The organism is Ralstonia sp. TCR112, assembly GCF_007997035.1.
GTDB lineage: Bacteria > Pseudomonadota > Gammaproteobacteria > Burkholderiales > Burkholderiaceae > Ralstonia > Ralstonia edaphi.
The window spans coordinates 1-57,422 of sequence record NZ_VOSS01000026.1 but is presented as its reverse complement, the minus strand read 5'-3'; the positions used below and the strand labels follow the sequence as shown (position 1 = coordinate 57,422).

General features: G+C 65.6%; 46 protein-coding genes, 2 pseudogenes and 1 riboswitch (1 of these 49 running past the window's edge). Of the genes and pseudogenes, 15 read left to right on the top strand and 33 right to left on the bottom strand.

Annotated elements, in window-relative coordinates:
* The 8 genes from FUT88_RS09460 to FUT88_RS09425 form a co-directional block, all read right to left on the bottom strand.
* Positions 1-80: the 5' end (the start) of a Rieske (2Fe-2S) protein gene (locus FUT88_RS09460; protein WP_147214749.1), read on the bottom strand. It extends 238 nt beyond the left edge of the window; only the first 80 of its 318 coding nucleotides appear in the window; the start codon lies at positions 78-80; its stop codon lies off the left edge, out of view.
* On the bottom strand, positions 77-787 hold the full coding sequence (locus FUT88_RS09455) for a DsbA family oxidoreductase (RefSeq protein ID WP_147214748.1): 711 nt from the start codon (positions 785-787) through the stop codon (positions 77-79). Before FUT88_RS09455 ends, FUT88_RS09460 begins: the two co-directional genes overlap by 4 nt.
* Positions 774-1,349 (bottom strand): RBBP9/YdeN family alpha/beta hydrolase, encoded by a 576-nt coding sequence (locus FUT88_RS09450; protein ID WP_147214747.1) that lies wholly within the window; start codon positions 1,347-1,349, stop codon positions 774-776. Before FUT88_RS09450 ends, FUT88_RS09455 begins: the two co-directional genes overlap by 14 nt.
* 102 nt (positions 1,350-1,451) lie before the next feature.
* Complete coding sequence (locus tag FUT88_RS09445) at positions 1,452-2,585, bottom strand: porin (protein ID WP_147214746.1); 1,134 nt, start codon at positions 2,583-2,585, stop codon at positions 1,452-1,454.
* 57 nt (positions 2,586-2,642) lie between these two features.
* A complete protein-coding gene (locus FUT88_RS09440) occupies positions 2,643-3,491 on the bottom strand; it encodes a TauD/TfdA dioxygenase family protein (protein ID WP_147214745.1) in 849 nt (282 codons plus the stop codon).
* Between the two features lie 9 nt (positions 3,492-3,500).
* A complete protein-coding gene (locus tag FUT88_RS09435) occupies positions 3,501-4,481 on the bottom strand; it encodes a quinone oxidoreductase family protein (RefSeq protein ID WP_147214744.1) in 981 nt (326 codons plus the stop codon).
* Between the two features lie 130 nt (positions 4,482-4,611).
* Entirely contained in the window at positions 4,612-5,949 is a 1,338-nt protein-coding gene (locus tag FUT88_RS09430) for an MFS transporter (protein ID WP_147214743.1), read from the bottom strand.
* A gap of 71 nt (positions 5,950-6,020) precedes the next feature.
* Positions 6,021-7,076: a 3-keto-5-aminohexanoate cleavage protein gene (locus FUT88_RS09425; protein ID WP_147214742.1), complete on the bottom strand. Its 1,056-nt coding sequence runs from the start codon at positions 7,074-7,076 to the stop codon at positions 6,021-6,023.
* A 142-nt stretch (positions 7,077-7,218) separates the two neighbouring features.
* On the opposite strand from FUT88_RS09425, the gene FUT88_RS09420 reads away from it, so the two are divergent.
* The gene (locus tag FUT88_RS09420) at positions 7,219-8,283 is read left to right on the top strand and encodes an AraC family transcriptional regulator (RefSeq protein ID WP_147214741.1); all 1,065 of its coding nucleotides are present in this window, start codon (positions 7,219-7,221) and stop codon (positions 8,281-8,283) included.
* Here the strand turns inward: FUT88_RS09420 and FUT88_RS09415 are convergent.
* Together FUT88_RS09415 and cls are read right to left on the bottom strand one after the other, a co-directional pair.
* Positions 8,238-9,500 carry an MFS transporter gene (locus FUT88_RS09415; protein WP_147214740.1) on the bottom strand — a complete coding sequence of 421 codons (1,263 nt, stop codon included), beginning with the start codon at positions 9,498-9,500 and terminating at the stop codon, positions 8,238-8,240. The genes FUT88_RS09420 and FUT88_RS09415 overlap by 46 nt on opposite strands.
* Positions 9,501-9,591: 91 nt before the next feature.
* On the bottom strand, positions 9,592-11,025 hold the full coding sequence (gene cls, locus FUT88_RS09410) for a cardiolipin synthase (protein WP_147214739.1): 1,434 nt from the start codon (positions 11,023-11,025) through the stop codon (positions 9,592-9,594).
* 187 nt (positions 11,026-11,212) lie between these two features.
* Between cls and FUT88_RS09405 the strand changes: the two genes are divergently transcribed.
* Positions 11,213-12,946: a phospholipase D family protein gene (locus FUT88_RS09405; RefSeq protein ID WP_147214738.1), complete on the top strand. Its 1,734-nt coding sequence runs from the start codon at positions 11,213-11,215 to the stop codon at positions 12,944-12,946.
* Positions 12,947-13,020: 74 nt separating this feature from the next.
* Here FUT88_RS09405 and FUT88_RS09400 read toward each other — a convergent pair whose 3' ends face one another.
* Positions 13,021-13,161: an entericidin A/B family lipoprotein gene (locus FUT88_RS09400; protein WP_009240575.1), complete on the bottom strand. Its 141-nt coding sequence runs from the start codon at positions 13,159-13,161 to the stop codon at positions 13,021-13,023.
* A 291-nt stretch (positions 13,162-13,452) separates the two neighbouring features.
* On the opposite strand from FUT88_RS09400, the gene FUT88_RS09395 reads away from it, so the two are divergent.
* Positions 13,453-15,021, top strand: a complete 1,569-nt coding sequence (locus tag FUT88_RS09395) for a methyl-accepting chemotaxis protein (protein WP_147214737.1) — start codon at positions 13,453-13,455, stop codon at positions 15,019-15,021.
* Positions 15,022-15,077: 56 nt separating this feature from the next.
* On the opposite strand, the gene FUT88_RS09390 is transcribed toward FUT88_RS09395, so the two are convergent.
* Positions 15,078-16,493 (bottom strand): bifunctional diguanylate cyclase/phosphodiesterase, encoded by a 1,416-nt coding sequence (locus tag FUT88_RS09390; RefSeq protein ID WP_147214736.1) that lies wholly within the window; start codon positions 16,491-16,493, stop codon positions 15,078-15,080.
* A 223-nt stretch (positions 16,494-16,716) separates the two neighbouring features.
* Complete coding sequence (locus tag FUT88_RS09385) at positions 16,717-17,622, bottom strand: flagellar brake protein (protein ID WP_147214735.1); 906 nt, start codon at positions 17,620-17,622, stop codon at positions 16,717-16,719.
* Between the two features lie 122 nt (positions 17,623-17,744).
* On the opposite strand from FUT88_RS09385, the gene FUT88_RS09380 reads away from it, so the two are divergent.
* Positions 17,745-18,257 (top strand): GtrA family protein, encoded by a 513-nt coding sequence (locus FUT88_RS09380; protein WP_147214734.1) that lies wholly within the window; start codon positions 17,745-17,747, stop codon positions 18,255-18,257.
* A 14-nt stretch (positions 18,258-18,271) separates the two neighbouring features.
* Here the strand turns inward: FUT88_RS09380 and FUT88_RS09375 are convergent, their stop codons facing one another.
* A complete protein-coding gene (locus FUT88_RS09375) occupies positions 18,272-18,754 on the bottom strand; it encodes a hypothetical protein (protein WP_147214733.1) in 483 nt (160 codons plus the stop codon).
* A gap of 650 nt (positions 18,755-19,404) precedes the next feature.
* On the opposite strand from FUT88_RS09375, the gene FUT88_RS09370 reads away from it, so the two are divergent.
* Positions 19,405-20,745: a sensor domain-containing diguanylate cyclase gene (locus FUT88_RS09370; RefSeq protein ID WP_147214732.1), complete on the top strand. Its 1,341-nt coding sequence runs from the start codon at positions 19,405-19,407 to the stop codon at positions 20,743-20,745.
* Between the two features lie 80 nt (positions 20,746-20,825).
* On the opposite strand, the gene FUT88_RS09365 is transcribed toward FUT88_RS09370, so the two are convergent.
* From FUT88_RS09365 to FUT88_RS09345, 5 genes and pseudogenes are all read right to left on the bottom strand, one after another.
* Entirely contained in the window at positions 20,826-21,389 is a 564-nt protein-coding gene (locus FUT88_RS09365; RefSeq protein WP_147214731.1) for an acyloxyacyl hydrolase, read from the bottom strand.
* A gap of 301 nt (positions 21,390-21,690) precedes the next feature.
* A pseudogene (locus FUT88_RS09360) lies at positions 21,691-23,194 on the bottom strand (efflux transporter outer membrane subunit).
* Positions 23,195-23,196: 2 nt separating this feature from the next.
* A pseudogene (locus tag FUT88_RS09355) lies at positions 23,197-26,297 on the bottom strand (multidrug efflux RND transporter permease subunit).
* The gene (locus tag FUT88_RS09350) at positions 26,294-29,428 is read right to left on the bottom strand and encodes an MdtB/MuxB family multidrug efflux RND transporter permease subunit (protein WP_147214730.1); all 3,135 of its coding nucleotides are present in this window, start codon (positions 29,426-29,428) and stop codon (positions 26,294-26,296) included. Before FUT88_RS09350 ends, FUT88_RS09355 begins: the two are co-directional and overlap by 4 nt.
* A 57-nt stretch (positions 29,429-29,485) precedes the next feature.
* Entirely contained in the window at positions 29,486-30,880 is a 1,395-nt protein-coding gene (locus FUT88_RS09345) for an MdtA/MuxA family multidrug efflux RND transporter periplasmic adaptor subunit (RefSeq protein ID WP_147214729.1), read from the bottom strand.
* A gap of 253 nt (positions 30,881-31,133) precedes the next feature.
* Here FUT88_RS09345 and FUT88_RS09340 point away from each other — a divergent pair, with 253 nt between their 5' ends.
* The 3 genes from FUT88_RS09340 to FUT88_RS09330 all read left to right on the top strand — a co-directional run bounded on the left by FUT88_RS09340 (position 31,134) and on the right by FUT88_RS09330 (position 33,716).
* Positions 31,134-31,865, top strand: a complete 732-nt coding sequence (locus FUT88_RS09340; protein WP_147214728.1) for a response regulator — start codon at positions 31,134-31,136, stop codon at positions 31,863-31,865.
* Complete coding sequence (locus tag FUT88_RS09335; protein WP_147214727.1) at positions 31,849-33,135, top strand: ATP-binding protein; 1,287 nt, start codon at positions 31,849-31,851, stop codon at positions 33,133-33,135. Before FUT88_RS09340 ends, FUT88_RS09335 begins: the two co-directional genes overlap by 17 nt.
* 122 nt (positions 33,136-33,257) lie before the next feature.
* Positions 33,258-33,716 carry a DUF333 domain-containing protein gene (locus FUT88_RS09330; RefSeq protein WP_147214726.1) on the top strand — a complete coding sequence of 153 codons (459 nt, stop codon included), beginning with the start codon at positions 33,258-33,260 and terminating at the stop codon, positions 33,714-33,716.
* 85 nt (positions 33,717-33,801) lie between these two features.
* On the opposite strand, the gene FUT88_RS09325 is transcribed toward FUT88_RS09330, so the two are convergent.
* Entirely contained in the window at positions 33,802-35,496 is a 1,695-nt protein-coding gene (locus tag FUT88_RS09325) for an ArnT family glycosyltransferase (protein WP_186829267.1), read from the bottom strand.
* 109 nt (positions 35,497-35,605) lie between these two features.
* Here FUT88_RS09325 and FUT88_RS09320 point away from each other — a divergent pair, with 109 nt between their 5' ends.
* Positions 35,606-36,577: a LysR family transcriptional regulator gene (locus FUT88_RS09320; protein ID WP_027679129.1), complete on the top strand. Its 972-nt coding sequence runs from the start codon at positions 35,606-35,608 to the stop codon at positions 36,575-36,577.
* On the opposite strand, the gene FUT88_RS09315 is transcribed toward FUT88_RS09320, so the two are convergent.
* From FUT88_RS09315 to FUT88_RS09305, 3 genes are read right to left on the bottom strand one after another with little or no spacing between them, the layout of a single operon-like run.
* Positions 36,571-37,497, bottom strand: coding sequence for a 2-hydroxyacid dehydrogenase (locus tag FUT88_RS09315; RefSeq protein ID WP_222614252.1), 927 nt, complete (start codon positions 37,495-37,497; stop codon positions 36,571-36,573). The genes FUT88_RS09320 and FUT88_RS09315 overlap by 7 nt on opposite strands.
* A 5-nt stretch (positions 37,498-37,502) precedes the next feature.
* A complete protein-coding gene (locus tag FUT88_RS09310; protein WP_147214725.1) occupies positions 37,503-38,303 on the bottom strand; it encodes a class II aldolase/adducin family protein in 801 nt (266 codons plus the stop codon).
* Between the two features lie 23 nt (positions 38,304-38,326).
* Entirely contained in the window at positions 38,327-39,646 is a 1,320-nt protein-coding gene (locus tag FUT88_RS09305; RefSeq protein WP_147214724.1) for an MFS transporter, read from the bottom strand.
* A gap of 107 nt (positions 39,647-39,753) precedes the next feature.
* Here FUT88_RS09305 and FUT88_RS26120 point away from each other — a divergent pair, with 107 nt between their 5' ends.
* The 3 genes from FUT88_RS26120 to ribB all read left to right on the top strand — a co-directional run bounded on the left by FUT88_RS26120 (position 39,754) and on the right by ribB (position 42,376).
* Positions 39,754-39,927, top strand: a complete 174-nt coding sequence (locus FUT88_RS26120; protein WP_186829266.1) for a hypothetical protein — start codon at positions 39,754-39,756, stop codon at positions 39,925-39,927.
* A gap of 101 nt (positions 39,928-40,028) precedes the next feature.
* Positions 40,029-41,252 carry a Zn-dependent hydrolase gene (locus tag FUT88_RS09300; protein WP_147214723.1) on the top strand — a complete coding sequence of 408 codons (1,224 nt, stop codon included), beginning with the start codon at positions 40,029-40,031 and terminating at the stop codon, positions 41,250-41,252.
* A 116-nt stretch (positions 41,253-41,368) separates the two neighbouring features.
* Positions 41,369-41,524: riboswitch (FMN riboswitch) on the top strand.
* 126 nt (positions 41,525-41,650) lie between these two features.
* On the top strand, positions 41,651-42,376 hold the full coding sequence (gene ribB / locus FUT88_RS09295) for a 3,4-dihydroxy-2-butanone-4-phosphate synthase (RefSeq protein ID WP_147214722.1): 726 nt from the start codon (positions 41,651-41,653) through the stop codon (positions 42,374-42,376).
* 34 nt (positions 42,377-42,410) lie between these two features.
* Here the strand turns inward: ribB and FUT88_RS09290 are convergent, their stop codons facing one another.
* The 5 genes from FUT88_RS09290 to FUT88_RS09270 form a co-directional block, all read right to left on the bottom strand.
* The gene (locus FUT88_RS09290) at positions 42,411-43,037 is read right to left on the bottom strand and encodes a bifunctional 4-hydroxy-2-oxoglutarate aldolase/2-dehydro-3-deoxy-phosphogluconate aldolase (RefSeq protein ID WP_147214721.1); all 627 of its coding nucleotides are present in this window, start codon (positions 43,035-43,037) and stop codon (positions 42,411-42,413) included.
* A gap of 34 nt (positions 43,038-43,071) precedes the next feature.
* On the bottom strand, positions 43,072-44,424 hold the full coding sequence (locus tag FUT88_RS09285; protein WP_147214720.1) for a gluconate:H+ symporter: 1,353 nt from the start codon (positions 44,422-44,424) through the stop codon (positions 43,072-43,074).
* Positions 44,425-44,504: 80 nt separating this feature from the next.
* The gene (locus tag FUT88_RS09280) at positions 44,505-44,891 is read right to left on the bottom strand and encodes a RidA family protein (protein WP_009240594.1); all 387 of its coding nucleotides are present in this window, start codon (positions 44,889-44,891) and stop codon (positions 44,505-44,507) included.
* 41 nt (positions 44,892-44,932) lie between these two features.
* A complete protein-coding gene (locus FUT88_RS09275; RefSeq protein ID WP_147214719.1) occupies positions 44,933-46,417 on the bottom strand; it encodes a D-aminoacylase in 1,485 nt (494 codons plus the stop codon).
* A gap of 1 nt (position 46,418) precedes the next feature.
* A complete protein-coding gene (locus tag FUT88_RS09270; RefSeq protein WP_186829265.1) occupies positions 46,419-47,288 on the bottom strand; it encodes a MurR/RpiR family transcriptional regulator in 870 nt (289 codons plus the stop codon).
* A 162-nt stretch (positions 47,289-47,450) separates the two neighbouring features.
* Here FUT88_RS09270 and FUT88_RS09265 point away from each other — a divergent pair, with 162 nt between their 5' ends.
* On the top strand, positions 47,451-48,728 hold the full coding sequence (locus tag FUT88_RS09265) for an amino acid deaminase (protein WP_147214717.1): 1,278 nt from the start codon (positions 47,451-47,453) through the stop codon (positions 48,726-48,728).
* A gap of 11 nt (positions 48,729-48,739) precedes the next feature.
* Positions 48,740-49,657: a sugar kinase gene (locus tag FUT88_RS09260; protein WP_147214716.1), complete on the top strand. Its 918-nt coding sequence runs from the start codon at positions 48,740-48,742 to the stop codon at positions 49,655-49,657.
* 543 nt (positions 49,658-50,200) lie between these two features.
* Here FUT88_RS09260 and FUT88_RS09245 read toward each other — a convergent pair.
* The 3 genes from FUT88_RS09245 to FUT88_RS09235 form a co-directional block, all read right to left on the bottom strand.
* A complete protein-coding gene (locus FUT88_RS09245) occupies positions 50,201-52,498 on the bottom strand; it encodes a primosomal protein N' (RefSeq protein WP_147214715.1) in 2,298 nt (765 codons plus the stop codon).
* A gap of 590 nt (positions 52,499-53,088) precedes the next feature.
* Positions 53,089-54,183: a uroporphyrinogen decarboxylase gene (gene hemE / locus FUT88_RS09240; RefSeq protein ID WP_147214714.1), complete on the bottom strand. Its 1,095-nt coding sequence runs from the start codon at positions 54,181-54,183 to the stop codon at positions 53,089-53,091.
* Between the two features lie 94 nt (positions 54,184-54,277).
* Positions 54,278-54,763, bottom strand: a complete 486-nt coding sequence (locus FUT88_RS09235) for a cupin domain-containing protein (RefSeq protein ID WP_147214713.1) — start codon at positions 54,761-54,763, stop codon at positions 54,278-54,280.
* A gap of 205 nt (positions 54,764-54,968) precedes the next feature.
* On the opposite strand from FUT88_RS09235, the gene FUT88_RS09230 reads away from it, so the two are divergent.
* Positions 54,969-55,316, top strand: a complete 348-nt coding sequence (locus FUT88_RS09230; RefSeq protein ID WP_147214712.1) for a GFA family protein — start codon at positions 54,969-54,971, stop codon at positions 55,314-55,316.
* A 10-nt stretch (positions 55,317-55,326) separates the two neighbouring features.
* On the opposite strand, the gene FUT88_RS09225 is transcribed toward FUT88_RS09230, so the two are convergent.
* Together FUT88_RS09225 and FUT88_RS26115 are read right to left on the bottom strand one after the other, a co-directional pair.
* The gene (locus FUT88_RS09225) at positions 55,327-56,355 is read right to left on the bottom strand and encodes a Rieske 2Fe-2S domain-containing protein (RefSeq protein ID WP_147214711.1); all 1,029 of its coding nucleotides are present in this window, start codon (positions 56,353-56,355) and stop codon (positions 55,327-55,329) included.
* A partial coding sequence (locus FUT88_RS26115; RefSeq protein WP_186829264.1) for a hypothetical protein occupies positions 56,352-57,422 on the bottom strand: 1,071 nt, incomplete at its 5' end. The genes FUT88_RS26115 and FUT88_RS09225, both read right to left, overlap by 4 nt.

Sequence of the window (57,422 nt, the reverse complement as noted above, 5' to 3'; positions counted from 1 at the left end):
CTGCGGCCGTTGGCGAAGACGAGCTTGCGCTGGCCGGCGGGCAGTTCGCTGGCCGACGCCACGGTGACATTGCGGCTCATGATGTGCATGGCGGGTGCGACGGTGACAGCGCGTTCTGCATGGCGCGCACGAGCGTGCTTGCCGGATGCGCACCGGAGATCGTCACGTCGGCGTTGAAGACGAAATGCGGCAGCCCGGAAACGGTCACGCCGCGGCCGACTGGCTTGCAGACGCTGGGCGGGCCCGCATCGAGCGCCATCGCCGTGGCGATGTTGTGCTCGAATTCCAGGCGCTGCAGTACGTCTTCGTCACCGATGTCGGCGCCTTCCACAAAATAGGCGATGAAGATGCGTTCGATGAGCCGGGCCGGGTGTCCGCCCGCGTCGATCCGTCGATATTTCCGAACCACGCCGTGCGCACGCTCGGTATTGGGCAGGACGTTGATGCGCGAGAAATCGAAGTCGATGCCGGCGGCTTGCCCGGCGCGCTGCACCTGGGCGCGCCGCATCGAAACGGCAGTGGGGCTGCCGAGGCGGCTGAGGTAGAACGCCTGGTACGGCAGCCCTTCGGCCGGGGTGTCCGGCAGCAGCGGATACGGGCGCCACCGCACCTTGGTTTTCACCTCCGGATGCAGCGTTGCGAACGTGCGTAGCGCGCTCGCAAGATGGCGCGTACCGATCCAGCACCACGGACAGATGAAGTCGAAGAAGACATCGATCGTGAGCGATGTGCGCCGACGGTTCGCGCCGGCCAGCATTCCCCGCACGGGCCGGTCAAACGAGTTCATGGATCAGCGCTTCCGCCATGGGCCAGGGGCCAAATCCCGCGGCGGGATTCAGATGCCCCACCTCTCCAAGATCGACCAGGCGGCTGCCCCAGTCAGCGGCCATGCCGGCCACGCGTTCGAACGACGCCAGCGGATCGTTCCGGCTGGCCGCGACGATGCTCGGAAACGGCAACGGGCGCCGCGGGCAGGGCAGCCAGCCATTTTTCTGCAGCACGTCCTGCGTTGGGTAGCCCGACGGCAACTGCGTCTCGAGATCGGCCGGGGTGGCCAGCAGTGCGCCATGGACCTTGCGCGCGTGCCGTTTCGCCCAGTGCACGGTGATCATCACGCCCGCGCTGTGCGCTACCAGAATCACCGGCCCGTCGATGGCGGTGACGGCCTTGTCCAATGCTGCGACCCGTGCCGCGCAGCTCAACTTGTCGACCTCCAGCGGCGGGACTGACACAGCCTTGTGGCCGGCCGCCCGGAGCTTGGCTTCGAGCAACGTCTGCCAGTGTTCGGCCACGTGGTCGCGCAGGCCGGGCACCATGAGGATGGTGGGAGAAGGGTTGGACAACGTCATGATGAAACGCCATGAAGAAAAAACGAGGAGGTCACCCTCCTCGAATGCCGACCGGGGAGACGGCGGAGTCCGCCTCCCGTGGTGCTTTTGGGGACCGGCCGCTCAGAACTTGTGGCGGATGCCGACAGCCGCACCCAGCATGCTGGTCTTGCCGGCAGCCAGGCCGTAACCGGTAGCGTTAAGGTCCACAGCGGCCTGATCCAGTGCCAGGCCTGCATTGCGCGCATAGGCCGTGGTCAGATACAGGTCGGTGCGCTTGGAAAGCGTGTAGTCGGCAATGAATGCGACCTGCCACGGGTTGGCCTGTGTGGACGGTGCGCTGTTGATGGTCTTGATTTTCTGATACGAGTATTCGAGCGAGAGCATCAGCGCGTTCGTTGCCTGATAGTTCGCGCCGGCCCAGAAGTAATCGTCGCGCAGCGCCACGCTGCCGTTGGCGTTTTTGTTCTGGCCCCAGCGGTAGCCGCCCATGACCTTGAGCACATCGCCAACGAGGTAGCTGCCCGCCAGCGCCGCCTTGCGCACCGTGCCGGAGCTGAATGCGCCGCCGCCCAGCGGGGTGCTCGGGTTGTACTGGTCATACGCCAGTGTGGCGCCCAGGGGCCCCGCCGAATAGGCCACCCCCGCGCCGTAGCCGCTGTCGCGCCGCGCCTGGCCGGGCACTTCGCCGTTGCCGCCGCCGGTCGGGTTGGTGCTCGGCGCGCCGGTGCCGAACGACCAATGGGCCTGTGCCGTCACCGGGCCGAAGTTGCCCGTGTACATCGCCGTGTTGTCGGAGCGGAAATTGACGCCGGTCTGCACGGCCGCCGGTTCGTATTGCGTGGAATACGCCATCGGCTCGAAGTTGGCCAGCAACTGGAACAGCGTCGTGTACTGGCGGCCGAAGGTGAACTGCCCGATCGTGCTGCTCTTGAGCCCAACGTAGGCCTGACGCCCGAACAGCCGCCCGCCTTGCTGCGATTGGCCCGTGTCGCTTGCAAAGCCGCTTTCCAGCACAAACAGCGCGCTCAGTCCGCCGCCAAGATCCTCCACGCCGCGCAGGCCCCAGCGCGAGCCTGACAGCCCGCCGCTTTGCATGGACACGCGATTGCCCGAGCTGCCCGGCGTGGCGCCCGGCAGGTTCGTCGCATATTCGACGTTGGTGTCGATGACGCCGTACAGCGTGACACCGGATTGCGCGCAGGCCGCGCCGGCGCAGGCCAGCAGAGCCGCAGGGGCGATGTGCTTTGTCTTCATGTTGCAGGGTCTCCTCTTGGTGTGATCGCCGACGGGTCCGATGTGTCCCGACGGTCGTTAGAACGGCTTCCCGCCGATGATGCCGGCACGCTCCATCTTGCGATGGCACGGCGCGTAATCCATGACGGCGTAATGCTGCGTGGCGGAGTTGTCCCAGATCGCCACGCTGTTCGGTTTCCAGCGCCAGCGCACCTGGTATTCAGGAATGTAGGCCTGGCTGATGAGGTAGCGCAGCAGCTCCGACGCGCCGCCGGTGGCGTCCTGTCCGAAGCGCACGCGCGCGGGTGTGTGGTAGTTCGTGAAGTGCGTCGTGAAGCCGTTCACGTACAGCACCTTTTCGTCGGTCTCGGGGTGCGTGCGCACCACGGGGTGTTCCGGATCGGGATATTGCGCCTTGAGCGCGAGGCGCTTTTCGATCGGCATGACTGCGCCAAAACTGGCTTCGATGCTGTGGCGGGCGCGCAGGCCGGCAATGTCGCGCTTGACGTCGTCGGGCAGGTTTTCGTACGCCAGCACCATGTTGGCCCACATGGTGTCGCCGCCAACGGGCGGGCATTCCACGCAGCGCAGCACGGCGCCAAACTGCGGTGCCTCGCGCCAGGTAGTGTCGGCGTGCCAGCAGTTTTCGTAGCGGTCGTTCGGGTGATCGGGCGTCTTGTAGATGCGCACGAGCCCGGGGTGTTCGGGGTCGCTGCCGGCGACGGGATGATCTTCCAGATCGCCGAAGCGGCGGGCAAATGCGACGTGCTGCGCGCGGCTCAGGTCCTGGTCGCGCAGGAAGATCACGCGGTGCTTGAGCAGCGCGGCGCGGATCTCGCCGAACAGGCCATCGTCTTCGATGGCGTCGCGCAATTGCACGCCGGTCAGCTCGGCACCCAGGGCGTTGGTCAGTTGTTCAATGCGCATGACGGCCCCTCAGATGACGAAGACGGACGACCCCGTCGTCTTGCGCGATTCCAAATCGCGATGTGCCTGCACGGCGTCTTCCAACGCATAGCGCTGGTGGATTTCGATCTTGATACGGCCGGCGGCTACATGGTCGAACAACTCGCCGGCAAGCTCGGCTTTCTCGGCCGGATCGGCGATGTAGTCCGCCAGGGCGGGACGCGTCAGGTAAAGCGATCCCTTCATCGCCAGCAGCTGGGGGTTGAACGGCGGGATCGGGCCAGACGCCGTGCCGACGCACACCATCAGGCCGCGTCGCTTGAGCGAATCGAGCGAGGCCTCGAAGGTGGCCTTGCCCACGCTGTCGAACACCACGTTCACGCCCACGCCATCGGTGAGTTCGCGCACGCGCTTTGCAACGTCTTCGTGCGCGTAGTTGATGACGTGGTCGCAGCCGTGCGCGCGGGCGATGTCCGCCTTGGCTTCGCTCGATACCGTGCCGATCACCGTCAGCCCGAGCAGCTTGGCCCACTGCGAGACGATGAGCCCCACGCCGCCGGCGGCCGCATGCAGCAGGATCGTGTTGCCCTTCGCAAACGGATAGATGCGGCGCAGCAGGTAGGCCGACGTCAGGCCGCGCATGGTCATGGCGGCGGCGGTTTCGCAGGCAATGGCGGCAGGCAGCTTGATGAGCGGAGCGGCCGGAATCAGGCGTTCGGTGCTGTACGCGCCCAACGTGTTGATGAAGCCCGTGTAGGTCACGCGATCGCCCACGGCGACATTGGCAACGCCATCGCCGACAGCCTCAACAATGCCTGCCGCCTCAACGCCCATGCCGGCGGGGCGGGGTACGGGATAGAGCCCCGAGCGGAAGTAGGTGTCGGCAAAGTTCAGGCCGACGGCTTCGTGGCGCAGACGGACCTGCCCCGGGCCGGGTTGGCCGACCTCCACGGTCTCGCAGCGCAAGACCTCGGGGCCGCCGGTTTCATGAAAGCGGATTGCGGTTGCCATGGGTATCTCCTGGATGCTTTTTTCGGATGTTCGGGGTGCGCGCCGCCCGCGCGGCTCGCTCAGGAGACGCGGTCAAAGCGGAGAGGGGTGGGTGCCTTGAAGGCGGCGCGCGGTTAGCGGAGCAAGGCCGTCATGCGGAAACCACGGTGGCGGGTGCGGCGGAAGGTGCCGCGTCGATCGACACGTTGGCCACGCGCTGGAGTTCAGGTTCGTAGCTGCGTGCGGCCAGCAGGAAGCAGCCCGCAGCCACCACGCCAAAGACCGGCATCACCGCCAAGGCGGTCTGCAGGCCCCATGCATCGGACATGGCGCCGCCCACAAACGGCCCGATCGCCAGGCCGAACAGGTTCTGGAACAGCGACAGCACCGCGGCGCCAGTCGAGCGTACGCCGGGGTGCACCACGTCGAACACGACGCTCGATGCCGGCGCCACCGTGCACGTCATCAAGAAGCCGCCAAAGGCGATCATGAGGAACTGCTGGTTGGCCGGCATGGTGGTGCCGAACGCCGTCATGAAGACGAGCAGCGTCACCACGGCCAGTACGGCCACCGCAATCAGCCGGTTGCGCTGGCGGCGTGCTGCCACCACATCGGCCACCACGCCCCACACGAAGGCGCCCAGCGCGCCGCACAGCACCACCAGCGCAGCTTGCATGGCGGCGCGGTCCGGCGGCGTGCCGTGGTAGCGGTTCAGGTAGCTCGGCAGCCACGACCAGATGGTCGAAACGACGATCAACTGGAAGGCAGCGCCCAGGCACGTCCACCACAGCGTGCGCGAACTGGTCAACGCGCCTGCCACGCGCTGCAGGAGCTTGCCCGCAGGCTGCCGCGCTTGCGTGCTGCCAGGCGCCATCGCCACCGTTTTGTAATCCGGTACGAAGACATAAAGCAGCGCCAGCACCAGGCCCGGTACGCCCACCACGCCAAACGCCGCCTGCCAGCCCCAGCGCGCTGCGATTACGCCGCCGAGCAACACGCCCAGCACCGAACCGACGGATGCCGCGGCAAAGAAGGCGCCCATCAACGTGGCGCGCAGGCGCTTGGGGAAGAGGCTGGCAATGAGCGCTGCGCCCACCGAGCCGTAGCCGGTTTCACCCACGCCCACAATGGCGCGCGCGGTGAAGAGCTGCGCGTAGTTGCGCGTGAACATGCACGAGATCGTTGCGAGGCTCCATACAGTGGCCATCACGACGATGCTCTTGACGCGGCTGAAGCGGTCGGCCAGCAGCGCCACCGGCAAGCCACCCACCGCTACCACGATGGAGATGACCGAGACGAGCGCGCCAAGCTGCTTGTCGGACAGCGCCCAGGCGGTTTTCAGATGCGGGAACAGCGACACGATGACTTGCCGGTCGATGTAATCGAACAGCATCAGTGCAAAGGTCATCGCAAACGCAAACCACGCCTGGGGGCGGCTGACGAGGTACTCGTCGTGGTCTGCGCGCGGGTCGGCAGCATGCAGATTCATGGTTGTCTCCGAGTGGCGGCGCTTGCGTTGAGCGCCGCCTGTGTTGGCCCGGTGATACTGCGGCTTCTAGTTTAGGCCGCGCGCAGCGGCAGGTTCTTCACGTTCGGCGCACGGTTGGGGGACATGCCGTTCTTCGCCAGTGTTTCTTCCGCGCTGTCATATTGCACGCCAATGCGGTAGATGGCGCGGGCCTCCTTGCCGCTGGCAACCTCGCGGCCCAGTTCACGGGCCACGCGCACGCACTGCTCAATCTGCTGTACGGACGTCATGCGATTGCCATGCTGATCGATGATCGTGTCTTCAATGCCGCAGCGCGGATGCAGGCCCATTGCCATGGCCATCATGTTGAAGGGCAGCACGTTCTTGAGCAGCGACTCGGCCGTCAGCGTGCAGCCATCCGGCGCGCGGTGGATGAAGTTGAAGAAGTTGAACGGGTTGGGGCCGTCGAAGCCGCCGCCAATGCCGATCCACGTCAGGTTGAGCGGGCCCTTGTACACACCCTTGCGGACGACGCGCTCCAGCGTTTCCAACGCGTGGATGCCGGTCAGCTGAAAGTGCGGCTGCACGCCGGCGGCCTGCAGGCGGCGCAGGTGTTCCTCCAGCCAGGCGGGGCCGGCGGGCACGGTCATCTCCGCATAGGCGGCGGCCAGCGCGGGGTTGGCCAGCGACGTGCCTTCCAGGTAGGCCGGATACAGCAGCTCCATGATGTTCATCTGCGTGGTGTTGACGGCCACGGTCACCTGGTCGGGCGCGGGCGTCAGGTCGGCCAGCATGTGGCGCGTGTCGTCGGACAGCCACTTGGCGGCTTGCCCTTCGTCTTCCGGCGCAAACGAAATCGAGCCGCCGACCTGGATGATCATGTCGGGCACCGCCGCGCGCACGCCGGCAATCAGCTCGTTGAATTTCGACAGCCGCTTGGAGCCCTTGCCGTCCAGCTCGCGCACGTGCAGGTGCAGGACCGTCGCGCCGGCGTTGTAGCAATCGACGGCCTTCTGCACCTGTTCTTCCATCGTCACCGGAATGTCTTCGGGAAAATCTTCCGGCATCCATTCCGGGCCGTACGGCGCCACGGTAATGACAACCTTGTCCTGGTTTTCGGGGTGCAGCGAATCATCGAGGAATTGCATGTGGGGGCTCCTGTAAGGGATGTCTCGGCTGGACTTCACTATAGGGAAGCGGTAGCTTTGAATTTCTCATTTGGCGCCAAGTTTTTCTCTTTACGCGCCATTCCGCGTAAACACCAACACGGCTCGGAGCGCCCTGAAATCGATGGAAACGATGGTGCGTGCCCGCTCGCTCAACGGCTACTTCCAGGTCGTGCGGCGGCTCGGTTTCAACCCGCAGGAAGCGCTGCGCCAGGTGGGGCTTGACCCGGCCAAGCTGGCCGATCCCGAGCAGCCGGTGCCGGTCGTGGCGACGTGCCAGTTGATGGAGATCACTGCCGCGAATGCCCCGTGTCCGACGCTTGGCCTGCAGATGGCCGAGGCGCGCCAGGAACTGGACTTCGGTGTGCTCGGGTTATTGCTGGCGCATAAGCGCACGCTGCGCGAGGCGCTGCAGGCCATCATCCAGTACCGCCACCTGCTGAACGAGGCGCTGGCGATCTACCTGGAATCGGATGGCGACATGGTGGTCATTCGCGAAGAGGTCATCACCGAGACGCCGGTGCCGCTGCGGCAAGCCAACGAACTGGCCGTCGGCGTGCTCGCCCGGACGTGCAGCGCGCTGCTGGGCGTGCATTGGAAGCCGCGCAGCATTCATTTCACCCACGCCGCCCCCGGTGACGTGAGCTTGCACAGGCGCGTGTTCGGTTGCCCCATCGTGTTCGGCAGCGACTTCAATGGCATCGTCTGCGCGGCTGCCGATCTCGAGACGCCCAACCCTGCCGCTGACCCGGCGCTCGTGCGCTATGCCGAGAGTCTTGCCGAGCCGCTCAATGTCTCGGCGCAGGAGGCGGTGGTGCAGGACGTGCGTCGTGCGATCTACCTGCTGCTGCCGTTGGAGCGTGCGTCGGTGGAGCAGGTGGCGGATCATCTCCACCTGAGCGTGCGCACGTTGCAACGGCAGTTGGAATCGGCCGGCATGACGTTCTCCGATCTGGTGGAGGAGGTGCGGCACAACCTTGCCGTCCGTTACATGGCAAACCCCAGCTACCGGATCGGGCGGGTGGCCGCGTTGCTTGGCTATACGCGGCAGGCATCATTCACGCGCTGGTTCATCGCCCACTTCGGCATGACGCCGCGCGCGTGGCGCGATGCGCAGCGCGGCGAGCGTGGTGCCAACGCGGCTCAGGCAGGTTCGAGCCCGGCCGCTGCATCGTCGACACGTGGCTGACGCACCAGCCGCACCGCAGGCGATTGCAGGATGCACAGCAGCTGCAGCGCAAAGCCCGCCATCGCCACCAGCAGGCACGCCCCCACACCGGCATGTGCGGCAAGCCACGCGGCCATGGCTGCACCGACCGGCCGAGCGCCATACGACATCACGTTGACTGCGGATACGCGCGCCAGCAGGGCGGGCGGCGTCACCGTCTGCCGCAGTGTGGTCGTGCTCACCACCCAAAGAATCGGCCCGCAACCCAGCAGGAAGAAGCCGGCTTGTGCCAGCGCCGGCCACGGCTGCCACAGCGTGGCCGCAAGCAGCGCACCGCCCGCCAATCCGCACACGGGGCCAGTCGCCACCACGTGGCCGAAGCGCCAGCGCGCGAGAATCCGCGCGGCCAGCAGGGCGCCGACCACCATGCCAGCGCCGTACATGCCGAGCGTCAGCCCGATTGCCTGCGCAGAGAGGTTCAACCGATGCGCCGCATACGGAACGAAGATGGCCGACACCATGAAGAACGCCATGGTGAAGAGGCATTGCGTGATGAACACCGGCCGCAGCAGCGGGTGGTGAAACACGAAGCGCGCGCCTTCGACAACGTCCCGCAGCGGATGCGCCGCGCGCCGTGCCACGGGCTCCTGCGCAGTCACGCCGGCCAACATTGCCGAAGCCATGGCCGACAACGCCGCCGCCAGCACGAACGCCGCCATCGCGCCCGTCCAGCCGATCAAAGCACCGCCGATGGCGGGGCCGCACGCAAATGCAACGGTGCGCGCCAATTCGATGCGGCCGTTTGCGCGCGCGAGCATCGCTGCCGGCACAAGCGACGGCACCAGCGCGGGCGCCGCCACACTGAACACCACCGTGCCGCATACCGCCACAAAGCCGAGCACGCCCAGCGCCGTCAGGTTCAACCGCCCGGCGATCAGCAGCCCCGCCACAACAAACAACGCCAGTGCGCGCACCGCCTCCGCGCCGGCCATCAATGCGCGCTTGGGCCAACGGTCCGCCAGCATGCCGATGGGAATGGCAAACAGCACGAAGGGCAGCGTGAGCGCCACTTGCAGCCAGCTCGCCGTGCTCGCGTCGGCATGCAGTGTGAGCACAGCAACCATCGGCATGGCCGCCAGCGCAATCTGCTCGGCAGACTGGGCGGCCAGGTTGGAACCAGCCAGCCGGTTGAAGCCCGGCGGCAGGCGGTCGACAGCAGGGACATGGGGATCGGACATCGCACACTCCTGAAAACGTACGCTCAGGGTAGGGATGACGATGTCTGCGTGCGCTCCGCTTCTTGCGGGCGAATTCCGGGCGTGACGCTGACTACAGGATGGGCGCGAATAGCTTGGCCACGTGCATGATCACGCGGCGCAGCGGGTGGGCGTGTTCGTATTCGTCGCGGCCGACGCGGGCGGCTTCGGCAAAATCGACTTCCAGCATCTGCGCGACGTCGTTGGCGAAGCGCGGGTCGGCGGTCATGATCATCAGCTCGAAGTTCAGGCGGAACGAGCGGTTGTCAAGGTTGGCGCTGCCCACGGCGGCAGCCTCATCGTCGATCAGTACGACCTTCTGGTGCAGGAAGCCGGGCAGATAACGGTAGATCTTCACGCCCGCGCGGATCGCCTGATACGCATACAGCGACGACGCCAGGAACACCATGTGATGGTCCGGCCGCGACGGGATCAGGATGCGCACGTCCACCCCCCGCAGCACGGCGAGGCGCAGCGCAGCAAACACCGCTTCGTCCGGAATGAAGTACGGCGACGTGATCCACAGCCGCTTGCGCGCCGATTGAATGGCTTCCATGAAGAACAGCGAGCAGGTTTCCTGTTTGTCGGCCGGGCCGCTGGCGACCACCTGGCAGACCATGTCTTCTTCCGGCCGCAGTTCGGGCACGATCAGTTGCGGCACTTCGTGGGCAGCCCAATACCAGTCTTCGGCAAAGGTCAGCTGCAAGTCCATGACCGCGGCACCGACGATCTCGATATGCGTATCGCGCCACGGTGCAAGCGGCGGCTTTTCGCCCATGTATTCGTTGCCGACGTTGTGGCCGCCAACGTAAGCGCGCTCGCCGTCCACCACGACGAGCTTGCGGTGGTTGCGGAAGTTGAGCTGGAAGCGGTTGACGAACCCGGCGTGGGTAGAGAAGGGCTTGGCCAGCACGCCGCCTTCGACGAGCCGATGCACATAGTGGCGGGGCAGTGCGTGGCAGCCGATGCTGTCGAAGAGAAAGTACACGCGCACCCCGGCACGCGCGCGGTCGAGCAGCAGTTCGGCCAGGCGGCGCCCGAGCGTGTCGTCATGCACGATGAAGAACTGCACGATCAGCACCCGGCGCGCCTGCTCAATGGCCGCAAAGATCGCATCGAAGGTTTCTGCGCCGTTGACAAGCAATCGCACGCGGTTGCGCGCCAGGCACGGTGTGCCGGTCAGGCGAGGCAACGCCTGCATGCAGGTGTGTTGCGGCGCGACCACGCTCGATTCATGGTCGCGCAGGCGGCGCCAGTCGTCGGAGAGGGTGATTTCTCGCAGGCGGGCGTTGTGAAAGCGGCGTGCATCCACATAGCCGGCAAAGGTGCTGCGCCCGAAGATCAGATAGGGGATCAGCGTGAATTCCGGCAGCGTGACCAGCGAGATGGCCCACGCGATGGCGCCCTGCGACGTACGCACGGTCAGCACGGCATGCATGGCAGCGAGCACGCCCACGCAGTGCACAAGAAAGAGGAAGGCGGCAAATGCCGTGGTGTTGGTCAGCATTGAGAGCGTCGGGGGAAACGGCACACCGTTGGCCATTTTGACACGGTCCAGGTGGCGTCGGACAAACACGGATATTGCCCTGGCGGATATCTCGCGTAGTCTGGCTGCGGCGTCCACGTCAGGCACGCCGTATGCTGGTGTGAAGTCAACGTCCTCTCGACCCGCCGTACCCAACCGACATTCGAACATGCAAGGGCACCCGAGGAACCTCCCGACCGCGCTTCTACGCGCCTGGCTTGCCTGGCTGGCCATCGCGCTGCTGACCGGCTGCGCGAGCCTGCCCGAGCATGTCGATCGGCCCGTGACGACGGCGCTGGCCAATGCCCAATCGGCCACCTCGCTGGGGCGCCTCGCGCAGACGAATGCGCCGTCGGCCGATGTGTCCGGCTTCCGGCTGATCCCCTCGGGCGAAGAAGCCTATGCCACGCTGCTTACACTGGCCGACCGGGCCGAGCGTACGTTGGACCTGCAGTACTTCATCATCGCCAGCGACAACAGCGTGCGCGAACTCATGCGCCATGTGCGGGCCGCTGCCGACCGGGGCGTGCGCGTACGCATGCTGGTCGACGATCTGCACAGCGACGGGCGCGACCTGGCGTTCCTGAAGTTTTCGTCGCACAAGAACATCGACGTACGGCTGTTCAACCCGTTTCCTGGCGGCCGCATGTCGAACGTCACGCGGTACCTGAGCGGTGCGGCTGAGTTCCGCCGCGTCAATCGCCGCATGCACAACAAGGCCTTCATTGCCGACAACGCGCTGGCCGTGACGGGCGGGCGCAATCTGGGCGCCGAGTATTTCACCCAGAACGAGACCACCAACTTTGTCGACCTGGACGTGCTGGCCGCGGGGCCGGCGGTGCGCCAGTTGTCGTCGGCGTTCGATGCGTACTGGAACAGCGAATTTGCCTATCCGGTGCAGGCGTTGGCGCCCGAACCGAGCACGGCGCATCCGCCCGCGCAGAAAGACGGCAACTATCCCGCACCCGTGACGATGCCGAACCGGCCGGAAGGGCCGCCCCAGCATATCGACGTGCCGACCCGGCCGATCGACATGGGTTCAGGCTCCGGTTCCGGCAAGGCCTCGCCTGACAAGACGATCTCGCAGCTCGAGCAGCGCCGCAACCGGACTGACCTCGCCAGCCCGGCGCCGGAGCAGCCCTTGCCGCTCAAACCTGCCCCGCGTGACTGGTTCCTCGCCGATCAGATTGCCCGTGGCCGGCTGCGCCTGGAGTGGGCGCCTGCGCAGGTCATCGTCGATCGTCCGGCCAAGGTGTCGGGGGATGAGGTGGAACCTGGCGGTGAGCGTCTCGCCCAGACGCTTCTGCGCCTGATTGACGAGGCCAAGCGCGAGGTGGTGCTCATCTCACCGTACTTCGTGCCGGGCAAGCGCGGCATCGAGGTGGCCAAGCGCCTGCAGGATCGCGGCGTGCGCCTGCGCGTGCTGACCAATTCGCTGGCGGCGACCGACGCGCCCATCGTGCATGTCGGCTATGCGAAATATCGCAGCGCGCTGATCGACGACGGTGTCGAGCTGTACGAACTGCGCCCGACGCTGGGGGATCGCCCCAGGATGATCGGCACGTTCCGTTCGTCGCAGGCCAGCCTGCACGTGAAATCGATCGTGGTCGACCGCAGCACCCTGTTTGTCGGCTCAATGAACATCGACCCGCGCTCGATCGGCCTGAATACGGAAACGGGGCTGATCATCCGCAGCCCGGTGCTGGCGGAGGCGGTGGCCAAGCTGTTCGACGACTCGGTGCGTGACAGCGCCTACCGGGTGACCAAGGACGACGGCCACCTGCGCTGGACCACGCATGACAACGGCAAGGAGGTCGTCGTCGATCACGAGCCGGAAGTGGGCCTGGGCCGCCGGACGTGGATCCAGATGCTGGCGCCGTTTACGCCGGAAGAGCTTCTGTAGCGGCTCCAAAAGAAAAACGCCGCGAAGTGCGGCGTTTTGCAGCGTAGGCCAGGGCTCGCCCGGCCGTTGCTTCATTACATCTTCTGCTTGGTGTTGTCAGCAGCGTTTTCCAGCTTCTGGCCACCGGTCTGGATGTCCTTGCCCATGCCTGCCATCGTGTTGCAGCCAGCCAGAACGGCGCAGCCCAGGGCCAGCAGTGCGATCAGTTTCTTCATCTCGATCCCCTTGTGAGCCGTGCGGTATCCCGCACGATGTTCGCGTGATTGCCACCCCAACCGGTGGCGCAACCCGCATTTTAGTGCCACCCCGCGCACGTGGGGTGCGTCTGCCGCATCTTTTTTACCTTCTTGCATATCACTTGCGGCGCATCCCCGGCATTCGGGTGCTGGCCCTCTATTTCCGCCGCCGCCTGCCGTTAGCACCTTTGGGAGTGAACAGGGTGCCTGAAGAGGGGCGCGGGGAAACGATCTCCGCGCCACACGGGCCAACCATGCAGGGGAAAACACATGTGGAAGTGGATGGATACGAGCATTCGCACGCGGCTGACGTTCCTGGTCGCGGTATTTGCCGTGATGATTGCGGTGGTGGGTTTCGCCGGCATCACCACCGGCCGGGCCACCAATGAAGATCTGCGCGCGGTGTATCTGGAAGATGCCAAAGGCCTTGACCTGCTGGCCAAAGACACCATCAACCTGCTGTGGGCGCGCATCCACCTGACCAATTTCGATGCGGTCTCGTCGCCGGAAGAGCTCAAGAAGCTGCTGGCCGACGCGCACACCATGGTCAATTCGGCCAACGAGGCGTGGGCGCAGTTCATGAAGCTGCCGATTCCGGATGCGGACCGCGCCCAGCTGCAAGCCGCCGATGCCGCCCGCACCAAGTTCGTCAAGACCGCGCTGGAGCCGGCCATTGCCGCGCTGGAGCGCAGCGACCTCACCACGTATCGCGAGCTGAACACCAACCTGGTGCCGAAGCTGTTTGTCGACTACGACGCGGCGCTCGGGCCGCTGGTCGGGGCGCGCTTCAAGTACGGCCAGCAGCGCTTCGACCATTCCCAATCGCGCTATGCGATGAGCATCTGGATCTCGGGCGGCTTGCTGGCCGCTGCGCTGGTGCTGTCGGTGGTGGCGCGCGGCGTGCTCGGCCGCACGGTGGTGCGTCCGCTGGAACGCGCCATCCAGGTGTTCGAGCGCATGGCGTCGGGCGACCTCGCCACGCGCATGGAAGGCCAGACCGCCGCCGGCCGCCGCGACGAAACCGCACGGCTCATGCATGCGGTGTCGTCCATGCAAACGAGCCTGCAGCAGATCATCGGGCAGGTGCGTACGGGCTCGGATTCGATCGCCAGTGCCACCAAGCAGATTGCAGCCGGCAATGCCGACCTCTCGCAGCGCACGGAGCAACAGGCTTCGTCGCTGGAAGAAACCGCGTCGAGCATGGAGGAACTGACCAGCATCGTGAAGCAGAACGCCGACAACGCACGCCAGGCGAGCGCGCTCGCCGTCAACGCGTCGGACATCGCCGTCAAGGGCGGGGAAGTCGTGGGGCGCGTGGTGGACACCATGGCCGGCATCAACGAAAGCAGCCGCAAGATCGCCGACATCATCGGCGTGATCGAGGGCATTGCGTTTCAGACCAACATCCTGGCGCTGAATGCCGCGGTGGAAGCCGCACGCGCTGGCGAGCAGGGCCGCGGTTTTGCCGTCGTTGCCGGCGAGGTGCGCAGCCTCGCGCAGCGCAGCGCCACGGCCGCCAAGGAGATCAAGGAGTTGATCGGGGATTCGGTGGGCCGCGTGCAGAACGGCTCGACCCTGGTGGCCGAAGCCGGCACGGTGATCGACGAGGTGGTGGTAGCAGTGCGCCGCGTGACCGACATCATGGGCGAGATCAGCGCTGCGTCGGAGGAACAGAGCAGCGGCATCGAGCAGGTCAACCAGGCCGTCACGCAGATGGATCAGGTGACGCAGCAGAATGCGGCGCTGGTTGAGCAAGCAGCCGCTGCGGCGGAATCGCTGGAAGAACAGGCTGAGGCGCTGCGCAGCGCGGTGGCGGTCTTCCGCGTCGAGCACGCATAAGCAGCACACGCGCAAGCACGTAAGCCCTTCCGCTTCGCAGCGGGAGGGCTTTTTTTTCACGGCAGCAGATCGCGCGCGCGCTCGGCGATCACGTCTTGCGTGTCGTCGATCCAGCGGGCCGGGAAGGGCTGCGAGAGCAGGTAACCCTGGATGACGTCGCACCGGCAGGCACGCAGCGCATGGAGCTGCGCGGCCGTTTCCACGCGCGTGGCCGTGACGGGCACGCCCGCACCGTGCGCGGCAGTCACCAGACGTTGCAGTGCCGCGTGGTCGCTCGCGTTGGTCACCGCGTTGACGATGGCCTGGTCGAGTTTGACCTGGTCTGGCCGGAACGTTGCCAGGCAATCAAGGCTGTGCGCGGTGGCCCCAAAATCTTCCACAGCCACGCGTGCGCCACTGGCGTGCAGAGCGTCCACGGCCTTCTGCGCTGAGCCGTTGGCGCGGTGCAGCGTGTGTTCCGATATCTCGAAGACCAGCCGTGCGGTCGGCACCGCGTGGCGTGCGGCAATGTCGCGCACGACATCGCTCAATTGCGGATCAAGCAGCTGCGCCACCGACAAGTTGACGGCGGCATGCACGCCCGGCTGATGCCGGCTGTTGCGCCCTGCACGCTGCGATTCTTCGCGCACCAGCCCGGCCAGCATCTGCGCGGCGTTGTCGAGCACCCAGTGGCCCACCTCGCGAATGTCGCCGGTCTGCTCCAGGATCGGCAGAAAATCGACTGGTGCCACGCCCCCCAGCTCGGGTGAGATCCAGCGCAGCAAGAATTCGTAGCCGACGATCCGTCCGTCGGTCAGGCTCAGCTGGGGTTGGAGGTTCAGGCTGAACTGGCGGCGGGCAAGCGCGTGGCGGAGTTGCGCGGCCAGGCGCGGGTGCTCGGCGACGGCGTCGTATCCGTCGGCATGGGCGACGTTGGGGCCCGTGCGTGGAGGCATGGCCGCCGGGGCGTACAGCGCTGGGCTGGGTTCGGCACCGTGCTGTACGCCATACAGCGCCCGGTCGGCCTGTTCAATCAGCCGTGCCGCATCGGCGGGCATGCCTTCGAAAAGCGTCATGCCGATGCTGCAAGAGCAGACCAGCTCGTAACCGTGTGTGATGAAAGGCCGCGTGAGCGCCGCGGAAATCCGCCGCGCGAGATCGTGCACGTCCTGTGCCGAGACGAAGTCTGCGCAGGCAACGGCAAAGGTCTCGGGGCCGATGCGCCCGACGATAGGGGCTGGGCCATCCGCAGGTGGCACGCTCAGCGCCTGAAGCCGCGATGCACATTCGACGATGACCTCTCGCGCAGCCAGCGGCCCGAGCGTGTTGGTCGCCTCGGCAAAATGGTCGAAGCTGATGAGCAGCAGCGCGCCGATTGCGTCCTGGCGAGCCGGTTGCGGCATGGCCGCCAGCAACTGGACGAATCGTTCGCGGTCCGGCAATCCGGAGATGGGATCCAGACTCGATGGCGCGGCAGACCTTGCGCGGCTCATAAATGGGGATCGTCCTGCAAATGCCTTTAAAACGGAAATGCGTACGCTTGATGCACTGTCAATTGTAGAGCTTTGTCACAAGCCAGCCTGCGGCATCATAAGCCGAAAACCGGCCAGGGTGGCCGATCGCCGGCATGTTTTCGGGCGCTTCCGGTCTGTGTTTTTAACGTTTAGCGGTAATTAATTCTGATCAAAGTAGCGCGAATATCAGTCCTTCTGCCCGTTACACCATGCGCTGGCCGCCCCACAGCAACTGCTCATAAATAAAGCACTGCAGCAGCATCTTCTGGGCGGCGACCAGTTCGATGAACTCCACGCCGTATTGATAGACATTGGGCAGGTCGGCCGGCTTTTCACTGCGCACGAGCGCGGCGGCCACCAGCTCGGAGTGGTAGTCGCGCGTTTTTACGCGGAAGCGCAGGCGGGCCGGCGCGCCACTCACTTCAAGCCGATGCGCAGAGCGGAACGACGCGCCCGTCGTGCTGATGTCGGAAATATGGATCATGCGCGGCGGGTCGCCGCTCACCAGCATCTTGCCCACCACGTTGGCGCGCACGCGCAGCGATTTGCGCAGCGTGCGGCTCTTGATCCGCCGCGGCGGCGACAACACGACGTATTCGAACGGGATGCGGCACACCGCCATCACCGTGCACTCGAAGCTGGCAATGCCCTCGCCCGAGAAGGCGTGGACTTCCACGAGTTCGTCCTTGACCGGCATGACGGTGCGGCCGCTGTCGGTGGGCATGGTGATCAGCAGATGGCGTTGCGGGCTATAGCCCATCACGCGCGCGGCGCCCTTGGTCTGGCCGGCACCCGCCGTCAGGCGCACGGTCAGCATGCCGCCGGGGCGCAGGCCCAGCAGCTCCATGGCGATCGTGCGTTCGCCGTCAGGGTCGTCGCCCATGTCGGGGAACATCGTGTTCGGGAACTGCGTGTTTGCAAACGCGGGCGCAGGCGCGGGCGTGCCGTCCGCCAGACGGTGCGGGCGGTGCAGCGTGCACAGCAGATCGATCTCTTCCGGCGAGTGGATGACGTCGCCTTTCGGGACGAGCAGCTGCCCGTCGGCGTCAAGCATCGGCCACGGCAGGGGGATCGCAAGCGGAATGTCGAGAGGTTGAAGTTCGAGCATGGCAATGGGGGCCCCACAGCCGCGCGGGGCCCCACGTTTCTATACGGCCAAATGTTGCACAACTTTAAGCGCACTTATTGATTGTGCAGGGACGGTGGCACGGGAGTTGCGGCCAGCCCGTCATGATCGAGCACAATGGCGGTTCCAACGTGGATGGGGTGAGCGCGCGCATGGCGTCTCGGCAGCATTTCTGGGCGGTGGTGGAGCAGTTTGCGCGCTATGTCGTCATCGGCGGCGGCGCAACGCTGGCGCACTATGTGGGGCTGTTCGGACTCGTGCAGGTGGGGGTGTCGCCGTGGCGGGCATCGGTGGCGGGCAGCGTGATCGGTGCCACGCTCAACTACTTCATCAGCCGGCAGGCCGTCTTCAACAGCACACGCGGGCACATCGGCGCGATGGTGCGCTTCGGTCTGGTGGCCTTCCTCGCCCTGGGATGCAATGCGACCATCATGGCCATCGGCCTCGGGATCGGCCTGTATTACCTGATCGCGCAGGTATTCGCCTCGGCCATCACGGCAGTCTTCAACTTTCTGGTGCACCGGTATTGGACGTTCCGTGACGCCGATGCCGTCGGCGCGCCGACGGAGCCGCAACCAGTCATCGTGCAGGAACGGCCCCCGCATAAGGGCCCGTGAGGGGCCCTCCTGCGTCAATGCCGGCTTCCCACGCTCTGCAGGCCGGCAGCGGTTTCCGTGACGAACGCCACATCGCCGATACCATCGGCGGGCGGGACCGGGGCATCGTCACGCAGGCGTTCCACCACCAGGTGAACGTCGATGACGTCGGCCACGCCCGACGCCTCCAACGAGACGAGTGCTGCCAGCTGCGCAATCGCAAACGTATCCGCGAGCAGCGGTGTGTCGTCGTGGAGGTCGCCGACAACGCGGGCGGATGAGGTCTTTCCAGCGGCGCGCGTAGAGTGCTGCGCGGTCTCACGTGCGCGGTAGGCGAAGTAGGCGTCGGCAAAGTGCACGCGATGCGCATCGAATACCCGCACGGCGGCGGTGAGGGCATCGTCCACCCAGGCCGGGTCGACTGGCGCCGTGCCGGGCTCGGTGCCTTCGGGCAGGCCCGCAAGCTTGAGCGCATACCGATGTGTCTGCGTGCCGGGGGCGACAAAACTCAATTCCATACGACCTCCTACAACCGCGTGCGCTGGTGCCGCGGCTCGCCGTGTTTGAATTCGCCCCCCGAAGCGATATTGAAGAATAGTAACGGAGCTGTCCGATTGCGCGTTTCGTCCTTCCGGATGAGTTCAAGGGGCCTTGTCTTCACCTTAAGACATTCACAATGTGGAGATTGCCGCCCGGCCATGTGGCAAACGGTTGCGTTCGGGCAGTGCCTGTGCGACCTAACCGAACGGCTAGCTGCTTCGCAACGGGCGCCCGTGTACAGTTTTGTCCGATGTCCGGCGACGTCGGGCAGATGTCGACAATCGACGTCGACAAACGCAGACGGGAATGACGCGGGGCGCGTTTCCTTCGCGTCATTTCGCGCACGAGGGGACCGAAAGCGCGCTCGCGGTCCATGTCCCCTCGCGGGAAGGGATTGCCCCGTTAACTCGCGGCTTCTATAGTCCGCCTCGATTCGTGCGCTTGCAACGCACCAAGTCTGTCATTGCCGGCCGTCAACTGGGCCGCACAGACCACGAGACCGGTTACGGGGATCACGCCAACCGCCACCGCGCGCGCCTGACGCAGCCATTGCGTCATGGACCCCGCGGCGCGATGGCCACCACATCAGCCACCCCCGGGACTGCCGCATTCGCGAAACAGCATCGCCATGCTTGAGGACCACCACTTGTACAAGGCTGCGATCGAACATTCGCCGATAGGAATCGGCCTGTGCGCGCCAGAGGGTCGCTTCCTCGACGTGAACCGTGCGCTGTGCGCGCTGACCGGTCACGAAGCACAGGCGCTGCGCACGCGCGATCTGTTCGACCTGTGCCACCCCGATCACACTGAACGCACCCGACATGGTGTCGAGTCGCTGCTCGCCGGCCAGCGCGATGCGCTGTCGATGGAGACGCGCCTGGTCCGCCAGGACGGCACAACCGTGTGGGTGCAGGCCGACGTGGCCGTTGCGCGCGACGACGGCAGCCAGCACCTTGTCGTGCAGATGCAGGATGTGACCGCGCGGCGCCTGGCGCTGGAATCGCTGCGCGCGTCGGAGCAACGGCTGGCCTATGTGCTGGACGGCGCGGGGCTGGGCACGTTCGACTGGTCGACGCGCGCGCGGCATGTGTCGTTCAACCGCCGGACGGCCGACATGCTCGGCTACGAGCCGGCGGATCTGCCCAACGATCCGGATGCATGGTTCGCCATGGTGCATCCGCAAGACGCAGCATTGAGCGCGCGGCGTATCTATCGCCATATGCGCGGCGATGCCGACAGCTTTGAAATCGAGCAGCGCATGCGCGCGCGCCATGGCCAATGGATCTGGGTGGCTGCGCGCGGGCGCGTGACGGAGCGCGATGCCCGCGGCATGGCCACGCGCGTAAGCGGCACGCTGCTCGACGTGACGCAGCGGCGCACGGCGCTGGATCAGGCGCACCACCTCGCGCTGCATGATCCGCTGACGGACTTGCCGAATGCACGTTTGCTTCGCGATCGCCTGTTCGTCGCCATTCAGGCGGCGCGCCGCGCGCGCGGGCAGGTCGCCGTCGTGTTCATCGATCTCGATCGCTTCAAGCCGGTCAACGACGAGTATGGCCACGCGGTTGGCGATCTCGTCCTGAAGGCAACGGCCATGCGGTTGCGCAGCGGCCTGCGCGCCTCCGACACGGTGGCCCGCCTGGGCGGCGATGAATTTGTCGCCGTCCTCACGCACTGCGCCACGCGCGACGATGTGACGCAAACCGTGGAACGCCTGATCGAGCAATTGCAGACGCCGTTCCGTGTGGAGGGCCATGTGCTGTCGATGGGTGTGAGCGCCGGCGTGGCGCTGTATCCGACTGACGGGCGTGACGCGCAGACGCTCATCCGCAACGCCGACGCGGCGATGTATGAAGTCAAACGTGCCGGCGGCAACGGCGTGGGTTTCCATGCCTCGCTCAACTATGAGCGGCTGATGGGCATGCGATCGCGCAATCGCGATCTCGACGGCGAAGCCGACGCGCGCTGATCCGCTACCGCGCACCCAAACAAAACGCCCGCCGCAAGGCAGGCCGTTTTTTTTTCTCAAGCGTTGCAAACGCTCGAAACTCAGAACGTGTAACGCAAGTAGAGCTCGTTCAGATCCGTGCCCGGGTTCGGGCGCTTGATCGACGCGTTCGACAGGTGTTCGAAGCGGTAGCCCATCTGGAATTGCTGCTTGCTGCCGAAGGACACGCCCACGCCGATCATGTCGGAGAACTGGAAGGCCGTGCTGAAGTTGTGCTCATCCGACGTGCGGGTGTGCGAGAGCAGGCGCGGGCCGATGCCGGCTTCAATGAACGGCACCCATGAGCCGCCGCGCTTTTCGATGCGGAACAGCGGCGTCACGCCGAATTCGGTCAGGTTCTGGCGGTTGGTGCCCTTGGTCGAGCGCCATTGGCCCAGCGCCACTTCCCAATCCAGGTTCACGAACCAGCCTTGCGGGTTGCCCCAGTGGAAGCCCGAATCGAAATCCAGATCGACGCCGTACTTCTCGATGCCGTGGCTGTTGTCACGGCCGTAGATGACGCGCACGGAAGGGTCAGCCTGCGCAGGCAGGGCGGCGAACAGCGTGGCGGCGCCCAGGGCGGTGGCCAGCAACTTGGCGGAGCGGGGAAGCGCGGATCGGATCATCAGAGAGAGCGGAATCAGTTGAACGGCGCGCGTGAATCGGGGCAACTGCGTCGGCAACCACGCGCGCGGCGGACATGGTGGCAGGCAAACGGACGGTCGGGATCGCACCGGGGCGAGCTTGCAAGGCATCGGGCGACGCAATTTGCGCGCCTGCTGCTGCACCCGCCCGCCCACATGATCGGGACGGTCCGGAACAAATTCCGACGATTATAGGGGGAACTATCCGACTGCGTGCGTGCTTACGCACAAGGGGACATTGCCGGCGGCGAAACGTCGTCGGCCACCGGCAATGCCAGAAGGGTTATTGGGCGGCCGGGGCGGAAGCCGGCTGCAGCGCCGCCTGGCCGACCACCGGCACTTCGCCGTGCCAGCCGCCGCCCAGCGCCTTCACCAGCAGCACGGCTGCCGAATACTGCTTGCCTTGCAGCGTGAGCAGCGTGCGCTCGGCACTGTAGGCCGTGGCTTGTGCCGTGATGACTTCCAGGAAGCTCACCGTGCCGGCGCGATACCGGTTCAGGTTGAGCTGCGCGGCTTCCTGTGCGGCCTTGACGGCGTCCGCCTGTACCGCAAATTCCTGCGTCTGCCAGCGCAGCGCGGCAAGGTTGTCTTCAACATCCTGGAACGCGCCGAGCACGGTCTGCCGGTACGTTGCGACCGACGCATCGTAAGCAGCGCCGGCCTTGTCGACGGCAGCGGCACGCGCGCCGCCATCGAACAGCGTGGCCGCCAGCGTCGGGGCCGACGACCAGACGCGGCTGGGCAGCGTCGCCAGGCGCGAAAGCGTGTTGGCCGCCAAACCGGCCGATGCCCCGAGCGTGAGCGTGGGGAAGTACGCGGCCTTGGCCACGCCGATCTGCGCGTTGGCAGCGGCCATGCGGCGCTCGGCGGCGGCAATGTCGGGGCGCCGCTCCAGCACGGCCGATGGCACTTCCAGCGGAATGGCGGGCAGTGCCGGCAAGTCGGCCACGCTGGCAGCGGTGGCCGGCGCCAGCGAAAACTCCGCCGGCGGTTTGCCGATCAGCACCGCAATGGCGTGCTCGAGTTGTGCGCGGGTGACTTCCGTATCCAGCAGCAGCGCCTGCGACTGCTTGAGCTGCGTCTGCGCGGTCAGCACATCGGAGCGCTGCGCCACGCCCACGGCGTACTGGTTTTGCGTGAGCTTCAGGAAGCGCTCGTAGTCCGCAACGGTGCGCTGCAAGACGGCCTTCTGGGTATCCGTGACACGCAATTGAAAATAGTTCTGCGCAAGCGTCGCCTGGGCGGACAGCAAAGCGGACGATAAATCGCCTGCGCCGGCTTGCGCGCTGGCCTTGTTCGACTCCACCGATCGGCGGATGCGGCCCCACAAGTCCAGCTCCCAGCTGGCGTTCAGCGACAGACTCTGCGAATTGAGCAGGCTCGGGTTGCCGGTCGACAGGCTGCCGTCCGGGTTGACCGACGTGCGCACGGAACGGCTGCGCGTGGCCGACGCACTGGCCCCCAGCGTCGGGAAGAACGAAGCCTGCGCGGATTGCACCAGCGCCTGGGCCTGGCGGTACTGCGCCTCGGCCACCAGGATGTTCTGGTTGGCGGCCGCGACCTGTTCTTCCAGCGCGTTCAGCTGCGGGTCGTTGAAGATTTCCCACCACTTGCCGCGGGCGATGGCGTCGCTCGGGTCAGCGATTTTCCAGTCGCCGGCTTCCTTGTATTGCTGCGGCACTTCGGCGTCGGGCCGCTTGTAGTCGGGCCGACGCGCAGGCCGAGACGAGCGCGCACGCGGCCAGCGCGAGCAACGAGGTGCGAAGGGCTTGGGTGCCTCTTGTCATGTTCAGCTTCCTTGCGAATCCAATGCGGGCAGCGGTGCGTCTTTGCTGCGGCCGGCGCGACGCAGGCGCAGCCGGTCGAGCGCCAGGTAGACCACCGGCGTGGTGTAGAGCGTGAGGATCTGGCTGACCAGCAGGCCGCCGACGATGGAGATGCCCAGCGGCGTGCGCAGCTCCGCGCCGTCCCCGTGGCCGAGCGCCAGGGGCAGGGCGCCCAGCAGCGCGGCCATCGTCGTCATCAGGATCGGCCGGAAGCGCAGCACGCAGGCGTGGAAGATCGCATCTGCGGGGCTCATGCCCTGGCTGCGCTCAGCCTCGAGCGCGAAGTCGATCATCATGATCGCGTTCTTCTTGACGATGCCAATGAGCAGAATCACGCCGATCAGCGCGATGATCGAAAAGTCCGTGTCCGTGATGATCAGCGCCAGCAGCGCCCCCACACCGGCCGAAGGCAGCGTCGAGAGAATCGTGATGGGGTGGACGTAGCTCTCGTACAGCACGCCCAGCACGATGTAGATGGTGATGAGCGCAAACAGGATCAGCACGGGCTGGCTGGAGAGCGAATCCTGGAACGCCTTGGCGGTGCCCTGGAAACTGCCGTGCACGGAGGACGGCACGCCGATGCGGTTCATCGCGTCCTGGATGTCCTGCGTGGCGCCCGACAGCGATGCCCCCGGCGCGAGGTTGAACGAGATCGTGCTGGCCGCAAACTGCCCCTGGTGATTGACGGCCAGCGCCGTGTTGGTGGGCTCGTAATGCGAGAAGGTCGACAGCGGCACCTGCGCACCCGTCGACGTGATGATGTAGATGTCGCGCAGGCCGTCGGGGTTTTGCCAGTACTGCGGTGCGGCTTCCATCACAACACGGTATTGGTTGAGCGGGTTGTAGATGGTCGATACCTGGCGCTGCCCGAACGCGTTGTTCAGGGCGTTGTCGACATCGCTCGGGTTGATGCCGAGCGATTTGGCCTTGTCGCGGTCAATGACAAGCGATGTCTGCAGGCCTTTGTCCTGCGTATCGGTGTTGACGTCCGTCAGCGACTTCACCTGCGTGAGCGCCTGCTTGATCTTCGGATCCCACGCGCGCAGCTCGTTCAGATCGTCGGCCTGCAGGGTGTATTGGTACTGCGCGTTGCTGGCCCGACCGCCCACCCGGATGTCCTGTACCGATTGCAGGAACAGGCTCGCGCCCGGCTCACGCGCGAGCTTGCCGCGCAATCGTTGATGATCTGGTCGGCAGACATCTTCCGCTCGGCCAGCGGCTTGAGCTGAATGAACATCTGCCCGGTATTGCGCTGACTGCCGCCCGTAAAGCCCACCACGTTCTCCACCGCGGGGTCTTGCCGCACGATGGTGATGAAGTCGGTCAGCTTGGTGCGCATCGCCTGGAACGAGATCGACTGGTCCGCCTGGATGAAGCCGATCACCCGGCCGGTGTCCTGCTGCGGGAAGAACCCCTTGGGCACGATGATGTACAGGTAGACGTTCAGGCACACCGTAGCCAGCAGGATCAGCAGCGTGAGCCAGCTGTGCCGCAGCGCCCACGCCAGCGAGTTGCGGTAGAGATCAAGCAGGAAGGTGAAGAAGCCTTCGGTCTTGCGATGGAACCAGCCGTGTTCTTCCTCGGCGGCGGGCTTGAGCAAGCGTGCGCACATCATCGGCGTGGTGGTCAGCGATACCACCAGCGACACCAGGATGGCGACCGACAGCGTCACCGCAAACTCACGGAACAGCCGGCCGACGATGCCGCCCATCATCAGCAGCGGGATGAAGACGGCAATCAGCGACAGACTCATCGACACCACGGTGAAGCCGACTTCGCGCGCGCCCTTGAGCGCAGCCTGCATGGGCCGCATGCCGTTTTCGATGTGGCGCGAGACGTTTTCCAGCACGACGATGGCATCGTCCACGACAAAGCCGGTCGCGACGGTCAGCGCCATCAGCGAGAGGTTGTCGAGGCTGTAACCGCACAGGTACATCACCCCGAATGTGCCGATGAGCGAGACCGGTACGGCCACGCTGGGAATGAGCGTCGCCCGCACGTTGCGCAGAAACAGGAACACCACCATGATCACCAGCGCGATCGACAGCACCAGCGTGCGCTCCACATCCTTGAGCGAGGCGCGGATGGTGGGCGTGCGGTCCATCATCACATCGAGGTTGATCTGCGCGGGGATGGTATTGCGCAGGTACGGCAGGATGTCGTTGATGCGGTCGACCGTGTCGATGATGTTGGCGCCCGGCTGCCGGCTGATGATGAGCAGCACCGAAGGTTTGCCGTTGGCCGAGCCGTAGTTGCGGATGTCCTGCACGCTGTCAGTCACCTCGGCCACGTCGGCCAGCCGCACCGGCGAGCCATTGCGCCAGGCGATGATGAGCGATTGGTATTCGACGGCCTTCTTGGCCTGGTCGTTGGCGTAGATGGTCCAGACGCGGTCGCCGGATTCCATCATGCCCTTGGGCTTGTTCGCGTTCGTGCTGGTGATGACGGTGCGCACGGTCTCCATCGAGATGCCGTACTTGTTCAGCGCCATCGGGTTCAGCTCGACCCGCACCGCAGGCAGCGACGCACCGCCGATGGTGACCTGACCCACGCCGTTGATCTGCGACAGCTTCTGCGCAAGGATGGTCGAGGCCGCGTCGTACAGCTCGCCGCGCGACTTGGTGTCGGACGTCAGCCCGACGATCATGATCGGCGCGTCGGCCGGATTGACCTTGCGATACGTCGGGTTGCTCGGCAGGCCAGAGGGCAGCAGGCTGCGTGAAGCATTGATGGCCGCCTGCACATCGCGCGCCGCGCCGTCGATGTCGCGCGACAGATCGAACTGCAGCGTGATCCGCGACGAACCGAGCGAACTGGACGACGTCATCTCGGTAATGCCCGCGATACGGCCGAGCGAGCGTTCCAGCGGCGTCGCCACGGTGGCCGCCATGGTTTCGGGGCTGGCGCCCGGCAGCGATGCGCTGACCGAGATGGTCGGAAAATCCACCTGCGGCAGCGGCGACACGGGCAGCAGGCGGAACGCTGCGATACCGGCCAGCGCCACACCGATGGTCAGCAGCGCCGTGGCAACCGGCCGCGCGATGAAGGTGGCGGACAGGTTCATTGCGGTCCGCCGGATTGGTTGGCACCAGCCGCACCGTGGCGTCGGGCGGCACGGCGCGCGCGCCAGTCACGCATGCGTGCGCCAAGGTTGTCGAAGGCCAGATAGATGACCGGCGTGGTGAACAGCGTCAGCACCTGGCTGACCAGCAGGCCGCCCACCATCGTGATGCCGAGCGGCTGGCGCAGCTCGGAGCCCACGCCTGTGCCCAGCATCAGCGGGAGGGCGCCCAACAGGGCGGCCATGGTCGTCATCAGAATCGGGCGGAAGCGCAGCAGACACGCCTGGTAGATGGCGTCGCGCGGGGCCATGCCCTGCTCGCGCTCGGCCTCCAGCGCGAAGTCGATCATCATGATCGCGTTCTTCTTGACGATGCCGATCAGCAGGATGATCCCGATGATGGCAATGATGCCCATGTCCTTGCCCGACACCAGCAGCGACAGCAGGGCGCCCACGCCGGCCGACGGCAGCGTCGACAGGATCGTCACGGGGTGAATCGTGCTTTCGTACAACACGCCCAGCACGATGTACATCGTGATGATGGCCGCAAGAATCAGCCACAGCTGGTTCGACAGCGACGCGCGGAACGCCAGCGCCGCGCCCTGGAAACTCGTCTGCATGCTGGCCGGCAAGCCGATTTCCTCTTCGACCGCATTGATGGTGTCGACCGCTGCGCCCAGCGATGCACGCGGCGCCAGGTTGAACGAAATGGTCGCCGCCGGGAACTGGCCCTGATGGTTCACCACGAGCGAGCCGGGCTGCTCCACCACTGTGGCAAACGCGCCCAATGGAATCTGCTGGCCGCTGCTGGATGCCACGTGCAGGTCATACAGCGATTGCGGCCCCAGTTGCATCTTCGGGTCGGTTTCGAGCACCACGCGGTATTGGTTCGATTGCGTGAAGATGGTCGACACCAGACGTTGGCCATAGGCGCTGTACAGCGCGCTGTCGACGGCCGCCATCGTGATGCCGTACACCGCCGCCTTATCGCGGTCGACCTGCACGTAGGCGCGCAAGCCGTTGTCTTGCAAGTCGCTTGCCACATCGCGCAGCTCGTGGGTCTGCTGCAGGCGTTCGACCAGTTTCGGCACCCACTTCGAAAGGTTGTTCGGGTCCGGGTCTTCGACGGTGAACTGGTACTGCGTGCGGCTGACGCGGTCTTCAATCGTCAGATCCTGCACCGGCTGCATGTACAGCGAGATGCCCGCCACCTTGGCCAGTTCGGGTTGCAGGCGCTGGATGATCTCGGTGGCGTCGGCGTCGCGCTCGTCCTTCGGCTTGAGGTTGATGAGCATGCGGCCGCTGTTGAGCGTGGTGTTCACCCCATCCACGCCGATGAACGACGACAGGCTCTGGACCGCCGGGTCCTTGAGCACGACTTCGGCCAGCTTCTGCTGCCGCTCGGCCATGGCCGAAAACGAGATCGACTGCGACGCATCCGAAATGCCCTGGATGACGCCCGTGTCCTGCACCGGGAAGAAGCCTTTGGGTACCACGACATACAGCAGCCCCGTCAGCACCAGCGTGCCGATGGCCACCAGCAGCGTCGTCTTCTGCCGGTCAAGCACCCATTGCAGCATGCGGCCGTACCGCGCGATGACGTTGTCGAAAAACGCGCCCGCAGCGTGATAGAAGCGCGATTGCTCGGCTTCGGGAATGTGCTTGAGCAGGCGTGCGCACATCATCGGCGTAAGCGTGAGCGACACCACCGCCGAGATCAGGATCGATACCGCCAGCGTGATGGCGAACTCGCGGAACAGCCGCCCCACCACATCGCCCATGAACAGCAGCGGAATCAGCACTGCGATGAGCGAGAAGGTGAGCGAGATGATGGTGAAGCCGATCTGCTTTGAGCCCTTGAGCGCGGCTTCCATCGGCGGGTCGCCGTCTTCAATGTAGCGGGCGATGTTTTCGATCATGACGATGGCATCGTCCACCACGAAACCCGTGGCGATGGTGAGCGCCATCAGCGTGAGGTTGTTGATCGAAAAACCTGCCAGGTACATCACGCCAAACGTACCGACCAGCGACAACGGCACCGCCACCGCCGGAATGACCGTGGCCGGCACGTTGCGCAAGAACAGGAAGATCACCATCACGACCAGCGCCACGGCGAGCATCAGCTCGAACTGCACATCCGATACCGAGGCGCGGATGGTCGTGGTGCGGTCGGTCAGCAGCGACACCTCCACGTTGCCGGGCAGCGTCTCCTTGAGTTGCGGCAGCAGGGCCTTGGCGCGGTTGACCACTTCGATCACGTTGGCGCCCGGCTGGCGCTGCACGTTCAGGATGATCGCGGGGGTGGTGTTGGACCACGCGGCCAGCTTGCTGTTTTCGGCGCCGTCAACGATCTGCGCCACATCGGTCAGGCGGATGGGCGCGCCGTTCTTGTAGGCGACGATCATCTTGCCGTACTCGGCAGCCGACTTGAGCTGATCGTTGGCGTCGATGGTGGAGGCACGCGCCGGGCCGTCGAAGCTACCCTTCGCCCCATTGACGTTGGCCGTGCCGATGGCGGTGCGGATGTCGTCGATCGACAAGCCCAGTGCCGCCAGCGCCGACGTGTTTGCCTGAATGCGCACAGCCGGCCGCTGCCCGCCGCTGATGCTGACCAGACCGATGCCCGGCAACTGCGACAGCTTCTGCGCGATGCGCGTGTCGACCAGATCTTCCAGCTTGGGCAGCGGCATCGTGCTGGACGTGATCGCCAGCGTGAGGATCGGCGCGTCGGCGGGATTCACCTTGCTGTAGATCGGCGGCATCGGCAGATCGTTCGGCAGCAGGTTGCCGGCCGCGTTGATGGCCGCCTGCACTTCCTGCTCGGCAATGTCGAGCGAGAGCGACAGATCGAACTGCAGCGTGATGACCGAAGCGCCGCCCGAGCTGGACGACGTCATTTGCTTGAGGCCCGGCATCTGCCCGAACTGCCGCTCCAGCGGCGCGGTGATGGACGATGTCATCACGTCGGGGCTGGCGCCCGGGTACAGCGTCGTCACCTGGATGGTCGGGTAATCGACTTCCGGCAGCGCAGAGAGCGGCAGCATCCGGTACGCCACCAGGCCCGAGAGCAGGATGGCGACCATCAACAGCGTGGTCGCCACGGGCCGGAGGATGAAGATTCGGGAGGGATTCATGCCAGCTCGGAACAGAAGACTTCGTCAGGCGCGTGCACGCAATGCACGACTCAGGGCTTACGGTTTGGCAGCCGGGGCGCTCGCCGCGGGTGCCGAAGCGCCTCCCTGGCCCCGGCGATGACGCCCGCCCTGATGGGCCTGGCCGGCGGCGGGGGCACTTGCGGCGGCACCCGGCTGGATCACCTCAACCGGCGAGCCGTCGCGCAGCTTGTCGGCACCATCAATCACCACGCGCTCGCCGGGCTGCAGGCCTTGCGCCACCGACACGCGCTCACCTTCGGTCACGCCCAGCTTGACCACGCGCAGCGCCACCTTGTTGTCGTCGCCGACCACGTAGACGAAGGTGCCCTGCGTGCCGCGCTGGATGGCGGCGCCTGGCACGATCACCACGTCGCGCAGCGTATCCACTCGCATGCGAACGTTCACGAACTGGTTGGGGAACAGCATCGCGTTCTGGTTCGGGAACTGCGCACGTAGTTTGACGGTGCCCGTGGTGTTGTCGATGGTGTTGTCCACTGTCATGAGCACGCCGCGCGCGAGCTGCGTGGTCTGGCTGCGGTCCCATGCTTCCACCGGCAGCTTGTCGCCGGACTGCAGGCGCGGCATGACTTTGGGCAGGCTGTCTTCGGGAATCGAATAGATGACCGTGATCGGGTCGATCTGCGTGATGACGACGATGCCGTTGGTGTCGGACGCATGCACGATGTTGCCCGGATCGACCTGGCGCAGGCCGACCCGGCCCGACACCGGCGCCGTGATGCGCGTATAGGAAAGCTGCACGCGCGCGTTGTCGACGTTGCCCTGGTCCAGCTTGACCGTGCCGTCGTATTGGCGCACGAGTGCGGCCTGCGTATCCACCTGCTGCTTGGAGATCGAATCCTGCGAAAGCAGCGTCTGATAGCGCTGCAGGTCGAGCTTCGCGTTCTGCAGCAGCGCCTGATCGCGCGCCAGCTGACCTTCCGCCTGCGCGAGCTGCGCCTGATAGGTGCGCGGGTCGATCTCGGCGAGCAGGTCGCCGGCCTTGACGGTCTGGCCCTCGGTAAACGCCAGGCGCACGAGCTGGCCGTCCACGCGCGTCTTGACCGTCACGTTGTTGACCGGCGTGACATTGCCCAGCGCCGACAGCACCACGTTGATGTCGCCCTTGACGGCTGTGCCGACCATTACCGGCATCGGCTTGTTGGCCATGGCGGCGCCGCGTCCGCCTGGCCCGCCCCGCCCACCTGGCCCACCCGGCCCGCCCGCGTTGCGATACTTGGCGTGATAGACCGCATAACCGATCAGCACCAGGAGAATGATCACCACCAAGATGCCCCAGCGGCGGCGCTTGCCACCCTCGCGCGGGGGCGGCAGCAGCGCCGGAGACACCTCGTGGGGCGTCTCTGTCCCGTCGTGCGTACGGCGACCGGCGTCATCAAACTGACCGGGCTTCTGGTCCTTGGGGTCGGACATGTTGGCGTTCCTGTTCTTGGCAATATGGGGACGAGCGCACATGATAGCGGGCGCCCGTGCCAGTCAGACCGCAGCTTAAAGGCAACGTCTTTGCGCAGAATTAGTCGCGCTGCGGGTTCTATTACGGCAGATTACAAACCCATTGCGGTGTTACCGGGCGAAACAATATGGTGAAAGTGCGCGCGATTCATGGTGGCCACAGTCGCTATCATGAGCACACCTTCCTGCGTCTACCAGACACTCCACCAGACAGATGAGCGGCACAAAGATCCTGGTCGTCGATGACGATGTCGAACTGCGCGACCTCCTGCGCGAATACCTGACCCAGCAGGGCTTTGCCGTTTCCGTGCTGCACGACGGCGACGGGCTGGCTGCCCGGCTCGAGCGCGAGCGCCCCGCGCTGGTCGTCCTCGACCTGATGATGCCCAAGGTGGACGGGCTGTCCGCCCTGCGCGACCTGCGCGCCCGCAACGACGACGTGCCCGTCATCCTGCTCACGGCCCGCAGCGACGAGATCGATCGCATCATCGGCCTGGAAATCGGCGCCGACGACTATCTCGGCAAGCCGTTCTCACCGCGGGAGCTGCTCGCCCGTATCAACGCCGTGCTGCGCCGGCGCCTGGCCGTGCCGGCCTCGGCGCCGGAAGACCGCGACAGCTTCAGCTTCGGCCCGTTCAAGCTCAATTTCCGCATGCGTACGCTGTTTCGCGGCGACAGCGCGCTTTCCATCAGCGATACCGAATTCGCGCTGCTCAAGCTGCTGATCGGGCATGCCATGCAGGTGCTCACGCGTGAGCACATCGTCGAGTTGATGTACGGGCCGGGCAGCGGCGTGTCGGACCGCGGCATCGACGTGCAGATCTGGCGCCTGCGTCGCGTGCTGGAAGAAGACGCGCAGCGCCCGCGCTATATCCAGACCGTACGCGGCCGCGGCTACACCTTCGTGCCGGACGAGCGGGAAGAAGTCAATGAAGTTCAAGGCTAGATTCGACACGCTGTTCGGCCGGCTGGCGGTGCTGATCGTGGTGGTGCTCGTGCTCAGCCATTTCTCGTGGCTGGGCGTGCTGCGCGCGGAGCGGCGCGAGCGGCAGTTCCAGGCGTCGGTAGACCAGATGGCGTTCCAGCTGCAGGCGTTTCAGGCAGCGATGGATGGGCATCTGCGCGTGAAGCTGCCAGATCTCGTGACCGAAACCGATGAACCGCCTGCAGGCGACGCTTCGTCGGCATCCGATAAGTCTGCGGAACTGGTGCGTCAGCTTGCGCGCCGCTTGCCTTCCGACACGCAGCTGCGGCTGGAAGCGGGCCCTACGCCGCGCGTGTTCGTGCGCTTTCCGCAGCGCAACAAGTGGATCGCCATGCCGCTGGTGTGGGTGCATGCGCCGCCCACCATTTCCGCCGTGGTGCCGGGCGTGATGGTGGTGCTGGCGATTGCGATTGCGTTTTCGCTCTTCGCGGCGTGGCAGATCCAACGCCCCGTGCGCGAGCTGGCCGATGCAGCCGGTGCGCTGGCCCGCCGTCGATACGTGCCCCCGCTCAAGGAGCGCGGCCCCTACGAGCTTCGCCAGTTGACCGAGCAGTTCAACCATATGGCGGCTGACCTGTCCGCCACTGACGAAGAGCGCAACACCATGCTGGCCGGCATTGCGCATGACCTGAAGACGCCGCTGTCGCGTCTGCGCCTGCGCGCCGAAATGCTGGTCGACCAGAAAGCCGGCGCGGGTATCGAGCGCGATGTCGAGTCCATGTCGGCCATCGTCGAGCAGTTTCTTGCCTATGCCCAAAGCGGCGACAGCGAGGCGCGCGAGGTGTCGGTCGACCGCCATCTGCGCGGCCTGGTGCAGCCGTTTGCCGAGCAGGGCAAGCATGTCGCGCTCGATCTGCATGCGGGGGACCGCTTCCGCCTCAAGCCGACGCATCTGGAGCGCATCGTCGTCAATCTGCTCGACAACGCGTTCGCGTATGGCGCGGAGCCCGTCAACGTGCGCACCGCCGTGGACGATGCCGGCTACACGCTGACGGTGGAAGATCATGGCGCCGGCATCCCCGCGGCCGACTTTGACCGCGTCATGCGGCCCTTTGTGCGCCTGGACCCGGCGCGGGGCGGCAACGCGCACTGCGGGCTGGGCCTGGCGATCGTCGATCGGCTGGTGCGTCATCTTGGCGGCGACCTCGCGGTCGGACCGACGGCGGCGGATGCGTCCGCGCCCGGTTTTCGCATCACCATGCGGTTTCCGGTGTCGACTGCGGCGGCTTGATCGCCCGATCGTCCATTCGTCCAATCGCCCGACTGACATATGGGCACGCGGTTGCGTAAGCTATCCTAGGCGAGGCAAGCACGCTTGTTGCGTGCGCTCACCAGAACTCCGGGAGGAAACGCATGAATCGCGCTGTCTGTCTCGTCAAGGATGCTGGCCAGGCCCGCATGACCGCTGCCGTTGCCGCATGTGTGCTGGCGATGGGCTTAGCGGGTTGCTCGTCGCCGATGCCTCCGTGGGAGCCGCCGCGCACGATCATCCAGCCCGCGCCGCCGCCCTCGCCGGCCCCCGCACCTGCACCTGCACCTGCACCTGCACCTGTCACGACGCTGCCGCCTTCACCTGCCATGCAGCCGGTGCCGACTCCGCCGCCGACCTACACCGCACCGCCTGCTGCTGACACCGAACCGCCGCGCGCAACGCCCGGCATGGCGAATCCGGCATCCACGTATTGCCTGCAGCGCGGCGGTCAGCTTGAATTTTCCACGCGTGCGAATGGCGCCGAGGTGGGCACCTGCGTGAGCCCCGGCGGGGATGAATGCGAGGAATGGGCATTCCTGCGCGGCAGTTGCACGTGGTAAGCGCCGGCAGTCGCTGCAGGTAACAAAAAGGGCCGCAACGTCTGCGGCCCTTTTGTTTTGGAAGAAGCGATCGGTTTGGTGACGCTTACCGCCGCGCCACCACCACCTTGTCGGCGGACTCCGCCACCAGCCGCATCGGCACGCCGGCGGCTTGCAGGTTCTGCCATGTCGTGCGGCGCATAAAGGCGTAGGCCGGCGGCCCGTCGGTCCAGCGGCGGATCCACTCGTCGGTGGTGGCAACGACCTTGCTCGGTTCAAGCCCGGCGCCCATTTCCAGTTCGTCAAAGCCTGACACCAGCGTCATCGGCCGCCCGAGATAATAGATGGCCGTCTGGTCCAGCCATTCGACCGAGTAGAACGGCGTTTCGGGCGGAATCGGGCCCGTCGCATTCAACGTCTTTTCGATGAGATCGCGGGCAGACAATGCATCGCGGAAGATTTCGCTGGCGTTGAGCACGCGGTCCCAGCAGAACAGGGCGGAGATCGACAGCACGATCACGGCGACGGTGCGCCGCTGCCAGCGCAAGGCTGCGAGCGCGGCCAACGTGCCGACGGCCAGCATGGCCATCACTTCGCGAAGTGCCGGCATGGCCAGCGCCACCTGTTCGGCGGGCATCTTTGCGCCGGCCTTGGCGCCGATCGTCGGCACGGCAAACCACAGCCCAATGGCGATCAGCAGATTGACACCCAGCGACCACGCCACGGCGCGCGTCGGCATTTTTTCCAGCGCCAGCGCCAGCACAATGGCCAGCGCGGGGAAGGCGGGCACGATGTAGCCGGGCAGCTTCGAGCTGGAGGCTGAGAAGAACAGGAAGATCATCCCCGCCCAGGCAATCGACCAGCGCATCAGGTCAAACTGCCGCGTGCCGACAAAGAGATCAGCCACGCGGCCCAGGCGCCGGCCGATGGCCGCAAACAGCAGCGGCGTCCACGGCAGCAACCCGGCCGCGCCTACCGCGATGAAGTACCACCACTTGCCGCTGCGATGGTGCTCGTTGGTGAGGAAGCGCTGAAAATGCTCGTGGATGAAGAAGAAGTTGAAGAACTCGGGATTGCGCTGCTGCACGATCACGAACCACGGCGCCGTGGCGATCAGGTACAGCGCCAGGCCCGGCAGCCAATGCATGCGGCGGATCAGCGCCCAGTCGCGCGTCATCAGCAGATAGGCCACGCCGATCAAGCCCGGGACGACCAGCCCGATCAACCCCTTGGTAAGCGTCGCGCCGGCCAGCGCCAGCCAGACCACCAGCATCCAGCCGAGCCGTCCGCCACGCGATGCGCCCGACCGCTGCGCCAGCGCAAAGCCGCACGCACCGACGGTCAGGAAAAAGCCCACGCCCATGTCGAGCGTGATGACTTGCCCGAACAGCAGATACAGCAGCGACGAGGCCAAAATCGCTGCGCCCGTCGCCGCCGTGCGCCCGCCGCGATAGACGGCCAGCGTCCATGCCGTCATCAGGATTCCGCCCAGGCCGAACAGCACCGGCCACAGGCGTGCACCCCAGGCGTTGACCCCGAATGCCTCGAACGTGGCGGCGGTCGTCCAGTACTGCAGGGGCGGCTTTTCGAAATATTTGAGATCGTTCAGACGCGGTGTCACCCAGTCGCCGGAGGCCACCATCTCGCGGGGGATTTCCGCATAGCGGCCTTCATCGGGCCGGAACAGGGTGGAGCGCTGGAAGAGGTCGTCCGTCCACAGCGCGAGGAACACGCCGATGAGCGCGACAACGATCAACGCCATCCACGGCGAACGGCGGGAAGAAACAAGGCGGGATTCCATGCTGGGATGAACTTCGCGGGCACGGTCGGAAAGGGTAGGATTCTAGTCGATGCCGGATTAGCGGATGGTTAGCCTGGCCAAATGTCTATGATCCTTCCCGGTACTGCGCATGAGCAAGGCCAAGCTCGACACCTACCTCAACGACCGTCTCGACTGGAATTTGCTGCGCACGTTCCTTGCTATCGCGCGGGAACGCAGCATCAGCCGTGCCGCCACGCGCCTTCACCTGACGCAGCCGGCGGTAAGCCAGGCGCTCAAGCGGCTTGAAGATCAGCTCGGCCTGCAATTGATCGACCGCCAGGCCAATCCCATTGAAGTCACGCGGGCGGGTGAGGAGGTCCGGCTGATTGCCGAGGAGGTCTACGGCACCATTTCGCGCCTGTCGCAAGCCAGTGGCGAAGGCGGGCACGAGATTGCCGGCATGGTGCGCGTGGCCATCGTCAGCGGCCTTGACTTTCCGGAGTACGACGCGTTTCTCGGCCGCTTCCACCGCGATTACCCGCGCATTGAACTCGAATGCCAGGAGATGCGCAGCGCCGACGTGGTCCGCAGCCTGGAATTGCGCACGGCCACGCTGGGTCTATCGCCCAAGCGCGCGCTGCCGAAGAAGATCGAACACCGGTTGTTCCTCCGTCAGCGCTATGCCCTGTTCTGCGGGCAATATCACCCGCTGTTCGGTCGCGCCGATGTGCAGATCGCCGATTTGGCCGGCGAGAAGTTTGTCTCGTTCACGGGCGACAAGATCGGCGATCCGCTCTCGATGCTCACGTTCTTTCGCGACGAGATGGGCCTGACCGGCCCGGTGGTCGGCTCGTCTTCGAGCATGTGGGAAGTGCGGCGGCTGATCGTGGCCGGATTCGGCATCGGTTGCCTGCCCGAGCACGTAGCGCAGGACGACGTCGAACAGGGCCGCTTGCAGCGCTTGCCGCCCGAAGCCGGCGTGGCCGACGTCGACATGCACCTGCTATGGATGGCCGACCGCAAGTTCAGCGCGGCCGAAGCGGCGTTTCTGGAAGCGCTGCATCGCTTTATCGATGCGCGCTATCCGGAGACTGCGTCGGGGACGATGGGCGGTCAATAACCGCGCGTGACGTCGACCACGTTGACGAGCGCCTCGCCCCTGAGCAGGCGCCGCACGTTTTGTGCGACCTGCAAGCCAATGGTGTCGGCGCTTGCGACGGACGCCATGTGCGGCGTGACGATCAGGTTGGGTGCGCGCCAGAGCGGATTGCTCGCGGGCAGCGGCTCGTTCGGAAACACATCGACGATGGCGCCGCCAAGGTGGCCGGTTTGCAATGCGTCGAGCAGATCCGCTGCGACCAAATGCTCGCCGCGCCCGACATGAATGAGCTTGGCACCGGGCTTGAGCCGCGCGAATGTGGCGGCGTTCAGCAAGCCGCGTGTGGCGTCGGTGAGCGGCAAGAGGCAGATAAGGATATCGGTGCCGTCCAGGAACATCGGCAGGCCGGCCTGCCCGCAGTACACGCCGATACCGGGCACATCACGCGACTGACGCGCCCAGCCCCGCACGCTGAAGCCGAGGCGATGCAGTTCTCCGGCGACATGCGAACCGATTTCTCCCAGGCCCATCACGCCCACGGTGCAGGTCGACGGAGGCTGCTGTTCGGGCCGGAACCATGTAGCGCTGCGCTGGTTGGCCAGCACGCGGTCCAACTGCCGGTGGAAATGCAGCACGCCCCAGGTGACGAACTGCGCCATGCCGCGTGCGTGCTGTGGGTCGACCACGCGGCAGAGCGGCACCGCCGGCAATGTCGGATCGATGAGGATGTTGTCGACACCCGCGGCGATGCTGTGCACGAGTCGCACGCGCGGCATGGCGGCGATGGCGCCTTCGGGCGGGTTCCAGCAGACGGCGATCTCGGCGTCCCGCGCGGCCGGCTCGCCGTACATGCGCACGTCGAACTCGGGCGCGGCGCGCAGGATGGACGGCACCAGGTGCGACATGTCGTAGTCGCGGCTGATGAGGGCGAGGGTCGTCATGCGCATCAGCTCCGGTAATCGGAGCGGGACGTGTCGATCAGCCGCAGCGCCGCCAGCCATGCGCGGCGTGCAATGACGGGCGACTCTTCCCGATTGAACTGCGCGGCGGTGCGCTGGCGCACGTCTTCGGGCGGCATGCGCAGCGGCGTGCCGCCGGCCAGTGCCTGAATCTGTGCCTGGCAGGCGCGCTCGAGAAAGTAGATTTCGTGAAACGCATCTGCTGCTGTGTGGCCACCGGCGAGCAGGCCATGGTTGCGCAGGATCATCGCCTTGTGCTGGCCGAAGTCGTGCACGAGGCGTTCGCGCTCGCCCAGGTCCAGCGCGATGCCTTCATAGTCGTGATACGCAAGGTTGCCGTAGAACTTCAGCGCATGCTGGCTGATCGGCAGCAAGCCATGCTCTTGTGCCGACACCGCAATGCCCGCGGCCGTATGCGTATGCACGACGAAGTGCAGATCGTCGCGCGCTGCATGGATGGCCGAGTGGATCGTGAAGCCGGCCGCATTGACGGCGTAGTGCTCGGGGTCCGCATCGGCACGTTCGTCGATGACGTTGCCCTCGAGATCGATCTTGACGAGATCCGATGCGCGCATCTCGCCGAACAGCACGCCGTAGCGGTTGATGAGGAAGGTCGGGCGGCCGTCTTCATCGGGCAGCCGTGCGGTGATGTGCGTGTCGATCATGTCCGTCATGCGGAAATGATCGACGAGCCGATACAGCGCAGCTAGATCGGTACGAACCTGCCATTCGGTTTCAGAGAAGGCCGCGGGGCGGCGCGTGTGCAGCGAAACGGGTTGGGCTTCCATGGGAATACGGAGGGAGGTAGACATCAATTTGTGGCGAGCGCCGTGGATTCTTCAGGCTGCTTGCCGTCGCGATACCGCCCCAGGCCGATGATGCCGATCAGCGAGATCGCGGAGAGCACCGTAAAGAACAGCGCCAGCGGCAGCCATTCGCCCTTGTAGCGTTCGGCCAGCATCGTGCCGATCAGCGGGGTGGTGCCGCCGGCAATCATGGTGCAGACCTGATAGGCGATCGAGATACCCGAGTAGCGCACGCGCGTCGGGAAGGCGGGCGTCATGAAGCCTGCGATGACGGCATACACGGCCGACAGCGTGACAACCGCCAGCGTGATGCCAGCCACCATCGCCACCGGATTCTGCGTGCTCACCAGCAGGAACATCGGATACGGCGTGAGCATCGAAATGAATGCGGCCCACGTCAGAAAGCGCGTGTCTCCGTAGCGTTGCGCCAGCAGCGCCGATACCGGCTGCGACAGCAGCTGCAGGATCGTCACGACGAACAGGCAATCGAGAATCAGTGCCTTCGACATGCCCAGGTACGTTGTCACGTACGAAATCATGAACGTGTTGGTGAAGAAGAACCCTGCGGAGCCGATGGTGGTGGCCATGGCCGCCAGCACGATCGGGCGCCACGCGGTGCGCAGCACTTCGCCCACGGGGTTCTTGAGCACCTCGTTGTTCTTTTTCATGCGCTCGAACTCGGGCGATTCCTTCACGCCCATGCGGATCGCCACTCCCACGAGCAGCAACACGAAGCTGGCCAGGAACGGCAGGCGCCAACCCCACGTGATGAAGCTCTCATGGTCGAGCGACGACACCAGCCGGAACGACAGCAGCGACAGGATCAACCCGACCGGGCTGCCCATCTGCGGGAACGACGCGAAAAACACGCGCTTGGCCTTCGGCGCATGCTCGCTTGCCATGAGCACCGCGCCGCCCCATTCGCCGCCCACCGCAATGCCCTGCAGCACGCGCAGCAACACCAGCAGAATCGGCGCCCAGATGCCGATGGTCGCGTAGCCCGGAAGCAGGCCGATGCCGGTCGTGGCGATGCCCATCAGGAACATCGTCACCAGCAGCATCTTTTTTCGGCCGATGCGGTCGCCCAGATGCCCGAACACTGCGCCGGACAACGGCCGTGCGGTGAAGCCGACAAAGAACGTGGCAAACGACGCCATCGTGCTCAGGAAATGGTTGCTGCTGGGAAAGAACACCTCGCCCAGCACGAGCGCGGCGGCCGTGGCGTAGGTGTAGTAGTCGTAGAACTCGACGGCGGTGCCGATGAAGGCGGCGGTGGCCGCGCGCACGGGCTGGTGCGTCGCGGTGGATGGTTGCGGCGTTGACATGGGGCGTCCTCCTCTTTTGGGCGTGGCCCGCCAGCGCGCCGCCGATGTTCAGGCATCGGTCTGTGTCGCGGAAGCGGGGTGTCGGTCGTCAGCCGACGCCGCCATTTATGCGCATCGACGCGGGCGGCGGCAAATTCGCATTTTTGATTCCCCGTATTAGCCGGGCTTATGCCCTGGGATTGGGAGCTGCACGCCTTGACCGCGCCATTGCGGTGCGTATGACCGACGCCGGCAATGGGTGGATGCACGCTTCGGGCCAGCAGTATTTGCCTGATTTATAGGCCGAATAAACATTCGCAATTTGACGCGCATTTTGCGATTGCCAGATAAAGGCGGCTGGATGCGCCGAGCCGGTCGGCGCGCATGCAAAAGGAATGGAGACATGTTGAAGGTCAACGGGGCGCGGCTGTGGTCGAGCCTGATGGAAATGGCGGCGGTCGGTGCCACGCCAAAAGGCGGCGTGCGGCGCCTTGCGCTGACGGAAGAAGACGCGGCCGGCCGCGCGCTGTTCGCGCGCTGGTGCAAAGACGCGGGCATGACGCTCAGCTTTGACCGCGTCGGCAATCTGTTTGCGCGTCGCGCCGGCAAATCGGCGCAAGCCCGCCCCGTGGCGAGCGGCAGTCATCTCGACACGCAACCCGAAGGCGGGCGCTTCGACGGCGTCTACGGTGTGCTGGCCGCGCTGGAAGTCGTGCGCACGCTCAACGACGCGGGCATTGAAACCGACAAGCCCATCGAGATTGTCGTGTGGACCAACGAAGAGGGCGCGCGCTTTACACCCGCCATGTTGGGTTCAGCCGCATTTGCAGGCGTCATGCCGCTGGAACAGGCCTTGGCCTCGCGTGATGCGCAGGGCATCTCCGTGGCCGAAGCGCTGGCGGCAACGGGCTACGCGGGCGAACGCGCCATCCCCGGTGCACCGTTCGACGCCTACTTCGAGGCGCATATCGAGCAAGGGCCGATCCTGGAAGAGAACGGCGTGCCGATTGGCGTGGTGACGGGCGGGCAGGCGATCCGCTGGCTCGATGTGCATGTGCAGGGCCAGGCCGCCCATGCGGGCACCACGCCCATGCGTTTCCGCCGCGACGCGATGTTTGCGGCAGCGGAGATGGCGACCTCGCTGGAAGTGCTGGTCGACAGTTTTGCGCCGCATGGCCTCGTGACGATCGGCGAATTCGGCATCCGCAATGCCTCGCGCAACACCATCGCCGCAGATCTCACGTTCACGGTGGATTTGCGCCATCACGAAGACGCGCGCATTGCCGAGATGGAAGCGGCGCTGCGTGAACGCTTTGCCGACATTGCAGAGCGCCGCGGCCTGACCGTGCAGATCGACCAGCATTGGGTCAGCCCGGCCACGCCGTTCGACCCCGCTTGCGTGAAGGCGGTGGCCGATGCGGTGGAGGCCCTCGACTACCCCCATCAGCGCATCGTGAGCGGCGCGGGGCACGACGCCATCCACATTGCCAAGTATTGCCCGACGGCGATGATCTTCATCCCGTGCGTCAACGGTCTGAGCCACAACGAAGCCGAAGATGCGCTGCCCGAAGATGTGACGCGCGGCGCCGATGTGCTGCTGCATGCCATGCTGGCCCGGGCGCGCTGAGCGAAATGGCGTGATAACGATATGACGGCATAGCGCTTTGCCCGACCCGTCAGTAGGGTCGAATCGTTGCAACTTGTTGCGGTAGCATTGCGTTTGCCGGCGATCCTGCCGGTTCAGTACGTCTTCAGGGCGGGGTGGAATTCCCCACCGGCGGTATGCGGACCGTGTGTCCGTGAGCCCGCGAGCGCCTTGCATGCGCCTGCATGCAGGGGTCAGCAGATCCGGTGAGATGCCGGGGCCGACGGTCAGAGTCCGGATGGAAGAAGATGTGCGGAACAACATGCCCGCGCCAAAGGAGCGCGCCTGGCTTGGTGCCGGGCTGCGCCGCTGCATGGCTCGTGCGTGTTTGTCTGCTTGCCCTGGAACGTCTTGTCGCCAATCTTGCGAGGAGCGTTTCCATGTTGTCCACTCAGCAATCCCCTGCAGTTCACCCGCCCGCATTGCCTTCCGCGAATGTGGCGTTTGACGCCATCGAAGCCAGCTTCGATCCGGCCGACATGCCCGCGCGCATGGCCGCCGCCCTCGACGCGGTGCGGCTTGGCGTGCCCGTTGTCGTGCTCGACGATGCCGACCGCGAAAACGAGGCCGACCTCATCGTCGCCGCCGACAAGCTCACGCAGGCCAGCATGGCCATGCTGATTCGCGAATGCAGCGGCATCGTCTGCCTGTGCCTGACGGCGGAGAAGAGCGCGTCGCTCGGCTTGCGCCCGATGGTAGAAGACAACCGCAGCCAGTACGGCACGGCGTTCACGGTGTCGATTGAAGCCCGCACTGGCGTGAGCACCGGCGTATCGGCGGCGGATCGCATCACGACCATCCGCGCGGCCATCGCGCCGGATGCCAATACGCAATCGGTCGTCAGCCCGGGGCACGTATTCCCGCTGGTGGCAAAGGAGGGTGGGGTGCTCACGCGGCGCGGTCATACCGAGGGCTCGGTCGACCTGGCACGTCTGGCAGGCTTGCCGCCGGCCGCCGTGCTATGCGAACTGATGCTGCCCGACGGCACCATGGCGCGCCGTGACGACGCGGTGCGCTTCGCCGATCAGCACAACCTGCCGGTGCTGACCATTGAAGACATCGTTCAATATCGGGAGCAGATGGAGCGCGCGGTCAGCTTTGTCTGACGACCAGCCGGCCGCGCGAGAGAGGTGACGCAGGTTACCGCTTGAGCGCGGCCGCTTCCTTGGCGAGCGCCGTGATGCCTGCCCAGTCGCCGGCCGCGACCTTGTCCTTGGGCACCATCCACGAGCCGCCCACGCACACCACGTTGGGCAACGCGAGATAGTCTGGCGCGCTTTGCGGCGTGATCCCGCCGGTCGGGCAGAAACGCACATCGCCAAACGGCCCGTAGATCGACTTGAGCATCGGGATGCCGCCAGCCGCTTCGGCCGGGAAGAACTTCAGCGTGGTCAGGCCGAACTCCAGTGCCAGGATCAGCTCGGAGGGCGTGGCGATGCCCGGCAGCCAGTCCAGTTCAGCTTTCGCCTGTGCCACGGCCAGCATGGGCGTAATGCCCGGCGACACCGCGAACACTGCACCCGCATCCTTCGCCTGCTGGAAATGCTCCGGGCGCGTGAGCGTGCCGGCGCCGACGATGGCGTCGCTGCCCAGGTCCTTCACCACCGCACGGATCACGTCGAGCGCCACGTGCGTGCGCATCGTGATCTCGAACGTGCGGATACCGCCTTCGTACAGCGCGCGGCACACCTTGACGCCCTCATCGACAGATTGGAACTGCAGCACCGGGATGACCGGGCCGGCCTTGACGACGGAATCGATACCCACAACGTTCTCCTAGATCAACTTCAACGGAACAAGCTTAAATGACGGTCGCCAGCGCCAGCGTGAGCAGCAGCGCGACGATCGAGATGATGGTCTCCAGCACCGTCCACGTCTTGAAGGTTTGCGGCACGGTCAGGTTGAAGTACTCCTTCACCAGCCAGAAGCCGCCGTCGTTCACGTGCGACAGGATCAGCGAGCCTGCGCCGGTGGCCAGCACCATCAGCTCCGGCTTCACGGCGGCGCCCGAGGCTGCGGCGATCGGGGCGACGATACCGCAGGCAGTTGTCATGGCGACGGTGGCCGAACCCGTGGCGATACGGATCAGCACGGCCACCACCCAGCCCAGCAGCAGCGGCGAGAGGTGTGCATCGGTGGCGACGGCCACGATGGCTTTCGACACACCCGAATCACGCAGGATCTGGCCGAAGCCGCCGCCTGCGCCCACTACCAGCGTGATCGTGGCGATCGGTGCCAGACACTCGTTGGTGAACTTGAGGATGGTGTCGCGATTGAAGCCGCGTGCCTTGCCGAACGTGTAGAAGCTCACGATGGCGGCAATCAGCAGGGCCATCACGGAGTTGCCGGCCAGCTTCAGGATGTCGTTTGCCAGTGTCTTGGGGGGGACGATCAAGTCGGCCCAGCTACCGATCAGCATCAGTACCACTGGCAGCAGGATCGTGAACAGCGTCACGCCAAAGCCCGGCAGCTCGCGCTTCTGGTCGGCTTCAACAAACTGCGCGGCCAACGGGTTGTTCTCGTCCGGCTTGACGTAGCGCGAGACCAGCATCGCCCAGAGCGGGCCGGCCAGGATGGCGGTCGGCAGGCCGACGATCAGCGCATACATGATGGTTTTGCCGATGTCGGCCTGGTACGCCGTCACGGCCAGCAGCGCGGCCGGGTGCGGCGGGATCAGGCCATGCACGACCGACAGACCGGCCACCATCGGCAGGCCCACCAGCAGGATCGGCGTGCCCGTGCGCTTGGCCACGTTGAAGGCAATCGGGATCAGCAGCACGAAGCCGACTTCGAAGAACACCGGCAAGCCGATGATGAACGCCACGACCATCATGGCCCAGTGCGCGTTCTTCTCGCCAAAGGCACTGATGAGCGTTTTGGCGATGCGCTCGGCCCCGCCTGATTCCGCCATCATCTTGCCGAGCATCGTCCCGAGGCCCACCACCAGGGCGATGTGGCCGAGCGTGTTGCCCACCCCGGTTTCGAACGCCTTGACGATATTGCCCATCGGCATGCCAACCACCACGCCCAGCACAAGCGAGACGACGATCAGCGTAACGAACGGGTTCAGTTTCTGGACAGCGATCAGGTAGATCAGTGCCACCACCGCCAGCGCGGCGGTCAGCAATAGCGAGTTGCCTTGCATCGGGACCATCGGGTTTCCTCCTCAGGGATATTCACGGCTCTTGTTGTCTGGGCGCCCCGTCGTGCAGGGCGACCTTATGAAAATGCGGATTACGGCTTCTTGTAGGCCACGCAATCGACTTCGACCTTGCAGTCGATGACCATGCTCGACACCACGCAGGCGCGCGCGGGCGGGTTGGCACCGAAGTACTCCTTGAACACCTTGTTGAACGACTGGAAGTCGCGCGGATCATCCAGCCACACGCCGCAGCGCACGACGTGCTCCGGCCCGTAGCCCGCTTCGGCGAGGATGGCCAGCACGTTCTTGATGGTCTGGTGCGATTGCTCGACGATGCCGTTGCCGACCACTTCGCCGTTCACCATGGGCGTCTGGCCCGACACAAATAGCCAGCCGTCTGCGCCCGCCGCACGGGCAAAGGGGAGGTGCTGGCCACCGGTGCCGGTGCCGCCTTCAACGCCAATTCGGGTAATCGTCATCGCTACGTTCCTTCTTTCAAACTTGCAAACAAAACTTGGATTCAGTGGACCTCGGCGGCCGCTGTTGCCGGCGCATGCGGGCCGCGCTTGAGGAAGCGCCCCGCCCGATGCGGCTGCACGACGCCGTCCTGATACGACAGATGTCCGTTGACCCACACCGCCGCAATGCCCGCCGCTGGTTGCTGCGGGTCGGTAAAGGTGGCGACGTCGCGCACGGTTTCGGGGTCGAACAGCACGAGATCGGCCCAGTAGCCTTCGCGCACCAAACCGCGCTCGGTCAGGCCGAAGCGCTCGGCGGACTGGCCTGTCATCTTGCGGATGGCGGCCGAAAGCGAAAGCAGCTTGCGCTCGCGGCTGTAGTAACCGAGCACGCGCGGGAAAGCACCCCACAAGCGCGGATGCGGCTTCGGATCGTTCGGCAGGCCGTCGGAGCCGATGACGGTGGCGGGGTGCGTGATGATGCGGTCCAGATCCTGCGCCGACATGTTGTGGTACACGGCGCCCGCCGGCTGCAGGCGGCGCGCGGCGTCCATCAGGTCGGTGCCCCACGCGGCGGCAATCTCCTTGAGTGTCTGCCCGGCCATGCCCGGTTCCGGCTCCGACCACGTGATGAAGATGTCGAATTCGTCCGTCACCTGCTTCAAGTCGAGCGTGGACGAACTGGCGGTGTACGGATAGCAGTCGCAGCCCACCGGCTGATAGCGCTGCGCGCCTTCGATCGATTCCAGCACCTCGCCCGCGCGGCCCCAATTGGCAGCGCCCGCGCACTTCAGGTGGGAAATCACGATGGGCACGCGCGCATGTTTGCCGACGCGATACGCCTCGTCCATCGCATCGAGAATCGCCGCAAATTCGGTACGCAGATGCGTCGTGTAGATGGCGCCGGCCTCGGCCAGCGGCTCCGCCAGGCCCATCACTTCTTCGGTGGTCGACGCAAAGGCGTTGGCGTAGGCGAGGCCGGTCGACAGGCCGAGCGCGCCGTGGTCGAGCGCCTCGCGCAGTTGCGCGCGCATGCCTTCGACTTCGTCGGCGGTGGCGGGGCGGTCGAGGCGGTCCAGATGGTTGTTGCGCAGTGCCGTGTGCCCGACCAGCGCGGCGACGTTCACAGCCGGTTGCGCGCGCTCGACGGCGTCCACGTACGAGGCGAAGGTCGGATACGCAAACGCGCTGGCAGGCCCCAGCAGGTTCATCGGGTCGGGCGGGTCGCCCCTGAGCGTGGCCGGCGACGCGCTGATGCCGCAGTTGCCCACGATGACGGTCGTGATGCCTTGCGACACCTTGCACAGCATGTCGGGCGTGCGGATCACGTTGGTGTCGTCGTGCGTATGCACGTCGATGAAGCCAGGAGCAAGGACGCGGCCCTCCCCGGCGATTTCCTCGTCCCCCAGCCACGCGGTGGAGTCGGATGTGGCGATGGCGGCGATGCGGCCGTCGGTGATGGCCACGTCGAACAGCGTGGCCTCGGGTTCGTGGCCGCTGCCGTCCACAATGCGGACCTGACGGATGACGGTGTCGTACTGCTGCATGTCAATCTCCGAGCGGCTGGCGGTTGCCGCCGCCGCGATGCGCATCGAGCACGTACTTGATGCGCCGTAAGAGCTCCTTGCTGCGATCGGCCTGCTGCAATGCGACCTCGGTCGCCAGCAGGTCGATCATCATCATCATGGCGTAGCGCGATGACGACGGCTTGAAGATGAAATCGGTTTCCATGGCCTGGATCGGCAGCAAGACATCGGCCAGCGCCGCCAGCGGTGAGCCGATGGCCGTGATGGCGACGATCCGGGCGCCGTACTCGCGCGCGATCGTCACGCTGTCGATCACCTCCGGCACGTGGCCGGTCACGGAAAACACGACCACCACGTCGTCCGGGCTGAGCGTGGCCGCGACCATCCGCTGCAGCATCGAATCATGATAGGTGGTGACCGGCCGTCCCAGGCGGGCGAGGCGGTAGCGCATTTCGTCGGCCATGGTGGTCGAGCCGCCGCCCATGCCGAACACGGCAATCATGCGCGCCGCCACCAGTGCGACAGCGGCAGTGCGGAAGGCCTCGGGCTGCACCAGCGCGCGGTTGGCCTCCAGCACATTGCTGATGTCGGCCAGGATGCCGTCTGCGCTGGAGGGCGGGCGGTCCGCGCCGCCATCCAGAAAGCGCTGGCCGACTGCGGCTGCCTGCGCTAGCTTGAGCTTGAGTTCGCGCACGTCGCGGCAACCCATCGCCTTGGCAAAACGGGTGACGCTGGCCTCACTCACCCCGGCGCGTTCGGCGAGCGTCTGGATGCTGCCGGCGGCGGCTTCTGCAATGTCGCTCAGGACGGTCTGCGCGACCTTCTGCTCGGCGGGGCGCAGTTCAGCGGCACGCTGGGAGAGTCGGGTCACGATGTCCATCGGTTCACGCATGGGGTCGGGCTTAGGGTCGCGCATTCTGGCCCCCGGTAGTCGTCCGGATAGCGGCTTTGAGAGTGCTTTGGTACTTTGTAACAGGCTGGCCCGGAGAATAATTTCGCCGCTATCATTGTGTCAACCCGATGTTTACCCCCAAAGGAACACGAGTCCATTCCCATGAGTGATACAAAGTACCAAGGAGACGCCAACGCCGTTGTCAACCCGCTCGACAAGGGCTTGGGTGCGTTGGAAACCGCATGCGCGCCGGAGCAGATTGCTGCTCGGCGCTGGAATGTATTGAACGAAGACCTGAACCTGCCCGCGGCGGTGCTCTCGCAGTCGCGCGTGGAGCACAACCTGGCGTGGATGCAACGTTTCGTGAGCGAATACGGTGCCAAGCTCGCGCCGCATGGCAAGACGACGATGGCGCCGCGCCTGTTTCAACGTCAGCTGGCCGGCGGTGCGTGGGGCATCACGCTGGCAACGGCGCACCAGACACGCATCGCGTATGCCCACGGCGTGCGTCGCGTGCTGATGGCTAATCAGCTGGTCGGCAAGCGCAACATGGCGATCCTGGCCGAGTTGCTGGCCGATCCGACGTTCGAGTTCTTCTGCCTGGTGGATGCGGCGGATCAGGTCGATCAGCTTGCCGCCTTCTTCGGCAAGGCGGGGCGCCCGATCCAGGTGCTGATCGAACTGGGCGTGCAGGGCGGCCGCACGGGCGTGCGTGACGACGCGCAACTGCAATCGGTGCTCGACGCGCTTACGCGGGCCGATGGCGCCGTCAAGCTCGCGGGCGTGGAAGTTTACGAAGGCGTGATCAAGGAGGAGGCGGATATCCGCACGTTCCTGCAGCGCGCCGTGAAGGTGATGGGTGACCTTGCAAAGGACGGGCGCCTGCAGCGCACGCCCGCCGTGCTGACGGGCGCCGGTTCAGCCTGGTACGACGTCGTGGCCGAAGAGTTCGCCAAAGCCGATATCGGCCAGCCGCTGGATGTAGTGCTGCGCCCCGGCTGCTATCTGACGCACGACGTGGGCATCTACCGCGCCGCGCAGGCCCGTATCGATGCCAACAACCCGATCGCGCACAAGATGCGGTCGAGCCTGCTGCCTGCGCTGCAACTGTGGGCCTATGTGCAATCCGTGCCCGAGGCTGAGCGCGCCATCATTGCGCTGGGCAAGCGCGATGCTGCATTCGACGCCGGTCTGCCGCTGCCGGTGCTGCATTTCCGGCCGGGCGACAAGACGCCGTCGGCCACGCCGGCGCATTGGGAAGTCACCGGCATGATGGACCAGCATGCCTACCTGAAGATCGCCCCAGGCGACGACATCAAGGTCGGCGACATGATCGCCTTCGACATCTCGCACCCGTGCCTCACGTTCGACAAGTGGCGCCAGATTTCTGTCGTTGACGACGCCTACAACGTGGTCGACGTTGTGCAGACCTACTTCTGAGCGGGGCGCCCATGGCAGACATCCTCGCCTATGGCGAAGCGCTGATCGAGTTCAACCAGGCGGATCCCGGCAGTACGTCGTGGAATTTCGGCTTCGGCGGCGATACGTCCAACTTCTGCATCGCTGCGGCGCGGCAGGGCGCGCGCACGGGCTACATCAGCGCGGTGGGCGCCGACCGCTTCGGCCAGGCGCTGCGCGCGCTATGGCAGGACGAAGGCGTCGACCACACCTACGTGCATACCGATGCGCAGGCGCCCACAGGCCTGTACTTCGTTTCGCACGATGCGCGAGGTCACCATTTCGACTACCTGCGTGCAGGCTCTGCGGCGAGCCGCTTCCAGACCGCGCAACTGCCGCTGCAGGCGATCGCGTCTGCCAAGGCGTTTCACCTGTCAGGGATCAGCCTGGCGATCAGCGACACGGCGTGCGACGCGGGTTTGGCAGCGATGGCACATGCGCGGGCGTCGGGTGTGCTCGTCTCGTTCGACACCAACCTGCGCTTGCGTCTGTGGCCGCTCGCGCGTGCCCGTGCCGTGATGCAGGAAGCGATGCGCACGTGCGATCTGTGCCTGCCGAGTTGGGATGACGTGACGGTGCTGCTCGATTGTCATGATCGGGACGGCATTGTCGATACGCTGCTCGGCTGGGGCGTGAAGCTGGTGGCGCTGAAGATGGGCGCGGAAGGCTGCTACGTGGCCACACCGGAATCCCGAACGCTGGTGCCGCGTCATACCGTCAATGCGATTGATGCAACCGGCGCGGGCGATTGTTTTGGTGGGTCGTTTGTGGCGCGGATTGTTGCCGGGGATTTGCCTGCAGAGGCGGCGCGGTATGCCAATGTGGCGGCTGCGATTTCTACGACGGGGTATAGCGCTGTGGCGCCGATTCCGCGGGTGGAGGTTGTGCGGGCGGTGTTGGCGTCCACGTAGACTGCCTGAATGGATGTTGTTGGTGCGCTGGTGTTTCATCCCCTGCCGGGGCTGACTTACTTTCTTTTGGTCTTGGCCAAAGAAAGGTAGGCAAAAGAAAGGCGCGCCCGAGATGGCGAAAGATTCCTTGAATTTCCGTAACCGGGCGGAGACGGGAAAAACTCGCTTCGCTCAGACAGTTTCCCCCTCTTTTTCCTCCCTGCAACAGAAATTCAAGGCGCCATCTAGGGCAGGAAAGTCAAAGGACAAAAGCCACACCATCTGGACACAAGCCCAAAAGACAAGGCCAACCTCGCGACGGGTTGGCCTTTTTCTTTTGACGTTGAGCCCTTGATGGCGCCTTGAATTTTCGTAAGCGGGCGGAAAAAAGGTGGGGAACTGTCTGAGCGCAGCGAGTTTTCCCCACCTCCGCCCGGTTACGCAAATTCAAGGAATCTTTTCGCCATCTCGGGCGCGCCTTCTGTTTGCTTACTTTTCTTTGGCAAGACAAAGAAAAGTGAGTCGGTCCCGGCAGGGAACGAAAGGGAGGTGGACCACCAACGCTCAAATCCTCAAAGGATCAATCTCCAACTGCCACCGCACCCCCTTCACAGTCTTGCCAATCCCCGCAAACCCCTCAGTCCAGGCAGTCAACAGCTTCTGCAAAGCCGCGCGAGAACCCGATTCCACCAGCAACTGCGCCCGCTCGCGGTTGGCCAGGCGCACCATCGTCATCGGCACCGGATCATGCAAAAACACCGGCGCGCCCAATTCAGCGGCCAAGGCTTCACCAGCCGAACGCGCGGCGCCCAAAAACTCCAGCGCGCGTGCGACTTCCTTGTGCTCTGCGGTCAACAACGCCTGATAGGCAAACGGCGGCAGCCCGGCCTGTTTGCGCTCCCGCAGCAGCTGGCGCGCAAAACCGTCGTAGTCGTGCCGAACCAGCGCCTGCAGCGCCGGTGCGTCGGGATACCGCGTCTGAATCAGCACCTCGCCGGCCAAGCCGGCCCGGCCCGCGCGGCCCGCCACCTGCATCAGCGAGGCAAAGAGATGCTCTCCCGCGCGGAAGTCGTGCGAGAACAGCGAGGAATCGGGCGCGACCACGCCCACCAGCGTCACGCGCTGGAAGTCGTGCCCCTTGGCGACCATCTGCGTGCCGATCAGGATGTCGACGCCGCCTTCGTGCACGGTGTCGAACAGCGCTTCGGCGCTGCCCTTGCGGCGGGTGGAATCGGCGTCGATGCGGGCGACGCGGGCCTGCGGAAACAGCTCGCCGAGCGTTTCTTCAATGCGCTGGGTGCCGCGCCCGAGCGGGGCGATGTCGACGTTGCCGCAGTCGGGGCAGTGATGCGGAATGCGCGATTCGTACCCGCAGTGGTGACAGCGCAGGCGCCGCTCCGGCTTGTGCAGCACCAGGTACGCCGAGCAGCGCGGACAGCCCGACAGCCAGCCGCAGGCGTCGCAGGACAGCACAGGCGCGTAGCCGCGGCGGTTGAGGAACAGCAGGCTTTGTTCGCCGCGCGCCAGGCGATCGGCAATCGCATCGACGAGCGGTTTGGACAGCCCATCACGAATCGCACGCCCGGCGCGGCGCTCCAGGTTCAGGTCGATGAGCGACACGCGCGGCAGCACCGCTTCTGCCTGCGCGCGTTGCGAGAGCGTCAGGCGCGTCGTAGCCGTCTGCTCGGCGCGCCACCAGGTTTCCAGCGACGGCGTGGCAGAGCCCAGTACCACGGGGATGTTGCGCTGCTTGGCACGCCATAGCGCCAGGTCGCGTGCGGAATAACGCAGACCCTCCTGCTGCTTGTACGACGTGTCGTGCTCCTCATCGACAAGGATGAGCGCGAGGTTGGGCAGCGACGCCAGCATCGCCAGCCGCGTGCCGAGCACGATGCGCGCTTCACCGCGATGCGCGGCCAGCCAGTTCAGCGCGCGCGGCTGTTCGGCCAGACCGCTGTGCAGCGCGGCCATGGGCACGCCGGGAAAACGCGCCGCAATGCGCGCCTCCAGCTGCGGCGTCAGGTTGATCTCGGGCACCAGCATCAGGACCTGCGCGGCGGGGTCGCGCGCCAAGGCGTCGGCGATGGCGTGCAGGTAGACCTCGGTCTTGCCGCTTCCGGTCACGCCAAACAATAGGAAGGGGCTGAAGGTACCCGCCGCCCCGGCCTGGGCGATGGCCGCCACGGCGGCGGCCTGTTCGTCGTTCAGGGCGGGCGCGACGGAAGGCGCCGGCAGCTCGAGCGGTTGCGGCAGCAGCGCCTTCGGCCGCAGTTCTGCGCGCAGCCAGCCGACGGTCGTCCAGTCCCGCAGCTTGGCGACGGCTTGCCCGTGCAATTCAACGGCGGCGCTGGTGGACAGCTCGCCATCGCCGGTCAGTGCTTCGGCCAGGCGCATGGCGCCGGACGCACGTTTCGGAACGCTGTCGAGCAACGCGGCCCGCGCCGGTTCAAACATCACGTAGACGGTTTCGTTGGCCTGCCGGGCGAGGTTGTCCCAGCTGCCCGGCGTGCGCCACAACGGCGGCAACGCGGGCAACGTCACCTCGCCGAGCGCACGGTGGTAGTAACCGGCAGCAAATTCGGCGAGCGCCCGCCATTCGGCGTCGAGCGGCGGCACCCAGGCCAGCACCCGCTCCACATCGCGCAGCTTTTCTTGCGGAACATCGGTGGTTGCGGCAGTTTCGACCACCAACGCCACCACCCGCCTGTTGCCGAACGGCACCACCACGAGCTGCCCAACCAGCACAGGTTGCCCGCACCGGTAATCGAACACGGCATCGAGCGGTGTATCGATCACCACACGCGCAATGGCAGCCGACACCTGGGCATCAGAAAACGCGGCGTCGACGTGGGCGGTGGTCATGCTTGGCGCAAACGGTTGAATTGCAAAGAGTTTGTTGCGATGCAGCGGCGCATCCTGCACCTGGGAAATGCGTCTTGCCCATCTCACCTTGCCTTCACAGCCATTGCCATGGTCGGTTCAATGTTCAAGTACTACTTGAGGTTTATGCCTTGGCGCCCTGATCGGCGACCGTTTTCCGGCCTATCCACACGGCCTGTGGATAACTTTGTTGAAAAGTCGGCCGCTGCGCCCGCGAAGGCCGGTAGACGCGCTGTTTTTCTAGCTTGCACGATTTACGCGCACGCGGCTTTCTTTCAGAAAAATCAAACACTTATGCGGTGCGTGCACAGAGCCGCCCCTGTTGCGCCGCGGAAAGAACCAGCCGCGACAGCTTTGTGCATAAGTCAAGTCTTGACAGCCGGCTTACGCACCAGAAAGCGCGAAATAAATCGCTTGACACCCCGTTGGGGCCAGATGGGGCCACCGGCACGCGAGTAGTCACTCACCCCTACTGCACCAAAGCGGCGAAGATTCCACCCGTGCCCCCGACTTCACGCACTATTGCGGCACGATTCAAACGCTATCGCACTGCAGCATTGATCTTGATCGTGTTACTTCGCTTTCGACCGCAGCGCGCGGCTGAAGCTGTGCACCTCCTCCACCAGCACCGATACGGCTTCGGGCGGGGTGAACTGCGAGATGCCGTGGCCGAGGTTGAAGATGTGGCCATCGCTGCCACCGCCGGCTGCGTAGTCTTCCAGCACGCGGCGCGCTTGCGCGCGAATCGCCTCCGGCTCGGCAAACAGCACGGTGGGGTCCAGGTTGCCTTGCAAGGCGACGCGGCCCGCCGTTCGCTGGCGAGCGCGCTGCAGGTTGACGGTCCAGTCCACGCCCAGCGCGTCAGCACCGGTCTCGGCCATGCCTTCGAGCCACAGGCCGCCGCCCTTGGTGAACAGGATGACCGGCACGCGCTGGCCGTCGGCCCCGGGGCGAATACCCTTCACCACGCGGGCCATGTAGGCCAGCGAAAACTCCTGGTAGATGCCATCGGCCAGCGCTCCGCCCCAGGTATCGAACACCTGCACAGCCTGTGCGCCTGCATCGATCTGTGCATTCAGATAGTCGATCACGGCCTGCGCGTTGATCTCCAGGATGCGGTGCATCAGGTCCGGGCGCGCGTAGAGCATCGACTTGACGGTGCGGAAGTCGTCCGAACCGCCGCCTTCGACCATGTAGCAGGCGAGCGTCCACGGGCTGCCCGAGAAGCCGATGAGCGGCACCCGCTGGCGGCCGTCCTGGACGAGCGCACGGCGGATTTCCGCCACGGCGTCAAACACGTATTGCAGCGACGACATGTCCGGCACGGACAGCGCCGCCACATCGGCTTCCGTGCGCACCGGCTTGGCAAAGCGCGGCCCCTCGCCTTGCGCGAACGACAGCCCCAGGCCCATGGCGTCGGGCACGGTCAGGATGTCGGAGAACAGGATTGCCGCGTCCAAGGGGTAGCGGTCCAGCGGCTGCAGCGTCACTTCCGTCGCGTACGCAGGCGACTTGGCCAAGCCGAGGAAGCTGCCGGCCCGCGCACGCGTGGCGTTGTACTCAGGCAGATAGCGGCCCGCCTGGCGCATCAGCCACAGCGGGGTGTAGTCGGTCGGCTGGCGGCGCAGGGCGCGCAGGAAGGTGTCGTTGGCGAGCGGGGCGGACATGGCGATGGACTCTTGAGGAGGGCGCCATTGTAAGGGATGGTGTTTTTATCCTTCCCTGACCCAGGCCAACCCGTCGCCAATCACGACGCAGATATCACGGCACCTTGTGCGTATCGCCCGCACGCTGCGGCGGCAGCTTGATCGCCATCGACTTGAAATCCGGGCTGGTGGTCAGTGTTCCGTGCACCACGCCGCGCGGAATCACGACCAGATCGCCCGCCCGGACTTCCCGCGGCGCGCTGTCGAGCCAGACGGTGGCCGTGCCCGACATCACGTACTGGATTTCGTCGGCGTACGTATGCGTGTGCTTGGCGACGGTACCGACCTGGACGCCCACCGTGCCGTTGGCCGCCGTGACCAGCGTCTTGGTGCGCAGCGTACCCATCTCGGCGATGACGGGGCCGATTTCGTCCGGCGTCATGCCGCCCATGTTGACGATCTGCGCCGCAAGCGGCGGTGCCGAGGCCGGAGCCGATGCCGCCGCCGGTTCTGGCACTTGCGCAAACGCGCCGACACCGGCGGCAAAGATAGCGGCAGCGGAAATCGCTCGAATCACAGCAACAGGACGATGGCGATGCATGATGGCTCCTCATGACGCGGCCGCCGTCAAGGCGCGGCAGTCCGTGTGGCGCGGTCGCTTGACCGACTCGCGGCGATTGTCGCATCGGCATGCGGCCGCGTAGACCTAGGGCGATTCCCGAGAAACCGGGGCGCCGCTCCCAAACCGGCTCGCCTATAGTGGACCGCGCCAAGCCCGCCACAAAACGACATCACAGGAGACCGGCATGACACACAAGGGAAGCTGCCACTGCGGCAAGGTCGCATTCGAAGTCGAAGGCCATCCGGAAAGCGCGATGGCGTGCAACTGCTCCATCTGTCAGCGCAAGGGCTCGCTGCTGTGGTTCGTGGCGCGCGACAAGGTGCGGCTGCTGACGCCGGAAGACAACGCAAGCACCTACCTCTTCCGCAAGCACGTCATCAAGCACCGCTTCTGCCCCACCTGCGGCATCCATCCGTATGCCGAGGGCGTCATGCCCGACGGCACGCCCATGATTGCCGTCAACGTGCGCTGTCTGGAAGACATCGATTTGGCCAGTGTGCCGGTCACCCACTTCGACGGGCGGTCGATGTAGCAGCGCGGCGCTACAGCCACATCTGCATCACGCGCTCGCCGGCCTCCACCGGCTTGCCGTTCGGCATCCACACCGCATCCAGCATCGGCCGCACGAGATCGAGTTCGGTCGACATGCCGTCCTGCCGGCCAAAGCGTGCGCTGTTGGCGGCCTGCGCTTCCACGATGCGGCGGTCCTGCTCCGCCACGCGATACAGGAACGGCCAGACGAGCCAGCGCACGGCCCAGGCCGGCGCCCAGCGGTTTTCCACATGCAGCGTGGCGAACAGGCGCGTGCGCATCTCGTCTTCGGGCGTGAAGTGCAGCGTGAAATACAGCGCACTGCCGTTGGCGTAGCGGTATTCGAGCTGGGCGGTGGAAGGCGCGGCGATACCGAAATGCGCACGCTCCATCGTGCGCGGCGATTCGAACAGGCGGTACAGCAGACCGCTTTGCTGCGGCTGGCCGGCGTAGTCGACCTGCAGGCCATCTGCCGACTGGGCGACGGTCACCGTCATCGGCTGGCGCGCGCCATGGCTGCGCACGAGACCCGGATGCACGAGATGCGTGTGCAGCGGGTCAAGAAAATTCTCCAGCGCGTCGGCGGGGCGTGCCTGCCACAGCGTGCTCCACAGAAAGCGGCGGCTGCCGGGCGGCAAGCGCTGCAGGAACGCCGGCAAGGCCGCAGGCGCAGCTTCGCCCGGCGGCCGTGCACTCATCCAGATCAGCCCGTCGTGCTCGAACACCTGCCACGCATTCACTTGCACGGCGGGCACGGCGGCGCCTGGGCACAGGCCCGGCATGGTGGTGCAGCGGCCGTCGGCGCCGAACGTCCAACCGTGGTATTTGCACTGCAGTGTCTCGCCAACGAGCTGGCCGTCGGACAACGGCACATGCCGATGCGGGCAGCGATCGTCCAGCGCAAGCAAGCCGCTGGAGGGCAAGCGCGCGAGCACCACCGCGCGGCCAAACACGGTCACGTGCATCGGTTTGTCGCGCAGGCGGTTCGCCTCGGCGACGGGATACCAGCCGCGCAGCAGCGTGGCGTTCCAGGCAGTCATAACTGAAAGCGTTGCATGATCGGCACGCCGATCCGGGTGGTGAGGGTGCGCAGCACGGCGACGGCGCGGCGCGTGGCGGGTGGCAGATGCCTGCAGTAGACGGCGCTCATCTCGATGGCCGGCACGCCTCCGCGCAGGCGCTTGAAGTGCGCGGCGCCAGCGCTCAGGTTCAACTCGGCATCGCGCGTGATGGTCAGGCGCAGCACGTGCGCCATCAGCAGGCGATACAGCCCTGCTTGCTGGGGCCACGTCGTGTCGTAGCCGACGATGGGCGCGGTCAGCAACGGCCCTTGCCCAAACACGCCGACCACCGCGCGCAGCACGCCCTGCGCATCCCGAAAACCCGCGCATTCGAGCAGCCCTGCCGCGTGCCACGCGCGAAGAAACGCTGCGGTGTAACGCGGGTTCAGCGCGGAATACTTGTCGAGATAGAGCTGCGCATAGAGCCGCTCGGCCTGCGCGAAGTCGGTGTCGGTCAAGGCGTCGTGCGGCACGAAGGTCAGCGGCGTCGCGTCGAGCAGCTTGAGGTCCCGCCGCAGATCGCGACGCAGTTCCGACACGCGCGACGCACGCTGCAACTGCAGGAACAGATAGACCTGCCGCGTGGGGATCAAATCGAAGCCGGCAGCCGTGGCGGCGCGCAGCCAGTCGGCGTGCTGGATCGTGTTGAGCGAACGCAGCCAGATCGCGCGGTCCGGCCAGCGCTCGCGGCATGTTCGCGCGAGCGCTTCCAGATCGAAGGCCGCCGCCGATGGATACAGGTTCGTACTGACCAGCCAGTTGTTGACGGCCACCGCACGGTCGAGCTGCGCATGCCGCATCCACGCATCGGCCAGGCCAATGGCGCCGCGCAGCACCGGCCGCAGCATGCGCGGCATCAATCGCTCGGATTCTTCCGCCGCATAGCGGCCGTACGTGGTGATGGGCGAGCAGACCCAGGCGTTTTCGGCATGGTCGGCGCGATCCTCACTGCCGTTGATGGTCACGGGCAGCGGCAGACCGCCAGCCTCCACCACGTCGACCTGCGTCACCAAGTTGGCGACGAACGGCTGCGACGCCTGCCCGCG

Bases quoted from the DNA above. Each gene is read 5' to 3' on its own strand.
- FUT88_RS09225 (WP_147214711.1), bottom strand. From the start codon at position 56,355: ATGACTGCCTGGAACGCCACGCTGCTGCGCGGCTGGTATCCCGTCGCC.
- FUT88_RS09370 (WP_147214732.1), top strand. From the start codon at position 19,405: ATGCTTGAGGACCACCACTTGTACAAGGCTGCGATCGAACATTCGCCG.
- FUT88_RS26120 (WP_186829266.1), top strand. From the start codon at position 39,754: ATGCGCATCGACGCGGGCGGCGGCAAATTCGCATTTTTGATTCCCCGT.
- FUT88_RS09385 (WP_147214735.1), bottom strand. From the start codon at position 17,622: ATGCTCGAACTTCAACCTCTCGACATTCCGCTTGCGATCCCCCTGCCG.
- FUT88_RS09455 (WP_147214748.1), bottom strand. From the start codon at position 787: ATGAACTCGTTTGACCGGCCCGTGCGGGGAATGCTGGCCGGCGCGAAC.
- FUT88_RS09365 (WP_147214731.1), bottom strand. From the start codon at position 21,389: ATGATCCGATCCGCGCTTCCCCGCTCCGCCAAGTTGCTGGCCACCGCC.
- FUT88_RS09375 (WP_147214733.1), bottom strand. From the start codon at position 18,754: ATGGAATTGAGTTTTGTCGCCCCCGGCACGCAGACACATCGGTATGCG.
- FUT88_RS09315 (WP_222614252.1), bottom strand. From the start codon at position 37,497: ATGACGACCCTCGCCCTCATCAGCCGCGACTACGACATGTCGCACCTG.
- FUT88_RS09340 (WP_147214728.1), top strand. From the start codon at position 31,134: ATGAGCGGCACAAAGATCCTGGTCGTCGATGACGATGTCGAACTGCGC.
- FUT88_RS09415 (WP_147214740.1), bottom strand. From the start codon at position 9,500: ATGTCCGATCCCCATGTCCCTGCTGTCGACCGCCTGCCGCCGGGCTTC.
- FUT88_RS09310 (WP_147214725.1), bottom strand. From the start codon at position 38,303: ATGGAAGCCCAACCCGTTTCGCTGCACACGCGCCGCCCCGCGGCCTTC.
- FUT88_RS09280 (WP_009240594.1), bottom strand. From the start codon at position 44,891: ATGACGATTACCCGAATTGGCGTTGAAGGCGGCACCGGCACCGGTGGC.
- FUT88_RS09450 (WP_147214747.1), bottom strand. From the start codon at position 1,349: ATGACGTTGTCCAACCCTTCTCCCACCATCCTCATGGTGCCCGGCCTG.
- FUT88_RS09435 (WP_147214744.1), bottom strand. From the start codon at position 4,481: ATGGCAACCGCAATCCGCTTTCATGAAACCGGCGGCCCCGAGGTCTTG.
- FUT88_RS09420 (WP_147214741.1), top strand. From the start codon at position 7,219: ATGGAAACGATGGTGCGTGCCCGCTCGCTCAACGGCTACTTCCAGGTC.
- FUT88_RS09345 (WP_147214729.1), bottom strand. From the start codon at position 30,880: ATGTCCGACCCCAAGGACCAGAAGCCCGGTCAGTTTGATGACGCCGGT.
- FUT88_RS09230 (WP_147214712.1), top strand. From the start codon at position 54,969: ATGACACACAAGGGAAGCTGCCACTGCGGCAAGGTCGCATTCGAAGTC.
- FUT88_RS09380 (WP_147214734.1), top strand. From the start codon at position 17,745: ATGATCGAGCACAATGGCGGTTCCAACGTGGATGGGGTGAGCGCGCGC.
- FUT88_RS09260 (WP_147214716.1), top strand. From the start codon at position 48,740: ATGGCAGACATCCTCGCCTATGGCGAAGCGCTGATCGAGTTCAACCAG.
- FUT88_RS09325 (WP_186829267.1), bottom strand. From the start codon at position 35,496: ATGGAATCCCGCCTTGTTTCTTCCCGCCGTTCGCCGTGGATGGCGTTG.
- FUT88_RS09390 (WP_147214736.1), bottom strand. From the start codon at position 16,493: ATGAGCCGCGCAAGGTCTGCCGCGCCATCGAGTCTGGATCCCATCTCC.
- FUT88_RS09395 (WP_147214737.1), top strand. From the start codon at position 13,453: ATGTGGAAGTGGATGGATACGAGCATTCGCACGCGGCTGACGTTCCTG.
- FUT88_RS09265 (WP_147214717.1), top strand. From the start codon at position 47,451: ATGAGTGATACAAAGTACCAAGGAGACGCCAACGCCGTTGTCAACCCG.
- FUT88_RS09300 (WP_147214723.1), top strand. From the start codon at position 40,029: ATGTTGAAGGTCAACGGGGCGCGGCTGTGGTCGAGCCTGATGGAAATG.
- FUT88_RS09275 (WP_147214719.1), bottom strand. From the start codon at position 46,417: ATGCAGCAGTACGACACCGTCATCCGTCAGGTCCGCATTGTGGACGGC.
- cls (WP_147214739.1), bottom strand. From the start codon at position 11,025: ATGCTGACCAACACCACGGCATTTGCCGCCTTCCTCTTTCTTGTGCAC.
- FUT88_RS09330 (WP_147214726.1), top strand. From the start codon at position 33,258: ATGAATCGCGCTGTCTGTCTCGTCAAGGATGCTGGCCAGGCCCGCATG.
- FUT88_RS09440 (WP_147214745.1), bottom strand. From the start codon at position 3,491: ATGCGCATTGAACAACTGACCAACGCCCTGGGTGCCGAGCTGACCGGC.
- FUT88_RS09350 (WP_147214730.1), bottom strand. From the start codon at position 29,428: ATGAATCCCTCCCGAATCTTCATCCTCCGGCCCGTGGCGACCACGCTG.
- FUT88_RS09235 (WP_147214713.1), bottom strand. From the start codon at position 54,763: ATGCATCGCCATCGTCCTGTTGCTGTGATTCGAGCGATTTCCGCTGCC.
- ribB (WP_147214722.1), top strand. From the start codon at position 41,651: ATGTTGTCCACTCAGCAATCCCCTGCAGTTCACCCGCCCGCATTGCCT.
- FUT88_RS09335 (WP_147214727.1), top strand. From the start codon at position 31,849: ATGAAGTTCAAGGCTAGATTCGACACGCTGTTCGGCCGGCTGGCGGTG.
- FUT88_RS09430 (WP_147214743.1), bottom strand. From the start codon at position 5,949: ATGAATCTGCATGCTGCCGACCCGCGCGCAGACCACGACGAGTACCTC.
- FUT88_RS09445 (WP_147214746.1), bottom strand. From the start codon at position 2,585: ATGAAGACAAAGCACATCGCCCCTGCGGCTCTGCTGGCCTGCGCCGGC.
- FUT88_RS09425 (WP_147214742.1), bottom strand. From the start codon at position 7,076: ATGCAATTCCTCGATGATTCGCTGCACCCCGAAAACCAGGACAAGGTT.
- FUT88_RS09400 (WP_009240575.1), bottom strand. From the start codon at position 13,161: ATGAAGAAACTGATCGCACTGCTGGCCCTGGGCTGCGCCGTTCTGGCT.
- FUT88_RS09270 (WP_186829265.1), bottom strand. From the start codon at position 47,288: ATGCGTGAACCGATGGACATCGTGACCCGACTCTCCCAGCGTGCCGCT.
- FUT88_RS09285 (WP_147214720.1), bottom strand. From the start codon at position 44,424: ATGGTCCCGATGCAAGGCAACTCGCTATTGCTGACCGCCGCGCTGGCG.
- FUT88_RS09245 (WP_147214715.1), bottom strand. From the start codon at position 52,498: ATGACCACCGCCCACGTCGACGCCGCGTTTTCTGATGCCCAGGTGTCG.
- FUT88_RS09405 (WP_147214738.1), top strand. From the start codon at position 11,213: ATGCAAGGGCACCCGAGGAACCTCCCGACCGCGCTTCTACGCGCCTGG.
- FUT88_RS09320 (WP_027679129.1), top strand. From the start codon at position 35,606: ATGAGCAAGGCCAAGCTCGACACCTACCTCAACGACCGTCTCGACTGG.
- hemE (WP_147214714.1), bottom strand. From the start codon at position 54,183: ATGTCCGCCCCGCTCGCCAACGACACCTTCCTGCGCGCCCTGCGCCGC.
- FUT88_RS09305 (WP_147214724.1), bottom strand. From the start codon at position 39,646: ATGTCAACGCCGCAACCATCCACCGCGACGCACCAGCCCGTGCGCGCG.